Genomic DNA, 57671 nt, shown 5'->3' on the forward strand with positions numbered 1-57671 from the left:
AGAAGCTGTGTTAGCTCACGAGATCAGTCACGTTGCAAACGGCGATATGATAACGCTTGCGCTTATGCAAGGCGTAGTCAATACTTTTGTAATCTTTTTCTCCAGAATCATTGGCCATTTCGTAGATCGGTTAGTGTTCAAGACTGAACGTGGATACGGTCCAGCTTACTGGATTACTAGCATCATTGCACAAATGGTGCTGGGCATCCTTGCCAGTATTATCGTTATGTGGTTTTCGCGCCAGCGTGAATTTCGTGCCGATGCAGGCGGAGCAAACTTGGCTGGGCGCAATAAAATGATCGCTGCTTTGGAGAAGCTGAAAGTCAATCACGAACAGGCGACCCTACCTAAGCAAATGGCAGCATTTGGTATCGCGGGTGGAGGTGGTTTTGCAAAGTTATTCAGTACCCACCCCTCACTTGATGAGCGTATTAAGACATTACGCGCAGGATGATAAGTGAACAGTGACTCTTTTTGGATTGCCGCAGGTACCGACTGATGGGGTGCCTTTAAAAATTAAATTTTGAGAGCAGCCACTTCTCAGCTTACCTCGTTGCAAGGCAACGTACGTATAAAAAATTGAACGCTGCATATATTGGATATGTAAGTGATAATTTTTTACGAGTAACGCGGTATCGTAACGTAGATTGGATTTTTAAAGGTGCTCTAACAACCTTTGCTATTGCAGACACAGAACAAGGTACAGTTAAAATGCGGTAGTTTATATTGCTTGGAATAAGGAGAATAAGATTGAAGACGGATCAAAACCTGAGTTACTAAATCTAATTTTGCAAGGAATTTTCTACGTTTGGCGGTACTAGTTGTTCCATTCTATAAGGGTTAAAAGCTGGTTCAGATGGAACCTCTATTTCTGTCGGCGGCACACTTGACGAAGAATTACTCGATGTTTCTTGTGTTAATTGTTCCATGCTATTCTGTGTATCAGATGTGCTAGCAGTTACTGGAGGTGAATTTTCGATCAGATTTTTATCCGTTATATCGCTATTTTCATCTTCATAATACTCTTCATCGAATTCGTCATCGAATTCATCATTGAATTTTTCACGTGGCGGATCACCGTCAAATACTAAGCTTTTACGATGTTGCATATAACCGTCACGGATAAAAGCATAACGGTCAATTGCGGCTTCTTCCAATATTGATTCCTGATCGAGTAGCCCAGATCGGAGATCGATCGTCCGTATTCCATATAATGTATTGCGTGTAGGAATATTTGATACTTGGCGAATAGGCCAGACGTAACTATCTCCAAGCAAACCTACGCTGTCGCGAAAATTACTGGGGCCAAAAAATGGTAGGACGACATAAGGCCCACTGCTAACACCCCAGTAACCCAAAGTTTGACCGAAGTCTTCGTTGTGTTTCTCAAGTCGATCGGTAATGTTCAGCAGGCCAAAAATACCAAACGTTGAATTGAATAAAACGCGTGTGCCATCGGATGCAGCTTGAGCAAATTTTAATTGTAATAAATCGTTAATAGTGACAACGATGTCATTCAGATTTGAGAAAAAATTTGTCACCATGATTTTCCCAGGTTCCGGCATCACGGTGTTGTAGCCTTTTGCTACCGGTTTTAATATAGCTTTGTCCAACGCATCATTAAATTTATACATTCCCCGGTTATAAGGCTCCAGTGGATCTCGTGAATTTATCTCTCCCTGAGTAGAAGCACAGCCACCGAGGATTAGGCTGACAAGTAATAAATATATTCTAATTGATGGCATGAAGTTCATTGAGAGCAAGTTTATTCATTTCGATTATAATTTAATGCCAATAGACGCAAATGTTATAGATGTTGCTCATGAGCATCATGCCATTTTGGGTGTACTATCATCGCTATCTACATAAAATTTCAGAAGTTTATCTGCTCTTACCCTAAATGTTAGACTAAATTAACGGTAATTATACCTTTTTACCGCGTTTTTCGCGGAGGTTAATTGGGATAATGCATGAATTTATATAAATATTAACAAATGTGTTTGACATTAGGTTGCCTATTTACAAGTTGTAAATATACCCAATCATTAGTATGGCTATAGAATTTGTTTAAATTTAAACTTTAACAAACTGTTTTTATGTCAATAAATGGCAGCTGTAAATTGAGCGGCCAGACTAAATTGCATATGCTATTAGCGGTTAGCAATAAATTTATTGAAATCGTTCACAAAGTTTAGCCATGGATTATGTGGGAGTATTAAAAAACTTTATAAAATCATTAGCTTTAGCTAAAAAAATAAAATATTTTGAATAAAATTTGCTAAAGTGCAGTTGTTGCTCCTAATCGTGAAGTGATGTTGTAAATAGTATATTGGGATACAGAAATACAGACTGAGTTACTTATACTTCTTGTCGAGCTGTCACTTCAATTCACCATCAACTGACGCTGGTTATGTAAATGCTGGTTGCGTTGGGTGGCAGCGAATAGTAGGAAACCATTACAAGATGGAGTGCTAAGAAGTATCTTAGTCATTTTCAGCTCAAGACTACCGGTTTCGACAAACGTATGCTAATAACCATGCGCAAATCGTTAGTAACCATGAAATGCTTTTAGTAGTGGTCGAAGTGTCGATTAAACCCATTTGCAGAACTACAGAGAGTGCGCTGAGATTGATGGCAATTATTGAACATAGAATAAAATATGGCAGAAATGATTTAAACATGGTTATTGATCCCTTCTATAATAATGACTTATAGACCTAATTTTTGTTGCTTTAAGCCGACTGGCAATTGTGTAGTTTAAAGGAGTTAAGCAGCATGAATATTTAATTTTATATCATTAACTGGCCGGTCAAACGAGAGAGCAATCTGCTGAAAGTCACGAAGGACGCTGGATTCCGGGTGACGGAGGGTGAGGTTGATTGAAGCAGCACAGATGGTTCTGGAGGTTTACGGTTTTCCTCGTAGAGGCTGCCATAAATACTGAAAAAATGCTGTTTTCCCAGATGATGGATTTTATGCATTGGATTACATCAGGCCCACCCTGAAAATACGTACTTATTGGCTTAGTCTGTTAATGCATGTTTGGTCTCGTGCAGCGCTATTATTTTTTAGTTTGCTGAATCCAGTACCACTAAATTCATAGGTATATTTTGTTTAAGATTTTTATTTGTTATTGATATTGATAAGGAGCCAATTGATAAGCCGTCGAAGTCGAAACAAACAAGAATGCCTAACCAATGAGTAGCAATTGCTTTTGAAACTTAATGAGCAATTTACACTAGAAACGGCCGCCTTTTTAACTCACTTGTCAAGTGCCATTTGAAGTGAGTTTATATCTGATTAGAGCTAGATGTAGAGTAACGTTTTTTTATGTGACAGGCTGCAACCTGCGCTCATACTTATAGGTAAACGGTACTTTTACCCAGCTTACTGCTTGAAATCGGTGTATTCTATCCATTGAATGGCAAGGTCGATTTACTCTGACTGTATTCAAAAATTATGATGACCGCAATAACGCAATAATAAAGTATGCTGTGATAAAAACAAGCAACTATGCCTAAGGCGTGATACAAAACAACGGAATGAATTCGGAGTTGCTCTAGGACATGTTTACAGTTGGGTGAGTGCAAACAGTCATGTTTTACGAAAATATATTATTTTATTAAATGGTATTTTCATATCAAATGGTTATTTCTTTAACATGGCCATTGACGCAGACTCTTTAGTCACTTTACCTACATAGAAATACTTGTACCAACTCAGTCGTACTAGTATTAAGTCAACATGCCGTACTCAAGGTTTCTACTATTTTTGTGTATGGGTATTGCACCATTATTTTTTCGTATAGAACCTCACATTCGCACGTTTTACATGCTATGTTTTTTCCATAACGCGATTCCCAGAGGCTGCTTGTCAACTTGGATGGATTGAATCTTATTGCGTGTAAGATCTATGACGCTAATACCATTCCAGCCTTCTGTAAAGCTATTCCCGCCAGTTAGATACGCTGTCTTGCCATCGTCGCTTAGCACAATTTGTTCATGGTCATCATGTAGCGGAATATGTGTTTCCTGTCTATCGCGCAGATTAATACGACTCAGTACGGCTGCACCGTTAACCCCGCCAGCGGGACCAGTACCTACAACAAACAGCGTAGACGCATCATTACTCAATGCAACACCGTGCTGATGTGTTTGTGCAGACAGAGAAGATTGTGTTTGTTCTCCCGTTTTTGGATTTAACTGAAGTAAAGTGCGACCTTGTATCGGCAACAGGAGATTTCCCTTTGCGTTGATAGCAGCATAATGTGGTTTAGCAAATCCCCCATAGCCGAGTGGTGCCACCTCAAAGACCCGTAATGAACGGTCGTTCAGATTATAAGCGGTCACTGAATACGAGTCGTGGTCTATGCTATAAATCTCGTTATTATCGTTGCTGAATAACACCTGGAAGGGTCGAATACCTATCGGCACACTGGCCATAACGGTTTGTGATTGCGTCGAGAATATTTCCAGCTGCCCGGCGCGATTGCCGCGATTGACGCCCACGGCCACCGTTTTTCCGTCTGAAGAAACGGCGATGCCCATGCCACCTTGCCGATATTCGCCCCATTGAACGCCCGTCAATGAACTTTGATACGGTATCAATGCGGTACGCAGACGCAAACGGATATCAACAACCGCAATGCCTTCAGCGGTAGCAACATATGCATGCCCATCTTGGCTAATAGCAACCCCGTATGGTGCACGGCCTACTTTTACCCGCGCGATGACACCTTTTTGCGGATCCACATAAGCCAAGTGATGGGCCTTGAATTGGCTGACAAGTAACAGGTCAGGTATGGACGTTGTGGGCTTCTCGCTGGCAAGTGCGATGCCAACCCAACTCAAGGCGAAGACGAACAACAAATTCTGGAGCCAACCCTGGCTGGCAGACTCCATTTGTTTTGCTTGTTGCTCGCGCATTATTTTGCGCCGATTTGTTGCAGACCGTGCGTCGCGCAGGCTTCATCCAGATTTCCGCCTGGTGCGCCGCCTACGCCAATACCACCGACGCGGTGACCATCAATGATAATGGGCAAGCCTCCGGCAAGAATTACCATTCTGGAGTCCATGTCACGCAAACCGTTAAGAGCGGGGTTCTCTGCGATGGCGTTAGCCAATCGCATTGTTGGTTGTCCCATGCTGGCGGATGTAAACGCCTTACCTAAGCTACTGCCTATGGTATGAGGGCCTGCAGCCGGGTTGCGAACCTGTGTAATAAGTAACCCGCTACGATCGACCACAGCGACACTGACAGCATAGCCATCCTTACGACATTGTTGTAAAGTCGACATCGCAATTTTCTGAGCCAATTCCAGAGTCAGCTGAGGCGTTGCAGCTGGAGTGGTCGGTTTATCTTCTGCGTAGGCAGAATGACCGAAGCCAAATACACTGAACAAAGTGATGGCTGCTAAAGACAGGACACTTTTTTTAACGCCAAATTTATGAGCTGTTTTCATTTTATTTTTCCTTTTGAAGTTATCGAATATTCGACGGGGAAAGCTTAGTTGCTCTGCTATAATTTGTAAAATGAATAATAATGATTCAGGTATTCATGAAATCAATAATGATTCAATACTGCGTCAAATTGATCTAAATTTATTGTTGGTTTTTGATGTGCTAATGCAAGAGAAAAGTGTATCTCGGGCTGCTGAGCGTGTCTTTTTAAGTCAATCAGCCATGAGTAATGCACTGAAGCGATTACGCGAGATGCTTGAAGACCCTATCATGGTGCGCAGCGCCAAGGGGATGCAGCCGACGCCACGTGCCCTTGCTTTGGAAGCGCCAGTGCGCTCCATTCTGCAACAAGTGGTTCGCACCATACAGCCCGCACAGCCTTTTGAGCCAGACATCTCACGCGCGCGCTTCATTATTGGTATGAATGACTATAGTGAGAATATCGTTCTACCTCCGTTAGCTGCGAGTCTACGTCAATCAGCGCCAAATGTTGAGCTTGTTGTACATATGCTAACGGCAGAGGACCCCGAGCACTTATTAGAAACCGGTCGGCTCAGTTTTATCATTGGTGCGGAGGCTTATAACAAGGTCTCCAAGCGATTACGCTCTGAAAATTGGATCAGTGATCGGTTAGTTTGCCTAGTCAGCCAGAACCACCCATTGGCAGCTCGACAGCAATTAAACCTTGAACAATTCGAGGAATTACGTCATGTTTATCCTTCTCCTCTAGGCTTGCGTACCAATATAGTTGAAACCTGGCTTGCCGAGCAGGGGTTGCAAAGGTCCATCGCAGTGACGACGCGAAGTTACTGGGTAGCTGCACAAATTGTCAGCGGAAACGATTACCTGCTGAGTGTTCCATTTCGCGTTGCGCTGAAGCTAATGAACAACTTCCCCCTTTGCCTCCTTGAGCCGCCTAAAGGGTTCCCAAGCTTTCGGTTAAATCTCACCTGGCACCCTTTATATGAAAGCGATCCCGAGACTCAGTGGATATTGAGCCAAGTGCGTAAATTATTTTAAGCCGTGGTCAAATAATGGGGCGTCGGACATAAGTGGATGAGTTTTTCCCGTAGGAATGGGAATTAGAGCAGGTCAGAGAAATATTTCATGAGCTATTGCTCGGCCAGGCAGAGGTTATTCAAGATATCCGTTCACCCAAGGCTCGGTGTTGAGCTTGAGATAGGTTCAGGAGCTTTGATCGAAATCTTTTTGTAAGTGTGGTTTTCTTACTGTACAACCTCGCGAGTACAATAAAAATCCCAAGTTGGGACGGATTATATTTTATTTTGGATCGGATAGCGGACATAGCGGTTCTCCGCGTAGCGGCTTCGTTCAACTCTTGATTCAAATAATCTGCAGCAGGTTACATCATCCTTCCTCCTGCTGATTTAGGTAATTTAAAAGTTATCCCATTATTTTTTCTTGGTTTTTGCGCCAGCGACCGCATCTTTCAATTTACTGCCGACTTTGAATTTAACTACATTTTTGGCTGATATTTTTAACTCTTTGCCTGTGGCTGGATTACGACCGATTCGCGCAGCGCGTGCTTCTACTGCAAACGTGCCAAAACCTATTAGTTGAACGTTATCGCCTTTTGTTAAAGAAGTTTGAATTGCGGCCATTAATGCATTCACAGTTTCTTCTATACTGGACTTTGTTTGCTTAGTAGACTTGGCGATTGCATCAATCAATTCTGATTTATTCATGATGTTGACTTCCGTGTGGTTGAAAAGACGCTGAACTGTACCAAGTCATAGTATCAATTACAAGAAATTATAATAAACCTTCATCCTGCAGTCTCGAATTTATTTGTATTGATTTTTTTGCAATGACAATTTTAATTGTCATTAGCGCACAATAATATCTCTTATAGCTGATGTTATCCGAGGAGTACGCTTGCTGAATATGCAGTTAAAAACCCTGCTGCAGCGACAGGCCCGGTGATATTGTGGATGTCTTCAAAAGCTTCAGGAACCATCGTTTGAAGAATCATGACTAAAATTGCCCCTGCAGCCACCGCGGTTGCGAATGCCACGTAGATATCGCCGAACAAACCAAGAAACCGAAACCCTAGCCACGCTGACATTGCACAAACTCCTGCAATGGAAAACCACAAACCGAAAACGTAACGCGCGCTTTTTCCTGATGCTCGCATACCAACTGAACTAGATAAGCCTTCGGGGATATTCGACAAAAAAATGGCGAGCACCGTGACTAATGCAACGCCTTTGCCTTCAAGCAGACTGACACCAATGGCTGCCGCTTCGGGCACACCGTCAATTATTGCGCCCAGCACAATAGCGGTGCTGGCACCTTTTGCTGAGTGTGAGCCGGGAAATTTAGATCGTTTGCGATGTTTTGCACCGTATAAAGAAAGTACAGCATTTGCGCTGGAGTATAGGATGACGCCAAAACTAAAGCCCATTACGGACGAAAGTAACCCACCTTTGTGGGTTGCTGTTTCCATAAGCTCAAACGACAAGGTTGAAATTAGTACACCGGCGCCAAACGCCATGACGCTCGCGACTATTTTATGTGGCAATTTAACGAAATAGCCTAAAGCAGCGCCCAAAAGCAGCGCTAAGCCAGCAATGCCTCCCCAAAATGCAGCCTCTACCTCCAGTGACATACTACCTCTTCCATTAAATAAATTTAACTTTTAATAATTTAATTACATATATTTAAATTATTTAGTTGACCTAAAATCTAAATATAGACGGTATTTTAGAGGCTTAATTGCTTGTGCTGATTAATCGAAGAATCACCCATACATTGAAATGTCATCATAGTATCACCAAGGGGGGCGGCTTAAGGTTACAGAGAGAATGTCAGTGGATATCGTCTTCTCGCAATTCTAACCGCCGATTACTATGGCTGGCGGGTGCGTCATGTGCGCGCAAGTCAAAATCAGGCAGTATTGCGAACAGAGGGTCAAAAATATCCGATTGAATACCTTCATACTCTTCCCAACTAGAAGTATTCGTGAATGCATAAATTTGTATGGGAAGGCCTGCTGTAGATGGCTCGAGCTGCCATTCCATTAAGGTACATTTTTTGATGTGTTTTTGGATTTTCGCGAAAATAGGTTAGTAGATACTGCCTGAATGTGCCGATATTCGTGAATCTACGACCGTTAGGTAAGATAGACATGTCCGTGTTTCTGGTTGTGTTTTCATTCTCGATAAGTTTTAGTCGCTCGCTAATATATTGGCTTAATAAATCTGCTTTAGGAAGCCGACTTAGTAGTTTGTCATCGAGAAAACAGACATTATTCGCCTGGAAAAGAATACTTCTTTTAATTCTTCTTCCTTCAGACTCAGTCATGCCGTGCCAATTTTTGAAAATGTCGGATATCAGAGCATAAGTGGATATTGTAGTAATCGTATTATCCCAGTTGCGCACTTTCACCGCTGTTAATCCAATATCGATAACGTCTCCGTCAGCGTCATATTTCGGTATTTCTAGCCAGTCATCAACCGACAACATTATATTCGCAGATAGCTGTATTCTCGCTACAAGCCCCATGATGGGATCTTTAAAGATCAGAAGCAGTGCCGCCGATAATGCGCCTAAACCACTCATTAATATCAGCGGTGACTTACCCATCAATAGTGAAACTGCAAGTAAGATCGTTACCACACTGGCGATTAATTTAACTGCCTGAAATAGACCTTTTGGCGGAAAATTATTTTTTCTTGCTCGTTTATTAATTAGGCTCAGGAAGTTATCCAGTGCTGAAGCAGACAATAAATCGAGGATATTCTCAGCGTCCATATCCAAACAAACTTAACTCCAATATATCCACATTTGGTAAAAGTGCTGATCGCCATGGTGTTTTACATCGGGCTGCTGTTGTAATGTCTGGTATGGAGTTGATTTCAAAAAAACGGTTTACGATGTAGCGCAATGGATCGTGCTGCCCGGAAAGTTGTTTATGCTACCCATCCAGATGGTCGTCATATCATTACTGATTATCCTCGATCATTGATGCCAATTGGGGCATTCTATGCCATCAAGTGGACTTGGATAACTCTTCGTTCTCAAGGTCTGTTTCGTAGACAGTCGATGCTGTTTGCGCGCTCGTCAATGCATCACCGAAGTCGCTGCGCTGTTCAGTCGGTACACTCAAACGCTGCAAGGCACGTCTACCGACATATACGGATAGTGACAAGTGAACAGCACTGCTAAATACGTATAGTCCACTCGGTCCAAAAGCGCCGATCACCAGTGCTGCAAGCAATGGTCCCGCGATGGCGCCCAAGCCATACAAGAGCAATAAGCCGCTTGAGACCTGCACATATTCGTCAAATCTCGCATGATCGTTAATGAGAGCCACTGCAATTGAATACAATGGGAACGCCAGGCCTCCCCACAACGCGCCGAGCAGCATTAATGAGAGTTCAGGGATCCTTGAGCCTGCGAAGACAATCACCATGCCAGCAACTCCAGCGCCGAGCGCTATAAAAGCCAGAACTCGGCGTCGGTCCAAGCGATCAGACAGAAGGCCGAGTGGCCATTGACAAATAGCACCGCCGATCACACCGCTGGTCATGTACCACGCAGCTGAATCTGTATTGCCGGTGACCTGTGACGCAAAAACTGCCGAGATTGCCCAGAAAGAACCATTGGTCAGCCCGGCGGCAAAACAGCTCGCAGAACCCGATGGTGATAGCTCAAACAATCGACGTAGATTGAGCCGCACAACCTGTGGTTTCACTGGTTCATCGGATCGTGATAAGACGACTGGGATTAACGCTAACGATACGAGAATTGAGGTAACCACGAAGAGCTCTAACTCGCGCGGATCGTACAGGAACATCATCAACTGGCCCAACGCTATCACTGTTAGTGTTATGAAAACGTAGATCGAGAACAGTCTACCTCTGGTCTCGTTGTTAGCACATCCATTTAGCCAGCTTTCAATAACCACATAGAGCACAGCAAAACAAAAGCCGGTCAGGAAGCGCAATACGCCCCATAACCAAGGGTCGGCCCACAGGCCTAGCACCAGAGGCATCGATGACGCTGCAGCGGTCATAGCCGCGAATACTCGCACATGTCCTACGCCGCGAAGAAGTGCTCCGCCACGGAGACAACCGATGGTGAAACCAAGGAAATATGATGCTCCTATTGCGCCAATCGTTACCGTCGAAAAGTTCTCTAGTGCCGCGCGTGTCGGAACCAGTATGCCCTGCAAGCCTTGGCCAGCCAGGAGAATTGCCACGCCAAACAACAGGGCAGAGGCCTTCGCCAGCGTGTGCTTCATTGCGTATGACCGCAACGACTTTCAATAAATTCGAAGTCAGTCTGAACGCATCGAGCTAATCTTGCCCAGTATAAAACCGAAGCGACAAGCTCTTGAGTGAAGAGATCATTCATTGCCTTATTTCCTTGTCTCTCAGGTCAGTGTTGAATTCCAGTACCTTACAGGATTATGGTACAAGTGACGAGCAGTTATCACGACATGGCGAATAAACTTTTACTCGAATTCGGCAGGGCCACTATTAACAAACCTCCGATAATCCAAATCGATCCCCATATTTTTATAGATTAATTAAGACTGTCTTCAGAATCAATTTGTTAAACCGCTTTAACGTTAACCCGTGCTTCTTAATTTATGCCACTTGAATGAATCAGCGCACGTGTTGCATGCACAGTTTGCACATCAAGGTGGCTCGTCAGATGAGCTAACAACATGATTTACAAACACAGCGTTGATTAAACTCTCATAATTGAAAATGCCAGATTTTGTTTTGAGGAACAGCTTAACTACCATCTACTAAAGTAGGTGGGTTAGCGCAGCCCAGCGCAGAGGACTAAAGTCCTCCTGCACGCGCCTAGCTAAACACGTAACACCAGCAGGGAGGAACGTGATGTAGATGTTCCTCTCTTGCTGAATTTGCAAGGCTCAAGCTGACCGGCTAAAGCCGGTGGTTAAAACCTTGTAATAAAATGTGTATTGTTCAGCATATTCTCGCTCACGACGAAAGATTACTTGCCAGCAGCAAATGTCTGAAGTAGTCGCGTATTGCAACATCTTGACTGACAAATTTGTAAAAATAACAGTTTCTTATACCAGCCCCTGCTCGATCATCGCATCGGCAACACGAGTAAATCCGGCAATATTGGCGCCGAGCACGATATTGCCGGGCGCCTCGTATTTGATTGCGGTATCGCGCGCGCGCGCGTAAATATCCGCCATTATGGCTTTGAGCTGGGTATCAACCTGTTCGAAGGTCCAGCGTTGCATGCTCGCATTTTGAGCCATCTCGAACTGACTGGTGGCAACGCCTCCGGCATTGGCCGCCTTGCCCGGCCCGTAAAGTAATTTCGCGTCGAGTAGCAGGTCGACTGCATCCGGTGTGCTCGGCATGTTCGCTCCCTCACTGACTGCAATACAACCGTTGTTTACCAATGCTTCAGCATCTGCTCGGGTCAGCTCATTCTGCGTTGCACACGGAAAGGCCAGTTCGCCGGGTATGCGCCACACTGCGTGACCGTCTTCGGGATAATCGTCAAGCGGAATGAAGTGAGCTCTCACGTGGCGCTGAACATAATTTTTAAGACTGACTTTCTCCACCTCCTTGAGGGTCTTGAGCGTTTCCAGCTTGATGCCGTCCGGATCGTGGATCGTGCCGGTGGAATCGGAACAGGTGAGTGGCCGAGCACCGCATTGATAGAGCTTCTCGATCAGATAGATGGCAACGTTGCCCCCACCGGAAACCAGGCAATCGCGCCCTGCGAGTTCAAGACCTTGGTTTGCGAGCATCTCCTGCGCGAAGTAGACGCAACCGTAGCCGGTCGCTTCTTTGCGGACCAGGGAGCCACCCCACAACAGGCTCTTGCCTGTGAGCACACCTTCGTAACGGCCTGTGAGACGTTTGTACTGACCGAACAGGTAACCGATTTCACGCGCACCTACACCGACGTCTCCAGCAGGCACGTCAGTGTTGGGTCCTACATGCCGATACATTTCGTTCATAAACGACTGGCAGAAACGCATTATCTCAGCATCAGACCGTCCTTTGGGATCGAAATTTGCGCCGCCCTTGCCCCCACCGATGGGCAGGCCGGTGAGTGCGTTTTTGAAGACCTGTTCGAAGCCGAGAAACTTGATGATGCCAGCATTGAGGTTAGGGTGAAAGCGCAAGCCGCCCTTATAAGGTCCCAGCGCAGAGTTGAATTCGACTCGATAGCCCTTGTTGACATGGATATTTCCGTGATCGTCCATCCACGGCACGCGAAACATGATCTGACGCTCGGGTTCGACGATGCGCTCGATGATTGCATGTCGACGATATCTCTCCTCTGTTTCCAGCACCGCACGCAAAGATTCCAGAATCTCCTCTACCGCCTGATAGAACTCGGTCTGAGCCGGGCTGCTGCGCTGCAGCGCGACGATTGTTTCATGTACGTAAGTCATTGTTGTTACCTTTTATTACTTGATTTTTCATTTGATATTTGGTTCCCAGCAAACACAAACGTAATCGATTACAGGAGTTAGCAAGCGCCGCAAGGTGAACATTGCACGCAATCTATAGCATTCTATCGAGTGTCAATCGCATGCGACGAACATGCACTGAAGCATTCAGTTGTGATGCCTAATGGAGGCACTGCGGGAAGCCAATGGTCGAACTGGTACTTCTTTTTGAGTCTATTTCAATTGGCTGTGCCTATTCGCTCGCCGATTGTAGCAGGCAAAGTTCGTACGCTGTTTATCAGCCTTGGTTTGGCAATTGTCGCATCAACGAACTCTGGGTACCACTTTGTCTGTGCATAGAGAATTTCCGCGTACACGCCCCGCACTGGCTCAGGCCCTCACCAACTTGTAGTAGGCTAATTACTACGTGCTGGTTCCTTTTTTCAAGCTTGCATCAACTTGAGTCTGTTACAGCCTCGTTGCGGAACCAGCTGCCAACTATACGAGTCTTAGGTATATGGAGTACTGATCCTGCCTGATTCGGCAGTAGTTAGCCCCAGTTACCGCGAAGTGTCATCTTTGTACGGGTCACCTAACGAACAGGTCGGGATCATTTGATAAAAAAATTTTCACGGGCTATGGTTTCTCACTTACTGAGTACAAGCGCGATGTAGTGTTCGGCTGGTATCATTACGGTGTTGGGTTAATGCTGTGTCTTACGCGAATGATCGCTAAGGTGACGGAATTTTCCTGAAAAGTTTACATGAGGAGAGTAGCAATTAAACTATTCATTATATTTAGTCTATTAAGCATATTCGCTTTACTTGTAGCAAGTCAGTTAGCGCGCGCCAGAGAAATTCTGAATGATGGAGAAGCTGCGCCGAATTTCAAGCTGCCTGACCAGAACGGAAAGATTTATACGTTGGCGGATTTTAATGGACAGTGGTTAGTGCTGTATTTTTACCCAAAAGATGATACGTCAGGTTGCACTGAGCAAGCATGCAATTTTCGTGACGATCTACATCAATTAACTCGACTTGGTGCTCAGATTGTAGGTATCAGTGTGGACGACAGCAAGAGTCACGCTGATTTTGCCAAAAAATATTCACTTCCATTTCCATTGCTTGCGGACAAGAACGCTGATGTGACCAAGCGTTATGGCGTGCTAAGAAATCTTGGGATAATCAAGGTGGCACGGCGTAATACTTTTTTGATTGACCCGCAAGGTAAAATTAGTAAGGTATATAACAAGGTAAAAACATCACGTCATTCAAAAGAAATTATTGAAGATTTGAATAAATTATTGGCAGCTGAAACAGTATGAAAATTACTACCAGCAACAATTTAGCGCCTAAGTTATTTGTAGTATGTCGTATTTCTATCGAGGTTTCCGAACCCTGTTGTGGCGTTTAGATTTTTTCTATTGTGCTATAAGTAGTGTGCTTTCGTTTTTATCAATTTTTACTCTAACCCTAAATTAATATCTGATGCCATACATTACACTTGAAAAGGCCGCGCTTGCTTACGGCCATGTACCACTGCTTGATCATGTAAATTTCCAACTGGACGAAGGTGAGCGCGTCGGTATGATCGGGCGCAACGGCGGCGGTAAGTCCAGTATGTTAAAAGTACTGGCCGGACAGGCTGCGTTAGACGATGGAATTGTATGGAGTGCACCTGGTGTGCGCATCTGTTATGTAAGTCAAGAACCGGAGTTAAATGTTGAAGCGACTGTGTTTGACGAAGTTGCGCGCGGGCTGGGTGAGTTACAACAAATAATTACCGATTACCATCATTTGTCGCATCAACTTGCCGAACCGGATGCCGATTACGAAAGCCTGTTGGAGGCGATGCAACCTCTGCAAACAAAACTTGAAGCGCAAAATGGTTGGGCGGTGCAAGCGCGTATCGAGACTGCTATTCAACGTTTGGAGTTGAATGCGGACAGTCGAGTGGGTGATCTCTCCGGGGGAGTGCGTAAACGCGTGGCATTGGCGCAGGCATTGGTGGCTGAGCCGGATGTGTTGATTCTGGATGAGCCCACTAACCATCTTGATTTCTCAGCTATTGAATGGTTGGAAGGTTTGCTAAACAATTTTCGCGGCAGTGTTTTGTTCGTGACCCACGACCGACGATTCCTGGATAACGTTACTACCCGTATAGTCGAATTAGATCGTGGCAATCTTTCCAGTTTTCCCGGTAATTTTGCGGCTTACCTGCGCTTTAAGGAGTTGATGTTGCAGGATGAAGCGGTGCTCAACGCCAAGTTCGACAAAGTGCTAGCGCAAGAAGAGGTATGGATACGTCAGGGCATCAAAGCGCGAGGCGTGCGTAATGAAGGACGAGTGCGACGGCTGGAGCAGTTGCGGCGCGAGCGTAGTGCGCGGCGTGAGCGTGTGGGTAAAGTCGACATGAATCTGGAGGCGGGCGATCGGTCCGGTAAACTGGTGGCGGAACTGTCACACATCAGTAAATCTTTCGGTGACAGGCAAGTCATTAAAGATTTCTCCTGCCGTATCCAACGCGGCGACAAGATTGGCCTGCTAGGGCCAAACGGCTCTGGAAAGAGCACACTACTCAAAATTATCTTGGGCGAATTAGCCCCAGATAACGGCAAGGTGCATATGGGCACCAAGTTGGCAGTGGCGTATTTCGATCAATTGCGTGCGCAACTGAATGAAGATGCCACGCTAGCAGATACGATAAGTCAGGGAGCTGATTTTATTGAAATTGGTGGTGTGCGAAAACATATTATTAGTTATCTTGGCGATTTTTTATTCGCGCCAGAACGTGCCCGCTCGCCAGTTAAAAGTTTGTCCGGTGGTGAGCGCAACCGCTTGCTGTTGGCACGTTTGTTCAGTCGTCCGGCTAATGTATTGGTGCTTGACGAGCCGACCAATGACCTTGATATTGAAACTATGGAGCTGCTGGAAGACCTGCTTGCGGAATACGATGGCACACTGTTTTTAGTCAGCCATGACCGCGCTTTCCTCGACAATGTGGTCACTCAGGTTATCGCTTTCGAGGGTGATGGTCAATTGATGGAATACGTTGGTGGATATGAAGATTGGGTACGTGTTAAGAAGCAACAGGCTCTAAATCGAGCGTCCGTAAGTGCAGCTGTACCTGTCAAGACATCGCCGCAGGTTGAAGCTATTAAATCCAAACCTGTCACCAAGCTAAGCTTTAAAGAAGCGCGTGAGCTTGAACAGATTCCAGAGCGAATCGCGTCCCTGGAACAAGAGCAGGAAGAACTTGCTGCCACTTTGGGCGCAGGCAATCTTTACCGTGATAATCCCACCCACGCCAAACAGCTGCAAGAACGCACCGTAATTCTTGAGGATGAGTTATTGCAACTGATGGCACGTTGGGAAGAGTTAGAGAGCCGATAAGTTTTATCGACAGCACCACGCAGAACGAGTATGTTTGCGTGGTGTGGAGCGAATTATTGTGCTTGGGAACGTATCTTTCACATTATGCATTAAAGCTTAATATTAAACATAGCCTGCTTAGTAATACTTGCCGAGCATTTGCCGCCAGTTCAAATTGTATGATTCAACAGTTACGATGCACGAGTAGGCCGTTGATTTGCATGCATTGCGAGGAACAGTTTAGAAAACAAGCTTGAGTGCATTAGGCAACTAAAATGAACTAGTCTCAATCTGATCTGATAATGCACTTGTAAAAGTGAGCGTTACCGAGTTTGATATGGGTGTCGAATCCGTCATCAAACATAAAGAAAGGTAACGCTCATGTTTCATACTAACAACCCAATCATTAAACATAAAGCAGGATTGCTCAATCTTGCTTCAGAGCTTCAAAACGTCTCCAAAGCCTGCAAGATTTATGGGCGTATCAAGAGACACGTTTTATCGTTATCAAGAACTCGTTGAAACCGAAGGTTTAGAAGGACTTATCAATCGCGAGCGCCGCGTACCTAATCTCAAGAATCGTGTTGACGAACATACAGAACAAGCTGTCATCGGTTATGCAGTAGACTTTCCAGCACATGGTCAGCACCGCACCAGTAATGAATTACGTAAACGCGGTGTCTTTATTTCAGGCAGTGGCGTCCGCTCTATTTGGCTGAGACACAAACTTGAGAATTTCAAAGGCCGCTTGAGCGCACTGGAAGCCAAAGTCGCAAATGAGGGTCTTGTACTCAGCGATGCGCAAATTGCCGCACTTGAGCGCAAGCATGAGGATGATGTGGCCTGCGGTGAAATTGAAACGGCTCATCCCGGCATTAAAACACCGATTACTGCTGCTGACCTGCTGACCTGCTGAACGATAAAGTCCTGCCATTTTATACAAGCCACGACCTGCCTATGCTGCGTATCTTAACGGATCGCGGTACCGAGTATTGTGGCAAAGTAGAACAACATGACTACCAACTGTATCTTGCAATCAATGACATTGACCATACTAAAACCAAGGCGATGTCACCTCAGACGAACGGTATATGCGAGCGCTTCCACAAAAACATTTTGCAGGAATTTTACCAAGTCACATTTCGAAAAAAATTTTATGCCGATGTGGAAACCTTGCAGAAAGATCTAGACGAATGGCTCAATTATTACAGTAATGAAAGAATTCATCAGGGCAAGGTTTGCGATGGCAGAACGCCGGTGGAAACCTTACTCAGTGGGAAGCAGGTTTGGAGTGGAAAAAATCTAAACCAAATTTAATCTGACAGGCACCCTGAAATTCGGTAACTGTCAGATCAGGTCTGAGCTAGTACAACTAAAAGCAAGCTCACTTACTATCCGAAGAATTCTTTAACTTTATTCATCCAAGATTTTGCGCGTGGGCTATGGCGTTCGCTATCTCCTTCATTTATTTGCTCGAACTCGCGTAGCAATTCTTTTTGACGATCAGTGAGATTGGCAGGGGTTTCTACCATTACATGGCAGTGCAGATCGCCAAAGGTTGAGCTACGCACCCCTTTGATTCCCTTACCGCGAAGGCGAAAGACTTTCCCAGACTGCGTTTCAGCTGGGATCTTGATGCGTGCTGAACTATCCAGCGTAGGAATTTCAATTTCGCCACCCAGGGCGGCAATAACAAAACTGATCGGCATTTCGCAATGCAGGTCGTTGTGGTCACGCTGGAATACCGTGTGCTGAGAGATACGGATTATTACATACAGGTCACCTGGTGGGCCTCCGTTGCTGCCAAGCTCTCCTTCGCCGGACAAGCGGATACGGTCATCGTTATCAACTCCAGCCGGAATTTTTATAGACAATGTCTTATGTTGCTTAATGCGACCTGTGCCGTGGCAAGAGCCACACGGTGATATGATAGATTTACCGCTGCCATGGCAGCGTGGGCAGGTTTGCTGTATAGAAAAGAATCCCCCCTGCTGCATGCGTACCTGCCCATGCCCGCCACACGTGGTACAGGTAGTCGTGCTCGTACCTGCCTTGGCTCCGCTGCCATGGCAGGTATCGCACTTGATTAAAGTCGGTATGCGAATTTGCGTTTCGGTGCCGCGTGCAGCCTGTTCCAACGTTACTTCCAAATTGTAACTCAGGTCGGCGCCACGGTGCATTTGATTGTGCCCGCGGGAGCTCGCTCCGCTCATTCCGGCGCCAAAGATATCGCCAAAAATGTCGCCGAAATGGGAGCCGGCTGAACCACCACTGAAACCTCCTCCACCCATACCCGCGTCAGCAGCGGCGTGCCCAAACTGGTCATAGCCAGCACGTTTCTGCGGGTCGGATAGTGTCTCATAAGCTTCTTTGGCTTCCTTGAAGCGTTCTTCAGCTTTAGGATTGTCCGGATTACGGTCAGGATGATTCTTCATTGCCTGTTTGCGATAAGATTTTTTTATGTCTTCATCTGACGCGTCACGGTTGACGCCTAGCACTTCGTAATAGTCACGTTTTTTCATTTTTGCATGATGCGTTAGGGGTTAATGATTTAAGATTTATGTAATGCATTTATTATTAAGATCATTAGCTTAATAATAAATACATAAATAGCATCTGTGTCTTTTTAGTCTTTTTCGATTTTTCGGCCGACTAAGTTGATGAGTATGTTCGATTCAAAGTGTTCAATTATAACAACGAACCAATTACAGCAATAACCAAGAACAGATGTCGCTGTATCAGGCCGAATTAATCATAAATTTTGGAAAGGAAGAAAGAGATGTCATCTAGTTAATTTTTGCATAGCTATAAGCAAAGCGATAATTAACTAGTTTCAAAGTCGCGGTGATTGCGCTTCGGACATCTCTCGTTCCACTTATACTACTTCTTTTCGTCTTTGGCTTTTTCGTCTTTTACTTTTTCATCTTTTACTTCGGTGAACTCTGCATCTACTACATCACTGTCATCGTTCTTATTGTCGGCTTGCGCATCAGACTCACCAGACTCGTGGGACTGACCAGCTTCAGCGGCATACATCTTTTCTGACAGTTTTTGCGCAGCAGTGGAGAGTGCTTCTGCTTTGGCGTCTATTATTTCCTTGTCGTCGCCTTTCACTACTTCTTGAGCTTCTTTCAAAGCAGATTCTACTGCAGCTTTTTCATCCTCACTCAATTGTTCGCCATATTCCTTCATAGATTTTTGCGTGGAATGAATTAATCCATCAAGCTGATTACGCGATGTAACCAGTTCAATCGCCTTGCGGTCATCTTCGGCATACGCTTCTGCATCGTCAACCATTGTTTGAATTTCGGCTTCGGACAAACCGGAATTGGCTTTAATTGTAATCTTGGACTCTTTGCCGGTAGCTTTGTCTTTTGCGCCTACATGCAGAATTCCATTGGCATCAATGTCGAATGTCACTTCAATCTGCGGCATGCCTCTCGGAGAAGGCGGAATGTCGGAGAGGTTGAACTGTCCTAAGCTCTTATTTCCAGAAACAACTTCACGTTCACCTTGCAATACGTGGATAGTTACTGCACTCTGATTGTCCTCTGCGGTAGAGAAAACTTGTGAAGCTTTGGTTGGGATAGTGGTGTTTTTCTTGATCAGCTTGGTCATCACGCCGCCCAAGGTTTCAATACCTAAGCTGAGTGGAGTTACATCAAGTAGCAGAACATCTTTAACCTCACCTTGTAACACACCACCCTGAATGGCCGCACCCACTGCCACTGCTTCATCTGGGTTAACGTCACGACGCGCTTCCCTACCAAAAAATTCCTTGACTTTTTCATGCACCATCGGCATCCGCGTTTGTCCACCCACCAGAATCACGTCGGAGATATCGGCAGTGGAAACGCCCGCATCTTTCATTGCGATTTTACATGGGGCTATGGTGCGTGCAACCAATTCTTCCACCAAGCTTTCTAGCTTGGCGCGGGTAATTTTGAGAGCCAGATGTTTAGGGCCGCTGGCATCTGCCGTAATATAAGGAAGGTTTACCTCAGTTTGCTGTGCTGATGATAGTTCAATTTTGGCTTTTTCAGCTGCGTCTTTCAGACGTTGCAGAGCCAGCATATCTTTTTTCAGGTCGATACCGCTTTCCTTCTTGAATTCCTCTATCAGGTATTCAATTACGCGCATGTCAAAATCTTCGCCGCCCAGGAATGTGTCGCCGTTAGTGGATAGCACTTCGAACTGATGCTCTCCGTCAATTTCAGCGATGTCGATAATGGAAATATCAAAAGTGCCGCCACCCAAATCATATACCGCGATCTTGCGGTCGCCTTCCTGCTTATCCATACCAAATGCCAGCGCAGCAGCAGTTGGCTCATTAATGATGCGCTTTACCTCCAAACCGGCAATACGACCAGCGTCCTTAGTTGCCTGGCGTTGACTATCGTTAAAGTAGGCAGGCACTGTGATGACAGCTTCAGAAACCGATTCACCCAGGTAATCCTCAGCGGTCTTTTTCATTTTCATGAGTACTTGTGCGGAAATTTCCGGAATGGAAATATCTTTGTCACGAACCTTAACCCATGCATCACCGTTTTTGGCTTTAACGATGGGGTAAGGTACCATGCCCATATCCTTCTGCACCATTGGCTCATCAAAACGACGTCCGATCAGACGTTTGACACCGTATAGCGTGTTTTTAGGATTTGTTACTGCTTGCCGCTTTGCAGGTGCGCCAACCAATATTTCGCCGTCTTCCATATAAGCGATAATGGAAGGCGTGGTGCGAGTACCCTCAGCATTCTCAATCACCTTAGATTTGCCGTTTTCCATGACAGAAACGCACGAGTTCGTGGTGCCCAAGTCAATACCAATAATTTTACCCATAATGTTTCCTTTTAGATGTAATGTTGAAATTTTTTGCTGCCTGTATGTCCCTAATCTGTGGGCAGCAGATGCCTATTTCAAGTTGTTACGATAAATTTTTGCATAAGACCGCGAAAATGCAATTAAAAAATAGCTGACTGCCGTTTAATTATGTAGTTGTCATTCCTTTGCCTTGGCCACCATCACTAATGCAGGTCGTAACACGCGGTCATGTAGTTGGTAGCCTTTTTGCATTACGCTCACAACCGTGTTGGCTTCTTGCTCACTGTCTACCATGCTGATGGCTTGGTGCCAGTGGGCGTCAAATTTTTCGCCGAGCGGATTGATCTCTGATATGTTAAATTTTGTGAATACAGCATCAAGCTGCTTGAGAGTTAGCTCCATGCCGCTCTTGAAACTTTCTACTGTAGCGGTTTCAACTGCTAATCCAGCTTCCAAGCTATCCTTCACCATCAGCATTTCATTGGAGAAGCTCTCCACGGCTAATTTCCTTGCTTTGCTGACGTCATCTTGTGCGCGACGACGAATATTCTCACTTTCTGCCTTGGCATACATCCAAGCGTCGTAGTGTTCCTGTGACTTGCGCTCAGCTTCTTGCAGCATCTCTTCAATACTTGGCATAACCTCCGAGTTATGCGTCTCTTCTGTTGGGGTAGCCTGTTCAGACTGTTGGGATGAGTCTTCGGTGGGTTCCATCTGCTTCTCCAAAATGATTTCATCAAAAATGTGTAACGTAGAAATGGGGTCGACTTTTTTGATTTCAAGGGCAATGCACAATATTATTTTATTGGCATGAGATAATCCATTTTTGCGGATATTGACCGTAAGTTCGATCCTATTTTTGTTGTTGTGACCCTACATAAAAACTATCACTGGCGCATCGCCGGCTTTTATTTCTTTTACTTCGCCTCTGTGGGCATGTTTGCGTCATATTGGAGTTTGTATCTGCAATCCATTCATTTCAATGCAATGCAAATTGCCGTTTTATTATCGGTTCAGCCAGTGATGCGGATGTTGTTTCCTACACTATGGGGCTGGCTGGCAGACCGCACCGGGCAGCGTTTGCTGGTAGTGCAGCTGGCAGCGTTGTGCAGTGTCCTCAGTTATTTAGGCGTTTTCTTCACGATAGAATTTACCGGCTTGTTGTTGGTAATGATGGTGATGAGCTTTTTCTGGAGTGCTTCCATGCCGCTTGTGGAGGCGACTACGCTGACCTATCTGGGTAAGCACACTGCACATTATGGGCGTATTCGTTCTTGGGGATCGGTTGGATTTATTGTGGCGGTCTTAGGACTAGGCCATGCGTTTGACTATATCGCTATCGCCTGGATATTGTGGGTAGGTGTAGCGATTCAATTAGGCATTTTGCTGTTTGCACGTCAGATTCCTCCCACCGAGGTGTTGGCGCACCATACCGACAGTCAGTCCATCATGCGTTTGGTATTTCAGCCACAAGTGTTGGTATTGTTTGGCGCATGTTTTTTGATGGCTCTGGCGCATGGGCCTCTTTACATTTTTTATTCTATTTATTTGGTGGATAATGATTATTCGAAAAGTGCAGTGGGCTGGCTGTGGGCGCTGGGTGTAATTTGCGAGATTGCGGTATTTTTCGCCATGCCGTGGCTAATGTTTCGTTTCACCTTGTCGATAATTATGATGGTAAGTTTTGCCTGTGCAGTGATGCGCTTTTTGTTGATTGGCTGGGGGGTGGACTTTTTGCCGTTGTTGCTGTTTGCACAAGTGTTACATGCGGCTACCTTTGGTGCCTTTCATGCGGTGGGTATGGCGCTGGTACATCAATTTTTCCGCGGGCGGCATCAGTCCAAAGGGCAGGCGCTGTTTGGTAGCATTACATATGGCGCGGGTGGTGTGGTTGGTGGATTATTGAGTGCCCCGTTATGGGAACACTGGGGTGCAAGCATAATGTACTCGTTCAGTGCCTTGGCTGCGTTTTTGGGGTTATTATTATTAGTTTGGAAATTTAAACATAGTGATGTTGTTTGGCAACCTGTCGAACCTAACAAATAATAACTACTTTTGCAGCCGATTCGCCTTAATAACGCCTCTAAAAAATTAAATTTAGATTAGAGGCGCCCTTAAGACTAAACTAACTTCATATTGGAAGAATCCTCCCCTTTTTCCTTCTTTTAGTTATTGCTATGTTGCGGTATGCTCCACGTAGTAATTTCCTTTCACGGAGATAAAAGATGTACAAAAAACTAATAATACTGGTGTTTCTACTAGCGTCTACAATGGCAGTAAAGGCCGCGCCCAATACGGCTATTGCCCATAAAAAAGTTGGCACTTTGACTAAAGCGGTGCTGACGTACCCTTCATCGCCAAAACTGAGGTCATCGATTGCACTGATTTACGATGAACAGGAACAACGCCCCTTGTTTAGCAAGAATGCGAATGCAATCGTACCTATTGCGTCCATCACTAAACTAATGGCTGCGATGGTTGTTTTGGATGCAAAGTTGCCGTTGGAAGAAAAAATTGCTATTAGCGCGATTGATTCGGATACTCTAAAAAACACTTATTCACGTATGAGAATCGGTATGACGCTGACACGTGGTGAATTACTTAATCTGGCGCTAATGTCTTCTGAAAATCGTGCGGCGGCTGCATTAGCGCGCACTTATCCGGGGGGCACCAAGGCAGCCGTGGCGAAGATGAATGCAAAGGCGCTCAAACTGGGCATGAAAAATACCCATTTTCGTGATGCGACTGGTTTGAACAGTGGCAATACTTCTACTGCGCATGACCTGGTAAAAATGTTGAGTGCAGCACAACACTACAAGCTTATCCATAAGTACACCACTACTGAGTCACACATGGTTGCAGCACCTGGATTTCCCCAACTTCGTTATGGGAATACCAATCCGTTGGTGAGGAATGCATCTTGGGATATCGGTGTGAGTAAAACTGGCTACATCAATGAAGCAGGTCGCTGCCTAGTGATGCATACCCGTATTATGAATCGTCCGGTGATCATTGTGTTATTGGACTCACATGGAAAGTATACGCGCGTTGCTGATGCCAAACGCATAAAAAAATGGATGGAAAGCGCCATGACACGCACACCAGATAAGAACATATAATCTAACGGCTGAGTAATATAGGGGGGAATTCTGAAAATCATCGCTGTCAACTTGCAGAAAGCCCGAATCACTAAAATTCTTGATCAACTCGCTCTATCTACCCGAGCACCGCTTGGAACGCCCGCATAAATCCACGATTTCCGAGTCACCCTACGGATCCGTGCTCGCTCCTTTAAACTCTCCCCATCACTGGGCTTATCTTTACCATGGGGGCTTTCGCCTGAAGTACTAAACGCAGAAAACTTTTTGATTATTTGTGCTAACTGCACCGGAATGCAGTAATTTTCGATAGATTGTCACAGTGTTTGACAACCGAGAATGCTTTCAGTAAATTCAAAACTCATGGGAAAAGTGGATTATTTTTTCTAGACTCTGAACTGACGTTTCGGCACCTTGATTTGCTAGCAAAGTACTTAACTTATGGGTACCAGCGGAGGATGCTAGATTGAACCCGCAACATCGGCGATTTTTGATACTTAGTAGCCTTGTTGTGCCGGTTGCGATGTTTGTCGTTTTTGCTGTCATGGTGTCTCTTGGTCCCGATGAATGGGTGGCGGTTGAAGCAAAAGTGCTAGGAACGAGCATCATCTCTCAGCAATACGGTGGGCCACCCGAGTGGGCGTTAATAGCCAACTTCAGTTATCGCGCTGCCAATAATGACTATGCTGAAAACAGTCATGAAATATTCTCGAGCCCCGACTGGGAAGAGGTGAAAGCCCAGCAAAAAAAGTGGCCACCAGGCCGAACAATGACCGTGTACCACCATCCGGACAATCCGGGGTTGACTTCGCCGGTCTTGGATGGCGGCCGAGAAACAAGGGCAGTGTTGGCTGCCATGATGACGCCAGTCGTTATCTTCCTCTTCGTATTACTAACCTATTTGGTTAGGAAGCGCCTGCAGCTGAAGTAGCATAACGGAGCCTGGCCTGATAGCTTTTGGTGGAATTCGGTAAGCTGGTCACGTCCAATATATTTTTTGCGAGATGAATGGATCATTTTTATGAAAATCGTTAAAGCACTGTTGCTCACTTTATTTGTACTGCTGGCCGCCTGTGGCTCCAACGATTCTAGTGACGTTGGCATGGGCCCACTCACTCCAATCATCAAGTCCGACACAGGGAAAATCTGGTCAATACGCAATGATGGCGACTCGGTAGCGATGGAAAATAAAAATGATAATGGATCCGTTCAATATTTCTATGTGAATCCTAACTCTGGAGAAGAAGGTCAAAGAGAAATTTCAGTAGAGCTGAATTTCAAGCAATCGCAGCCGGAATCACTTGCAGGGCTACTATACGGCTTTCAATCCAATCCGAAATCCTATTTCTTATTTGCTGCCGGCAACGACGAAAATATCGGCCTGTACCACGTAGGTGAAAATGGTTTTGGAGAAATTATGATATTTAGCGTAGACAATTATGATCCTGAAAAAGTGCGGCTCGCTATCCAGGAGCGAGGTAATACTATCGCCCTGTTTGTTAACGGCACGGAAAAATCGACCTTTTCGAATGACCGTACAGGCCGTGGTGCCGCCGGTATAGTAGCCGTGGGGAAGGGAACATTTCAATTTAGTCGCTTTAACATTAAGGTATCCGGTAAGGTAGCAGAGAGAGTCAGAGGTAACGAAGGAGACGACAACAGGGCGATATCTGCAACTGCTAAGAGCCAAAAAAACGTCATCTTCCAAGAGCTACGTGATGAAAAAAATGGCATGGTAAAAAGTCGTCACCCCTTTCCAGAAGGCTGGCGATTTGCTGCGAAAAACAACAACAATTTATTTATTGAAGGCCCAAACAATATTGAAGTGTATGCCGGCTTCGCAGGTCAGTACGTCTTTTCTGATGATCCCTTTGCAGTTAAATCTGCTCGTATGGCAGGTGGCAAGGTCGCTCGACCGGTACCGCTTAAACAGTTTGCCGAGCAGCAACACAGTAAACACTTGTCACAGCAAGGGTTTTCCCTGGTAACCACTTACCCGATGCCACAGGTGAACAACTACTACGAATTAGTATCTGCAGGAATGCCGCAAGGTTTGAGCCGACGTAACTTCTACAGTCTTGGCGCTGAGTGGAAGCGCCAAGACGGCACTCGCGTATTTTCAATTTTGGTTCAGCACGTATTGCACAAAGATGCTTATACGGTGTGGGGGGTTCAATACGCCGATATGTATTCATCGAGTGCACAGTTCGAACAGGCGAAGGCAGACTATAGATACGCCGTAGAGAATTCAGAACTCAACCCGCAGTATCAAATATTCAAAAACAATGAACTATTAGATTTTTTGAGAAGGGATGGGGAAAAATGGCAAACGCTTACTGCGCAAAGCCAGGCCGCACATCTGGGCAGAATGAACGCTATTCTTGCCCGAAGTGAATCAAGCTCGAGCATTGCAAAAATCAACAGTGACATTCTGGATATCAGCCACGCAGGCTATCTAAAGAGAAGCAATATGATTAGTGCTGGCCAAGCCAAGTCAGTCGACATGCTTGGCGGAACCAGTATCATTGCCAATCCCAACACGGGTGAACACTATCGCGTAGAGGCTGGAGCAAGTCACTACTGGGTCAATAATCAAGGAAAGTTCTTCAACACCGAAAACGCACTTGTCGATCCGAGAACCGATATCAACATTAGTGACCAACAGTGGGAAAAATATGAGCTGGTGAGATAAGTGTAGGCGTCTAGCGCGAATCATATTAGTGGTGAGTTCATTGCCAGCCTGACTCTTGGAGAGTGTCGATCCGAACATCCATTTGTTCCATTTGATCGTAAGTATTTGAAATGATTCCTGCAGTTCGACTTGCCTGCTAAGATTCATCAAAGTGCTTCTGATCGAAAGGGCGAAATCCGAAGTATACGATTTTCCATAATTATTCCGATTGAGATTCTAACGACCCGTATCAGCGTCGCGGCTCTGCCGCGTCCGGCTGCATGCGTTAGTTATGTGATTAATGACTTGCCATATTTTTCTATCATTTCGGCTGCAGTCTTATCATGCGTACTATTTGAAAAGCTGTAGTAAGAGGGTTTTTTATCAATATACGATTGGCGTTCAAGTACAAACTGATTCTGATCTTCAAAAAGACCGGCAGGAATAAAGTAATGCATGTTCTCTTTCAATCGATAAAACAGCTGGCTGCCGCAAAGTTTACAAAAGCCGCGCTCCGCCCAATCCGAAGAGCTATATATTGAAATATTCTCTCCCCCAAGAAAAGATACATCGCTACCACAATGGGCACCAATAAGTGGTCCGCTTCCCCATTTTCTGCACATCTCGCAATGACATGCACCGATACTTTATTAGCGCTGCTGGCTGTAAACCTAATAGCACCGCAGAGGCATGAGCCGTTTCCCTCAAATACTTCGTTCATTTTTTTCTTAAGTACAGAAATTTAGATTAAACACGTAACTATTTAATATCAGGCAAATAAGCCCGATATTTCCAGTGTATTCACCGTAAAAACAGGAAAATATATTTCGATATTAATATCAATGCACTTTATCTGGATACCTACAGCTTTATCTATAATCGCATTCATTTGTGCCTTAATATTAAAATATGTCCAAAATAGCTTTCCCGCAGTAGATCATTCTATTCTCCGGACGGCCTCCTAGAGGTGTCATGAGGTTATTGTACTGTCTTCGCTAAGGCGTAGTGCTTCCTCAATGTCAACTGCGACTACATGCGATACGCCGCGTTCCTGCATTGTTACACCTACCAGTTGCTGTGCCAGCTCCATGGTGATCTTATTGTGGCTGATAAAGATAAACTGGGTATGCTGTGCCATTCTTTTAATCAGCTTACACAATCGTTCGGTGTTGGTGTCATCCAGCGGTGCATCGACCTCGTCCAACAGGCAGAAAGGCGCCGGATTAAGCTGGAACATTGAAAACACTAGCGCAATCGCAGTTAACGCTTTCTCACCGCCTGATAACAAGTGAATTGAAGCATTTTTTTTGCCCGGTGGTTGTGCCATCACTTGCACGCCGCTATCCAGTATTTCATCGCCAGTTAGTACCAGGCGCGCCTCGCCACCACCAAACAGCACTGGGAACATTTCTGCCAGATGGCGGTTTACTTCATTGTAGGTGGTCATCAATAAGTCACGTGATTCCTTGTCAATGCGGCGTATTGCCCCTTTTAGCGTGTCCATTGCTTCGGTCAAATCTTTTGCTTGAGTATCCAGATAAGTTTTGCGTTCCTGCGCCGCATTTAATTCTTCGAGTGCAGCCAGATTCACCGCACCCAGCCCAGTTATGTCGTTATTAAGGCGATTCAAATCATTTTGTAGCGCATTCGGTTTGATATTGCCGCTTTCCAGCAGGGAGAATAGTGTTGTTTCCTCTACATCTTGCAACTGCTCTGCCCATTGTTCACATTGCAGACGAGCCTCCTGTTCCTTGAGCGACAGGTCGCTGAGTTTCTCACGTAGTGGGTGTAATTTTTGTTCGCAAGATAGGCGTTCTTGTTCCAGTCTGTTCAGATTGTTGGTGGTTTGTTCCAGCAAGTTACGAGTCTCGGCCAGTGCCTGTTCACGCGTTTGACGTTGTTTCAGTGCTTCCTGTAATTGTTGCTTGCTAGTACCGTCTTCGATATTGTCTAACTCGGCATGGGTTTGTATCAAAGTTTGCTCTAACTGCGCCAGCGTCAGCTCGATCTGTTTTAAACTGTGTTTTAGATCAGCGATTTTTTCTGCGCAAGTCTGGACAAAAAAGCGAGCTTCTTGCAATTCATGCTGCGTTTTTTGTGAACGTTCGCGCTGTTGACGTAGTGTGGATTCCTGAGCGGCAGTCTGCAGCTTCACTTGCTCAACCTCTACCTGCTGTGTCGCAATGCTTTCGTGCAGAATGTCCATGCGCTCTGCGATTTCTTGCTGTTGGCATTGCTCACCAGCAGACTGTTCGGCCAGCTCCTGCAATTCGCGCTCAATCTGCATGGCACGCTCATGGCTGTGTTCGTTGGCCTGGGTTAATTTTAGAATTTGTAGTTGTATTCCATGTTGACGTTGTTGCAATTCGCTGTCTGTTTTGCGCAAAAGCGCAATGCGGCTTTCGATAGTGGTATAGGTTTCTTCTGCTAGCGCTGTCTGGCGTTTGCCATGATCTAATGATATTTCCTGTTGCTGCGTTACCTCCAGCAAATGCTCGATTTCACGTTGCCGCGCAAGCACGCCATGCACTTGGTTGTCCGGAGCATGGAACAGCACGCTATGCGCACCAATCAGGTGTCCCTGCGGTGTCACTAACCAAGCTTCGGCATGCAATCGTTCACGCATGCTCAATCCCTGTGCCAGCGATTCCGTGACATACACATTTGACAGCCAGTCCGTCACCACCGGTGTAGTCTGTGGATCCTGGTAACTTACGAATTGCCCCAGCGGCGTCAGTCCAATATCTTGCTGTGCTTTGAATTTATGTGCTCCGTCCGCTGCGAACACTGCCAATCTGGCAGGTGGAGGATCGCTCCAATTCGAAGCGTCATCCAGATGGGGCAGGGCTAGCGCGTTGAGACGTTCGCGCAAAACAGCTTCCAGCGCGACTTCCCAGCCTGCCTCAATGTCGATGGATTGCCAAAGATGCGGCAGAAGGTCTAATTGGTATTTGATTAACCACTGTTTCAAATTTTTGTCGTTATCGACCTGTTTCTGGAGTTGTTGCAATGCGGATAGTTTCGCCTCCACCTGTGACAGCTGTCGTTCTAGTTCCTGCATTGCGATGCGCTGGTTGCGCCGTGCTACATCAGCCTCCGATAATTGCGTCTGAAACTGTGTCAACTGCTGCTGTTGCGCTTCGCGTTCCGTCTCCATCTCGGCCAGTAGATAGTGTGACTGTGTTAGCGTTTCACTATCCACGTGCGGGAGATTGCTCTGTTCTAGCAGCAAACGCGAGCGGCGTGCTTCTAGTTGTTGCACATTGCGTTGAATATGTTTGTATTCAGTATCGGCCAGTTGCAGTTGTTGCTGCGAAATCAGTTGCTCGCGTTGTAACGCGTTAAGGCGCTCCAGTCCGACGCGCGCTGCTTCTTCCGCTTGTGGCAGATGCAGCGCTGCGGCGTTCGCGCGGCTTTCCCAATCCGCAACTTGAATATCTGCTTCTTGTTGTTGTTGTTGCCAATGAGCCAACAATGATTCCACGCCTTGCAACTGAATGCGCTGCTGCTTTACCTGCAGCTCGCTATTAGCTGTTTGCTGGACCAGGCGCGCGCGCTGATCATTGAAGTGGGCAATCTGCTGCTCTAACCGTGCAATCTCAGCGTTAGAAGCATACAACTCGCCCTGCTTGGCATGCAGCGCATCAGCCTGCGCGTAATGCTCATTGCGCGTGTATTCCAGTTGGCATTCCATTTCACGCAGACGCGTGGTCTCAGCTTCCAGCTCATTTTTTGTTTTCTCGATACCTTGGGCAAAGCGCCCTCGACGTGTTTCGGCTTCTTGTTTATTCACCAGCCACAGCAATTGTTGCGTAGTGTCACGCTTCGATTCCAATTCGCGGTAACGCTTGGCTATCGCTGCTTGTGTAGTTAGATGGGTAAGTTGTTTGGTCAGTTCTTGGAGAATATCATCAACGCGTAACAGGTTGTTTTGCGTATCGGCAATTCGTAGTTCAGTTTCACGGCGGCGGTTGCGGTATTTAGATACCCCCGCAGCCTCCTCCAGAAATATACGCAGCTCTTCCGGTTTCGCTTCAATGATGCGCGAAATCATGCCCTGTTCGATAATGGCGTAAGCTCGTGCGCCTAGTCCAGTGCCCAGAAAAATGTCGGTTATATCTTTGCGCCGCACATGCTGATTGTTGATGTGGTAACTTGAATCACCGTCGCGCAGTAGCACGCGCTTGATAGAGATTTCGGCGTAGCTTGACCATTGACCGACGGCCTTGCCCGAACTGTTATCGAAGATGAGCTCGACGCTAGCGCGCGAGACCGGTTTGCGCTTGCCGGAGCCATTGAAAATAACATCTTGCATAGATTCGCCGCGTAGCGCAGAAGCGCGAGATTCGCCTAATACCCAGCGTAGCGCGTCAATGATGTTCGATTTTCCGCAGCCATTCGGGCCGACAATGCCGACGACTTGACCGGGTAGCGAAATATGGGTGGGATCAACGAAGGATTTAAATCCAGCAATCTTGACGTGAGAAAGACGCAATTTCAATCAGTTGGACATTATAATGCGTTGCATTCTAACCGACACACAAGGCATATCAAAATGAGCACTCCGCCCAGCAAATCCGTAGCCAGCAAGCTTCTGGAAACCTTCGTCAATCCCAAGCCTGAGCGTGATTATCACATCCACATGGAAATCCCCGAGTTTACCTGTCTGTGTCCCAAAACCGGTCAGCCCGATTTTGCTACGTTGATCCTTGATTACATCGCGGATACGACCTGCGTCGAACTGAAAAGTCTCAAACTCTATATTTGGTCATTCCGCAATGAAGGACATTTCCATGAAGACGTTACCAATCGCATTCTGGATGATTTGGTCGTCGCCATCCAGCCGCGTTTCATGCGCCTTACCGCCAAATTTTACGTTCGGGGTGGCATATTCACTAACATTGTGGCGGAACACCGGAAGCTGGACTGGCAAGCACAGCCGCTAGTGGATCTTATGCGATTCGAGACGCAGTCGAATACGCGAGGCTAAAAGCCTGTCAGATATTTGTTAAGTAAGATTCATTTATAACGATAGTGATGGGGATGTGTTTATAATATAGATCTTTATATCAATAAGTTGATTTATTTTATTAATTCATTTTATAGGAATATCGAGGAATGGATGCCACAGCATTAATGAATCTAATATAGGAGTATAAGATGGCTGCTCAACCTGAAATTACCAACATGGCTTTGTTTTGCGATTTCGAGAACATTGCGTTAGGTGTACGTGACGCCAAGTATGCGCAGTTCGACATTAAGAAGGTACTAGAACGCTTACTGCTCAAGGGCAGCATGGTCGTCAAAAAAGCTTATTGTGACTGGGATCGTTACAAAGAATTCAAGGCGACGATGCATGAAGCCGCTTTTGAACTGATTGAGATTCCGCATGTGCGCCAATCAGGAAAAAATTCTGCCGATATCCGCATGGTCGTAGATGCACTGGATCTTTGCTATACCAAAGCCCATGTTGATACTTTCGTCATTATTAGCGGTGACTCGGACTTTTCTCCATTGGTTTCAAAGCTACGAGAGAACAATAAATATGTGATCGGAATTGGGATTAAGGACTCAACTTCTGATTTACTCAGCGCTAATTGCGATGAATTTATATTTTATGATGATCTGGTGCATGAGCAGGAAGTACAGAAAAAACGCGCTGAAAAGAAATCCCCGGCTAAAGCGCCTGCCGGGCGCTCGACGAAAAAATCAATAGTGAAGACCGAAGATGACATGCGGCAGAAAGCACTTGATTTTATCGTTGAAACCATTGAAGCATTAATTGCCGAACGGGGAGAGGAAAAAATATGGTACTCCATGGTCAAGCCAACCATGCAGCGGCGTAAGCCTGGCTTTGCTGAATCGGCTTACGGCTATCGCTCGTTCAAAGAATTGGTGGAAGATGCGCAGAAGCAAAATTTGCTCATGATGGTGCGTGACGAGAAAACAGGTCAATATTCTATACGTTTACCCACAACGGAGGAGTAACACAGCTACAAGTTATTCGCATACAGCGCGGCTAAATTCGAGTGGTAAATTCAATTTACGGATATTTGCCATTTCATTCGAGAATATCTTGTCATTGGCTCAATAAATAAAGCACCCCGCAGCTTGCTGCGGGGTGCTTTATTTTGTCGCCTATGCTTTTATCTTTTTAAAAATATTAAGTTATATATTTTTGAGCTGACCTTCATGCTGGTTGGCCGTGGTGCGACAAATCGCCGCGCGACAATTTGCCACATTTTCAAGATGGTTCTTCTTCCATGAAATGAGCCTTCTGAGTTTCATAGCTAATCAGGTATCTGATGATTCAAACGACCCAAAAGGTCATATAACACCCCTTCTTTCAGGGCGGCTCTCGTTATGCTCATATGCTGAATATTCAGTTCAGTGAAAACTGCCGACATAATTGCGAATCCGCCAGGCAGAATAGGAATACGATCCGGTTTCAGCCCAAGAGTATACAGCCGCTTGCATTCTCCAGCTTTTAGTAACATGGAACGCAGTTTTGCCAGCCCCTCTGCTGTTATACCTTCACTTCTCCAATCATTTTGCTGTAACAAATCTGCTAATGCACGTGCTGTGCCAGATGATCCGATTGCTTCTTGCCAATTTCCACTGGAAAACTCAAAACGGATTTTTTGTAGCTCCATACGCGCAGCGAATTCCGCCTGTTGCATGGCATATTCAGTAATTTTACCGTCGCCAAAAAAACGCTTGCTATAGCTGACGCATCCCATATGCAAGCTTTCCATTTGAAACGGCTCCAATCCCTCGCCAATCACGCATTCGGTAGAACCACCGCCGATATCAACCACCAACCTATTGTCTTGCGATAATGGCATGCAATGTGCCACGCCCAGATAAATTAAACGCGCTTCCTCTCGACCAGCGATTACTTCTATCGGAAAACCCAAGGCATCTTCTGCTTTCTTAAGAAAAACGGAAGTATTTTTTGCCAGCCTGAAAGTATTTGTGCCAACTACCCTGACAGCATGGTTTGGCAGGCCACGTAGATACTCGCCAAAACGCTTGAGGCATGTAAGGGCACGTAATTGGGACTCGTCGTCTAGAAAATTGTCTGGTGTTAATCCTGCAGCCAGACGAGCTGTTTCTTTCATGGAATCGAGTGGATATATCTGATTTTCCACCACTCGTGCGACTTGCAGTCGGAAGCTATTGGAACCTAAATCCACTGCGGCGATGGTATCGTGTACTGGCACAGTAATTACCTATCAATTCGAGGTTAGTAACTTACTCGGTGGGGAATATATGGTTGACATATTTCAGCGCGAAGGATTGCATTTATTTTACCATCGCCTACACTTTTTCCGCTATTTCGAGCCTCTTCCAGTATGTAATATGGTTAGTAATTGATCTACGACCGCAATGCGTTTGAAAGAAACTCGATGCGGCAAGACGTGAGGTAAAGTGGAATACCGCGACTGCGCAAACCGAAGTAAGTCATTCGTATGTACCGCTAAGGCAGGGCGGTGGTGGAGGTCGTGACGAAAAGGGACTGAAATCGACCTCCATTTGGCGCAGTTTATCCGGCATAGCCCATGTGCGCCGAGATACGGCGCGCGGTCTCCTGTACCAGTCCCACCCAGTCGAGTTGACGCCTTTCCATCGGCGCGGATACCGACAAACCGGCAACCGCAGCACCACTTGCATCGCGCACCAATACGCCGATACAGCCCACGCCGAGCTCGGCTTCCTCATCATCCAGTGCGTAGCCACGAATCAGACTGGCTTGAATATCTGCGAGCAGCTGCTTGCGATTACTGCGTGTATTCACAGTATAGGCAGGCAAGCGCGTGCGACGCACATAATCGCTGATCACGCTCTCTCCCGCCTCACCCAATATCAGCTTGCCAACTGCGGTGACATGCAGCGGAGCGCGGCTGCCGACCACCTGCTCTACACGCATCATGCGTTGAGGACTTACGCGTTCGACGTAAACCACCTCATCCCCCTGGCGCACGGTGAGATTCACAGTCTCACCGATTTGATCGCGCAACCACTCCATTTCCGACCGCGCAATGGAGCGCAGATCCTGACCAATATGCGCTTGAGCGGCCAGTCGCAGGAGATGCGGCCCGAGCAAGTAAGCCCCAGCCTCATCGCGTCTAACCAGACCATGGAGAATCATCGAATTCAGTATTCGGAATGCGGTGGACGGATGCAGTGCGGTTTCCGCTGCAAGGATTTTCAGCGATGCACTGCCTTCTGCGGCAAGCGCATCGAGCAAAGTAACCATGCGGTCGATGACCTGGATGGGTGAGGAAACAGGTTGAGATTTTAGATTTTTCATATTTCACATTATGAAACATAAATTGTATTGTGAAAAGATATTTTTGCCGTAATATAGCAATATCTTAACTTTTGAAGACTGTCATGAACTCAACTGCCTATTCCGAGACTATCCCGGCATTTTGCCAGGGCATCCAATATTTCGCCCCTGCCTGGCCGGGTTTTGCCGAACACGCTTCACAGCCGGCTATCGAAGCGCATGCAAAGACAGTAAGCGATGCCGCCGATCCGTCGGCTGCATATCAAACGCTGCTGGCCGCAGATGCCTTGCGCTATCTGACCTTGCAAATATGCGCGTCGAAGTCTTCCGGTCACCCCGGCGGTTTCGCCTCCAGCGCCGAGGTTTACGCATCACTGGTGATGCTTGGCCATACCAACATCGTGACCGAAGTAGGGCATCATGCCCCCGGCTTTTATTCTGCGATGTTCCTGGATAGCTCACTGGAGAAGATGGGCATCACCACAGTGCAGCAGATGCGTGAGCGTTTCCGTGAAAAACACGGCCTGCTCGGCCACTTGTCTGGCGCAATTCCCGGACTTCTGGCACCTGCCGGTCCGCTGGGTCAGGGCCAACATTTCGCCATGGCAGGAGCATTCTTGCATCCTGGCACATTATTCCCGGTGACCATAGGCGATGGCGGCATGGGCGAACCTTATGTATTGAACAGCATGATGCATTTCAATACCGCCTACCCGAAGGTGACTAATTTCCTGCCTGCGTTGATCTGGAATGGCTATAGCCAGGAGCATCACTCTATGTGCACCACCTGGAGCAACGAAGAAATGATTGCCTACTGGCGCGGGCACGGTTTCGAGAACGTATTGCTGGTGAACGCAAAGGATTTCGACGACCAGAATCAATCCGGCGCCTACGTGGACAGCAGCCTCTTTTCGCATAAGCAGCGCTTGGCGTTTGCCGCAGCAGTGTTGCAAGCAACCGATGCAGCTGCAAAAAGCGCACTGGATGGAACCCGCACTGCACTGATCCTGAAACAGTTAAAAGGCAGCGGTGTACACAGGCTGGGCGCCAAGTCGCACAACTTGTATCCCGCCGACACGTTGGACGCGGAGCACATCGTCACGGCCCTGCAACGCCGTGCGCTCAACCCGCTAGCCTGGCAGATCGTGCGTGACAACTTCTCTCGCGCCGGCGGAGGCCCGGCTGCGAAGACCGCAGTCACTGAACATGTATTGCCTATCCCCAGCTTGCCGGCCTTGCCGATCAAGGAATTTATGCCAGGCGACAAACAGGTGCCGTCTACAGCATTTGGCGCACTGGTGGCATTCGTGGGACTACATGACAAAAATTTCGTGGTCACCAACGCCGACGGTAACGAAGCATCGGCGATGTCCAACATCAACGTCGCGTTAAAAATTCGTCATCCAGTAAAAGACGACCTGTATCACCAAGGGCCAACCGGGCAAGTTTACGAGCCGCTTAATGAGGATGCTTGCGCAGGCTTGGCGGCCGGGCTGGCTTTGTTCGGCTCCCGTTCAATCTGGCTATCCTATGAAAGTTTCGTGATTAACGGTTGGCCCATCATGCAGACCGTCACTCAGGCGATGGCGGAACTGCGCCGCAAAACGCCTTCGCTGGTGTGTATGTTTACCGCAGGCGCTCTGGAACAGGGACGCAACGGCTGGACCCATCAACGCCCGGAAATCGAGAACTACTTCGCAGCACAGATGCGAAACGGCAACGTCTATCCTTTGTTTCCCTGCGATGCCAACCAGATCCAGGCCGCTTACGAATGGGCGCTGGACACCCATAACAAGGGCATTATCGTGATCGCTTCCAAGAGTCCTTTGCCGGTTTACACCACGCTGGAACAGGCGCGCCATGGTATCGCGAATGGAGCGGTTAAATTGTATGAAAGTGCTTCTGGGGAAAAAACTGTGGTATTCGCGGTGACCGGCGACATGGTATTGCTGCCGGTATTCGAAGCCAAGGATAAACTGGAAGCGACTGGTCATCGCGTGCGTATCGTAAGCATAGCCAATCCGCGTCGTTTGTATCGTGCAACCGATGTGTCCTGGGATACCGTATCGGAGCCGGACAACACCTTCATGGATGACGATCACTTCAACGCATTGTTCGATGGTGACGCACTGATAGCCGTATCCGGCGGACCCTCTGGCCCACTCGAACCAGTATTGCTGCGCACCCGTGCCGTACATCGTGACGTAATGGTCTGGAAGCGCGGCGAGACAACCTCCAGCGCTGGTGAGATCATGGCCTTCAACGGCCTGACTGCGGATGCGATGCTGGCAAGGGCGGCGACCATGTTGGGTTAAACCCCGGATAAGCCATCAGGGAAGTTTAGACTGGCATGCACACTCCCGCCAACATTTAGAAAGGGCAGAATTGGAATGACTGAAACCAAAATTATTGTGCTCGACGATGACCCGACCGGTTCGCAGACGGTGCATTCCTGCCTGCTGCTGACTCGTTGGGATCAGGACACGTTATGTGCCGCGTTACTGGATGACTCACCGATTTTTTTTGTGCTCACCAACACCCGTGGCATGGATGCGCTGTGTGCCGCCACGGTGACGCGCGAAGTGTGCCGCAACCTCAAGCTGACCTTGACCAGTCTGGCCGCGCAAGGGCTGCATTTCAATCCGATTTTCGTCAGCCGCTCCGACTCCACGTTGCGCGGGCATTACCCGGTGGAAACCGATGTAATGAGCGAAGAGTTGGTCGGCGCTACAGGTTTCGACGCGCACTTCCTGGTTCCGGCCTTCTTTGAAGGCGGACGTTTCACTCGCGACAGCATCCACTACCTGATGGCTGATGGTATGCCCATACCGGTACACCAGACTGAATTCGCTCGCGACTCGGTGTTTGGCTATTCCACCAGCTACCTGCCCGATTATGTCGAGGAAAAAACCGCTGGACGTATTAAAGCGAATCAGGTCGAGCGTTTTCTGCTCGCCCAAATACGCGGTGATATCTTGGCGCGCCTGATGGGACTGCACGACAACGTTTGCTGTGTAGTGGATGCGGAAACCCAGGCTGACCTGAATCACTTTGCTGCTCAATTGAAAACTGCCGCCGCCAATGGCATGCGCTTCCTGTTCCGCTCTGCCGCCAGCCTGCTCACCGCACTGGCGCAACTACCGCCGCAGCCTGTGGCTGCCAGCGTCATGCGCCAGTACGTGCGCAACGGCAAACCCGGTGCGGTGATCGTTGGCTCGCATGTCAAGAAGACCACGGCACAACTGAACAAGCTGTTAAAAGAACCGGGCATCATTGCCATCGAGGTGGACGTGGATCGTATCGCCACCGAACGTTCCGCCCTGTTGCAGGAAGTATTACATCAAGCCGAGTGTGCCCACGCTGCTGATACAACACCGGTTATCTATACCAGTCGCGCAGAACGCAGCTTTACCGACCATGCAGCGCGTCTGGTATTTGGCGAACAAGTTTCCGCGTTCCTGATGGACGTGGTACGCAGCCTGCCGACCACACTGGGCTTCCTCATCAGCAAAGGCGGCATTACTTCGAACGACGTGCTGTCCGATGGGCTTGCGCTCAAGGCCTCGCGGGTACTCGGACAAATTCTGCCGGGCTGTTCAGTGGTGCGCTGTCCATTCGATCACCCGCGCTATGCAGAGATGCCGGTAGTGATCTTTCCCGGCAATGTCGGTGACGATGATGCACTGGCCACGGTTTATCGTCGCTTGGCTGGGACAGGATGATGGCCTCTTCGTCAGGTCATCGTCCGGCGCACGCCTTGGTCGCTGCACGAAAATTACGCGAGCAGCACAGGCTCGAACTTGTAATTTCGAACTTGTAATTAGCTTCTTCTGCGACAAGGGCGAGAAATACATCGTGGTATTTTGTCGAAATGAATATTGCCTATGACAATACTTTGAATGAATTCTCACGAGTTGAACTGGAAAATTTCGGCGGAATCATAATAAAGAAATTATCGGCGCGCTAACCAACGATGTGAGAGCATTTTATTTTCTCATGCGCTTTGCCTGAATTTTGTGCCCTGCGTCAGCCTGTCACGATGGGAATCGACGAAATAGGCTCTCACAAATTGTGAAGACTTTACCTATATAGATATTAATGGACAATCTGGAATGAACACTACCGCCAGTTTTTGCCAGTATTTAGAAAGGGTAGATCCGGAATGACTGAAACCAAGATTGTAGTGCTCGACGATGGCCCGGCCGGTTCGCAGACGGTGCATTCCTGCCTGCTGCTGACTCGTTGGGATCAGGACACGTTATGTGCCGCGTTACTGGATGACTCACCGATTTTTTTTGTGCTCACCAACACCCGTGGCATGGATGCGCTGTGTGCCGCCACGGTGACGCGCGAAGTGTGCCGCAACCTCAAGCTGACCTTGACCAGTCTGGCCGCGCAAGGGCTGCATTTCAATCCGATTTTCGTCAGCCGCTCCGACTCCACGTTGCGCGGGCATTACCCGGTGGAAACCGATGTAATGAGCGAAGAGTTGGTCGGCGCTACAGGTTTCGACGCGCACTTCCTGGTTCCGGCCTTCTTTGAAGGCGGACGTTTCACTCGCGACAGCATCCACTACCTGATGGCTGATGGTATGCCCATACCGGTACACCAGACTGAATTCGCTCGCGACTCGGTGTTTGGCTATTCCACCAGCTACCTGCCCGATTATGTCGAGGAAAAAACCGCTGGACGTATTAAAGCGAATCAGGTCGAGCGTTTTCTGCTCGCCCAAATACGCGGTGATATCTTGGCGCGCCTGATGGGACTGCACGACAACGTTTGCTGTGTAGTGGATGCGGAAACCCAGGCTGACCTGAATCACTTTGCTGCTCAATTGAAAACTGCCGCCGCCAATGGCATGCGCTTCCTGTTCCGCTCTGCCGCCAGCCTGCTCACCGCACTGGCGCAACTACCGCCGCAGCCTGTGGCTGCCAGCGTCATGCGCCAGTACGTGCGCAACGGCAAACCCGGTGCGGTGATCGTTGGCTCGCATGTCAAGAAGACCACGGCACAACTGAACAAGCTGTTAAAAGAACCGGGCATCATTGCCATCGAGGTGGACGTGGATCGTATCGCCACCGAACGTTCCGCCCTGTTGCAGGAAGTATTACATCAAGCCGAGTGTGCCCACGCTGCTGATACAACACCGGTTATCTATACCAGTCGCGCAGAACGCAGCTTTACCGACCATGCAGCGCGTCTGGTATTTGGCGAACAAGTTTCCGCGTTCCTGATGGACGTGGTACGCAGCCTGCCGACCACACTGGGCTTCCTCATCAGCAAAGGCGGCATTACTTCGAACGACGTGCTGTCCGATGGGCTTGCGCTCAAGGCCTCGCGGGTACTCGGACAAATTCTGCCGGGCTGTTCAGTGGTACGCTGTCCATCCGATCACCCTCTATATGCCGATATGCTGGTGGTGATCTTTCCCGGCAATGTCGGTGACGATGATGCACTGGCCACGGTTTATCGTTGCCTGGCTGGGATATGAAAACCGTATAGGGGTTCTTCCTTGTTTGCATCTTAATTTTTTTAAATAATTGATAAATTTGTGCTTTATAGAAAATTGTCAAGCAATAATTTGTAGGGCTGTGTAAAAATAAGCCTCGGTTTGAGCCATTTTTACACGATGGCGACCAAAATCTAAACTGAAATTGCAACCCATATTTGCGCTTCGCTACATTTTCGAAAATGCGAAAGATCCGCTTAATCCTAAGATGCAGTTTGATCCATTTGAAGAATAATTCGACCAACTAGAGGCAACGATAAAGCTGAGCGAAACAAGCGCTGACTGCCGGATTAGTAGCGCAGTTTCTGCACATGGAATTTACTGGGTTGACTTTCAGGCTGGTTTCAACCGGAAGTTCTCGATATTCATCTTCCCGGATCAGTGCGGCGACCCAATATTGCGAATGTATTGTAGTTATTAGAAGCAGCAACAAAAGTTTTTATCGTTTCAGCTTTAATTGTGTCACCGTTAGCCTGAAGCAAGGATGAAGGGTGAGTGTCTAAAGTTGAATAGTGAGGTAATTATGTTTGAAAATATGAAGATAGGCGTGCGTTTTGGATTGGGTTTCGGTCTGGTTGTGATTGTACTAGTAGTAATTACAGCCTTATCTCTCACGCGGATTTCACATCAGGATCAAAGACTAAATTTTATAGTTGACGATAGATATTCGAAAATGGCTATGGTTATGGAGATTGATAATGAAATCAACGTAATTGCCATCTCACTAAGAAACATGATGCTCACTGATAGTCGCGATGACATGTTTAAGCAAGAAGAAATAATTCTTGAAGCACGGAAAAAAATTGAAGGAAATATAGAAAAATTACAACAAAAAGCTATTGTATTGCCAAAAGGAAAAGAGTTGCTGCAGCACGTCCTGGATAATCGAATTAAATATATTGAGGGTACTAAGATATTGGTAACCTTGATTGAAGAAGGTAAGAAGGATGAATCACGAACATATTTAACTCACGTTTTGCGACCCATCCTGAGCGATTATCATGCCAGTTTGAGTACATTTGGTAAGTTTTATGTAGATTTAATGGATGTAACCGTCCAAGAAGCTGTTGACAACTACAACAGTACCCGAAACATGATGTTGGAGCTGACACTACTAGCGATTGTTTTGGCGTTGGCCGCAGGTCTCGTCTTCTGGATTACGCGCAGCGCTACCAAACCGTTGAATCTAGATCTGAACATTTCAAACCGATTGGACGACGGTGATTTGACTACAAGGGCCGAGGTGACCTCTAAGGATGAAATTGGCCAATTACTTGCAGCCATGCAAAATATGGTAGGCAAATTGTCGCAGCTTGTCACCGAAGTACGCAGCGCCTCCGACAATCTCTCTAGAACTTCTGATGAAATAAGCGCGATCAGACAGGAAGTCTACGAACAAGCAACAAAGGAAGTTACCGAGAGTGGCGAATCGGTGCGGCAAACAGTGACTGCCATGAAGCAAACCGCAAAAAAAATCAGTATGACTAATGATATCGTCCATCAGACTAATGTGTTGGCGCTCAATGCCGCTATTGAAGCAGCACGTGTGGACGAGCATGGGAAGGGCGTTGCAACGGCGGCAGAGGTACACAAATTGGCAGAACGCAGCTTGGCTGCAACGCAGGCAATCAGCGAGTTGGCCTCAAGCAGCGAGCAGATGGCGAAAAAGTCCTGCAAGCAGTTGGGCGAAATTGAGCCGTCCATTAACAAGACCACGGATTTGATATAGGTGAGCAGCATCGAATTGGAAGGCAATCTATGCTTATTCGGTTAGCACTTAGCCATATTAGTGAAGATATCGGGGACTCAGCCTGAAAACTGGAACATTGCAACGAGGCGCTGAACTTGCAATAACAGGAAGTTTATACAACATTCAGGGCGGATTAATGTAAAGAGCAATTGTCGAGGAACAAGGCGCATCATCATTCCCGAATTTAGATGCTATGGTTTTTTAATGCGATGGAAAAGTAGGCAATATTTATGACAGCGCAAACCCCGTTGCAACGCATTCAGCATTTGATCAACCTGGAACGTGAGGATGTCAGCACACTGATCTTTTATGGCATCGGCATTGGTTTATTGTCACTGACGATGCCGATCGCGGTACAGGTATTAGTCAATATCGTCGCTTTTGGTGCGTTATTGCAGCCATTACTGGTGTTGACGATGGTGCTGCTGGTGTTGGTTACTTTTAGTAATATCCTGATCGCGTTTCAGTTTTATGTGGTGGAAATGCTGCAGCGCCGCTTGTTTGTGCGTACATTTGGCAATGTGGCTTTGCGTCTACAACAAGCCCGCATCGCCATTCGTGACGATCACTATGTCCCTAGGTTAGCTAACTATTTTTTCGATGTGGTCATCTTGAATAAAACTATGACTGTATTATTACTGGAAACCTTGGGATATGTGCTGCAAACCGTGATCGGTATGGCGCTGTTGGCGTTTTATCATCCTCTGCTGCTGGCCTTTGATCTGTTTTTAATTGGCATGTTGGCGCTGATCCTTTTCGTAATGAGTAAAAACGGTGTGACGACGGCCATTGCACGATCGGAAGCAAAATATGCTGCAGCGGCCTGGCTGGAAAATATTGCTGGTAACTCTCTGCTAGGCAAATCAGCCAGCGACAGTGCATTTTTAAATAAGCAAACCGAACGTATCGCCCACGATTACTTAGAGGCCTCAGTCCGGCATTTCCGGATATTGGCCCGGCAAAACCTTAGCGCCTTAATGCTGCATGCATTTGCAAGTAGCTTGCTGCTGGGTATGGGTGGCTGGCTGGTTATAGAACGCCAGCTCAGTCTGGGACAATTGATTGCCGCAGAACTGGTGGTAAGCGCCATGATTTATGGCCTGCTCCGCTTGGGTAAAATGCTGGGCAACTATTACGAACTATTGACCAGCGTCCATAAGCTGGGACATTTGCTGGATTTGCCACAAGAAAGCAATCAGGGCGCAACACCGAAAATTAATGACAGGCCGTATCAGGTCGATATTTACTGTGCCTCACTACCGGAAAGCCCATATCTGGATGTGTTGCGCGGCTTTGATTTGCATCTGGCTCCGGGCGATAAGCTGGTGATTAGCGATGGTGCCAATCGGGGCAGCTTACTGGACATGTTGTTTGGTCTACGCGCACCCAGCAGTGGCTATGTTTGCTTGGATAATTATGACTTGCGTGACCTCAATCTGGGCGTGTTACGTGACAATATCAGTCTGGTAAGTGACACCGAAATTGTCGAATCCAGCATACTGGACAATCTGTGTTTGGGTCGTGAACTAGAATTGCTACCCTTGCAGCAAGTGCTGGTGCAAATTGGCCTACTGGATAACATTTCCGCCTTGCCGGCTGGTTTGAATAGCCGCTTGTGTGTCAATGGTGCGCCGCTCACGACAGAGCAATCCTTGCGGTTAACACTGGCACGAGCCATGGTCAGACGGCCCCGTCTGTTGTTATTGAATGGCGTGCTGGATCGCATTGACCAGCGGGTTTTGCCAACACTGCTCGATAGTCTGCTGGCTGTCGATGCACCTTGGACACTGATTGTTACCAGCCATGATTCGCAAGTCATCGCGCGTTGTCAACGTCGCGCCCGTATCGAAAACGGTGTTCTTGTCGAAACCATTACCGAAGACTACGGTAAAATTTAATGGAAACCCAACATACATCTTCCTTTTCAGCGCCAGAACTCGTTGCGCTATCGCGTGTGGAAACAGTACCACTGGCCGGTCGGCTTGCTCGTTCCTTACTGATACTTTTTTTTATTTTAATGGTCTTGCTGGCTTTTACGCCCTGGCAACAAAATGTGCGCGGCATAGGGCGCGTTGTTGCCTATGCGCCTGCAGAGCGCCAACAAATAATCAGCGCACCAGTGGAAGGTCGGGTAGGTCGCTGGCTGGTTAGAGAGGGTACACAAGTTAAACAGGGTGCAGTGCTAGCGGAATTACTCGACAATGACCCGTTGTTGATGCAACGCCTGGCAAGTGAACAGCATGCTTTATTGGCCAGACAGGTTGCCACCGACAGTCGCGTCAATACTTTTCACGAGCAGTTGCGCATGGCGGAACAAGCACGACCACAAGCGTTATCCGCTGCCGAGTCGCGTGTCAACATGGCCCGTGAACGCCGCAAAGCTGCCGAGCAATTGGTAGATGCTGCCAAGGCTGCCCGGCAAACCGCCTCATTGAATTTGTCGCGACAACAGCAATTACAAGGTAAGGGTTTGGCCTCGCAACGTACCTTGGAGCTATCACAACTGGAAATGGCACAACGCGAAGCTGAGGTCAAACGGGCGCAATCCGGATTGCATGCGGCAAAAAACGAAATCGATGCGTTGAGCGCGGACAGACAAAAACTCACTGCTGATGCTGCAGCGGCGATCGAAAAAGCGCGAGCCGAACTTAACAAAGCTGTTGAAGATCAGAATTACGTCATCGCCGATTTATTAAAACTGGAAACTCGGCTGGCGCGCCAGCAAACGCAAACGGTCACCGCACCACAAGACGGCACGGTGTTACGCTTACTGGCCAATCCCGGCGCTGAACTCGTGAAAGCCGGTCAGGCATTAGCGATTTTGATTCCCGATAGCGAACAACGTGCTGTCGAACTATGGGTAGATGGTAATGACCTGCCCTTGATTGTCATCGGCAGCCGGGCGCGCTTGCAGTTTGAAGGCTATCCAGCGATACAATTTGGCGGCTGGCCGTCATTTTCGGTAGGCTCATTCGCCGGTAGGGTAGCGCTGATCGACGCCACCGACGACGGTAAAGGCAATTTCCGTGTCTTAATTATAGCGGATGCTGATGACGATGTTGCCTGGCCCAGTATGCGGTTCCTGCGCCAAGGTGTGCGTGTCAACGGTTGGGTGTTGCTAAGCCAGGTGACCCTGGGTTACGAGTTATGGCGGATTTTCAATGGCTTTCCGATGCTGATATTGCCGGAACTTAATGAAATGGGAAACCCCAAGGGTGAAAATGATAGTCATGTCAATCACGAGAAAAAAGGTTCATGAAGAAGATCGTCATTTTGAAGTTCGCGCTCTTGTTCAGCTGGCTGATGGTCGGGAATGCCAGCGCCTCCACCGAGCCATTAACTCTGGATGAGGTGCAGAGCTCAGCGCAGCAAGCTTTCCCGAGTTTGCTGGCCGCTAAACAGCGCCAGCGCGTCGCTGAAGGCGAATATATGACGGCGGAAGGCGCATTTGATACAGTGTTAAAAGTGCAAAACCGCTGGTCAGCGGCTGGCTTGTATCAAAACCGGAATAACGATGTCAGTATTGAACAGCCCACCAGTTTAGGAGGTACGACATTCTTCGGAGGCTGGCGACGCGGCACAGGCGATTATCCGGTTTACGACGGCAAAAATCTGACGGCCACAGACGGCGAAGCAAGGCTTGGCGTTAACATCCCGCTGTGGCGTAATCGCGAAATCGACCAACGCCGCGCCAGCCTAAAACAGGCGGAACTAGGTCAAATAATTGCTGGTCATGAATATGATCAGATCCTGCTGGAAATCCGTCGACTGGCTGCTCACCGTTATTGGGATTGGGTGCTGGCTGGCCAGCGTTTGCAGATTGCTGAACGTTTGCTGCACATTGCCGAACAACGCGATGCCGGGATACGCAAGCGGGTGACTGCCGGAGATATTCCTGAATTTGAGGCTTTGGACAATCGACGGGCAATTATCGAACGGCGCGAGCGCCGGGTGATGGCCCAGCGGATGCTGGAACAAAGCGCGATCCAATTGTCTCTGTATTGGCGTGATGCCGAGGATCAGCCGCGCATGCCCACCGCCGAACAATTGCCATCCGGTTTTCCTGGTCGAGAACCAGCGGTCACGCTGGATTACCCTAAAGCCTTGCAAATAGCGCAAGCACAAAGACCAGAATTACGTCGACTCGAAATGCAAAGTCGGCAAACAGAAACAAATCTGGAGCTGCAACAAAACCAACGCGCTCCCGAAATCGATTTATCAGTGATGGGTGCCAAGGATATAGGCAACGGCAAGGGCAGTCTCAATCGCAATGAATTATATGTGGGTCTAAATTTCAATATGCCCTTGCAGCGCCGAGTCGCCAGCGGTCGTGCTCAAGTTGCTGGCGCCAATCTGCAACGATTGAACTTGGAGCGTGTGTTACAGAAGGATCGCATTGCTGCCGAAGTGAAAGATATTTTGTCAGCCTTGTTTGCTGCACGTAAGCGCTGGACACTCACTCTATTGCAACAATCAGCCGCCCAGAAGCTCGAGTCAGGCGAGCGTACCCGTTTTGAACTAGGCGACAGCACCCTGTTATTTGTCAACCTACGTGAAATAGCCAACGGCGATGCGGCCTTACAGGCCTCTGAAGCCGCCAGTAACTTGTTCAAAGGGTATGCTGATTACCAGGCGGCATTGGGTATGACGGAGTAAAATAGTAAGTGCATGTATGGCTTGCTCCCTTACGCGATTGGTTACTACAATAAATACAGTAAGCATGACATTGACGTACTGTTTTGGAGTGGGGATTATGATTTGGGTTAATGAAATGCGAAGGCGTTTTGAGGGGGTACCTCTGAGTCAGACTGCTGCGAACATTGTCAGACTTCGCGCTGCCCTGAACGCTTCATTCGTGCGGCTGAATATTGTGACTATCAGGAAATATTTGTGATGCATTATTATTTTATAACCGGCACATCTTTTGGTCTGGGCAAGGCCATAGCAGAGGCATTGTTGCAACGCGAAGATGTTTTTGTATATGGAATCTCACGAACATCTTCTATCTCTCATGCACACTACAAACATTTGTTTGCGGACTTGAGCAATCCGTCTCAGCTTTCGTCCATTATTAAAGTCTTTGAATCGTCATTTACAAACCAGGATTCTTTATATCTGATTAATAATGCTGGCGTGATTGATCCAATCAAATATCTTGGAGGCTTTACAGAAGAAGAGATATTACTTCTTATGCACGTAAATCTGATAAGCCCGATACAATTAATGAATGCTTTTTTAAAAATTCCACACAAAGTAAAAAAGAGAATAGTTATAAATGTATCTTCGGGTGCTGCCTCAAAAGTAACCGATGGTTGGTCTTTATATGGTTCAGCGAAGGCAGCTCTCGACCACGCATCTCTTCATGTAGCCAAAGAGTTGGAGCTAACTGGTACGGCAAATACTCATATTTTTTCAGTAGCGCCAGGGGTTGTAGACACACCTATGCAAGCGAAAATTAGAGCTGTGTCAAAGCATTCATTTTCGATGCTTGATCGATTTATAGACTTACATGAAACCAATTCATTGGACACTCCTGAGCACGTTGCACAAAAATATTTGAAAATACTGGATGAACCTCAAGCATTCCCCAAAGTTGTTTTTTCTGCGCGTGAGATTTAACAAACAATTAACTTAATATCATTCAACAGAACCAAAAAATATAACTTGAACTTTCGGTCACACGGTGAATAATTCAGTGTTTTCCTAGGTCAAGTCAAAATTTTCAAGATAAATTCTGCCCAGATTTTTTTCTGTTTTTATTTTCACGTCATGCCTCCCGCTTAGCTTTTATAATCAAAGTGCCTCAATCAAGTTTCGTTAGTGAGTAGCTTCACAAACTGCAGGTCACGAGGTGCTATATAGTTTTATATTCTCTTTCTCAAACGAAAAATAATTGAATTATCGGATTTATTAATGGAGTCATTTGTTTCTTTCTCGATGTCGTCACCCGTAAACCTACGACGTGTGCTGGTGCTCAAAAATATCGCTGTGGTTGGTCTAACATTGGCGGTGCTGGTGGTTGCAAAAGGAATGGGAATGCCGTTGCCATTCGAAGTGATCGGGACGGTGCTACTGGTTCTCAATATACTCACCTGGGTACGGTTTAAACTTCCATGGCCAGTGCAAGAAATCGAAGTGTTTGGACAGTTGGTGCTGGATGTTCTGTTACTAAGCACGTTGCTCTATCTGGCTGGGGGTACCACTAATCCGTTTGTGCTACTGCTATTGTTACCGCTTACAATAGCCGCCGCTACACTATTGGCTATTTACGCTTGGTTATTGGCCGTGTTAATCGTGGCTTGCTATACGTTCTTGATGTTCGTTTACATTCCGCTGCCGCATTTTCATATTGACACCGATTCCCCCCTTGACTCAAGTGCTTGGCTCATGTGGTTCGGGTTCGTGCTGGGCGTGGGGTTAGTCGGTTACTATGTGGTGAAGATGGGCAACACCTTGCGCGAACGTGAGCGCATGTTGGCGGAAGTGCGTGAAAACGCACTTCGTGATGAACATCTGGTGGCGCTTGGCACACTGGCAGTGGGTGCTGCACATGAACTGGGCACGCCCCTGGGAACGATGGCAGTAGTGCTTAAGGAACTTGAACATGAATATGCGATGCAACCAGAACTGGTGAAAGATCTGCACTTGTTACGTGATCAAGTGACGAGTTGTAAAAACACGCTTTCCCTTATGCTTTCGTCCACAGAACAAGCGCGTGCGGAAAGTGGTTACAGTATTGCGTTAGATAGTTATCTTGCGGATTTACTCGCGCAATGGCACAGCATGCGTCCCTCTGCGCAGGTGAGCTATCGTTGGACGGGACCATCTCCTGCACCGAAGATTATAGCGGAGCTAGTGTTAGGCCAAGTTATCACTAATATTCTAAACAATGCTGCTGATGCTTCGGAACACAGTGTAGAAGTGGAGGCCAGTTGTAATGCTGAGCAATTGAAGATTGAAATCTCTGATCGCGGCAATGGCTTGACCCCATCTGCTAAAACTAATGCCGGAAAATTATTTTTTACTACTAAAGAAAGCGGGCGAGGACTTGGATTGTTTCTGGTTAATGCCACACTGCGCCGGTTTGGTGGTGCCCTCTCATTATCGAATCGGGATGGCGGGGGAGTGTGCACTTGCGTGACAATGCCCTTGGCTAGTTTACGTGTGACGAATGCAATATGACTTTGCCAGGATTGGAAAACTCGTTGTTGCGCACACTGCTGCTGGTAGATGATGACGTTACCTATTGCACAGTGTTAGCGAAGGCTCTTGCGCGGCGGGGTTTCGTGGTAAGTGTAGCAAACAATGTGAATGAAGCCATACAAATGATTGCGCAAAATCTTCCCACTCACGCTGTGGTTGATTTAAAGATGCCCGGGCAGTCAGGTTTAACATTGGTTGCATACATCAAGGAGCGTAAGTCTGACGCGCGTATCGTGGTACTTACCGGCTATTCGAGCATTGCAACCGCTGTGGAAGCCGTGAAGCTGGGTGCGACATACTATCTGGCCAAGCCTGCGGATGCGGATGAAATTGTCGCTGCTTTTGACCATCAACCAGGCGTAGCTGAAGCGGCCATTGTAACGAAACCAATGTCAATGGATCGTCTCGAGTGGGAGCATTTGCAAAAGGTGCTTGCAGACTGTGGCGGTAATATTTCCGCTGCCGCACGTACACTTAATATGCATCGGCGCACGTTACAACGTAAGTTGTTGAAACATCCGGCTCCTGAACGAGGTGACAGGCTGTTAGCTCAGAAAAAATAACAATAGCCTGATGTGCGCCAAGACTGAAAAGCAGTTTATAACCGGTTTAACGGCTATCTGGGGTCAATGCTTGCCAGTACTGCCAAAACCGTCACTTCCGCGCTGACTTACAGGGAAGTCCTGGACTATATTGAGTTGCATTTGCAGTACCGGCACAATTATCAGTTGTGCTATACGATCCAGTGGCATTAGAGAAAATGGGTGCTGTCCACGGTTCCAGATAGAAATAAATATCTGGCCTTGATAGTCGGAATCGATTAATCCGACCAAATTGCCCAACACAATCCCGTGTTTGTGTCCAAGTCCGGAGCGTGGCAAGATCATCGCGGCGCACTGCGGGTCGGCCAGATGAATTGCAATGCCGCTCGGGATGAGATCGCATTGGCCGGGCTGGATAATCATACATTGCTCAATGCAAGCGCGTAAATCTATCCCCGCCGATCCGGGTGTGGCGTAAGCGGGTGGGTGCTCATGCAAGCGCGGATCGAGAATTTTTACATCCACAGTTTTTTTCATAATTAATTTCCTTGCCGGTAAAGTTTGATTACGTGTTGCAACAAAGCCCGCGCCAGTGTGAGCTTATCCGCGCGCGGCAATACATGCTCGCCCGCATCGTCAAATAAAACCAATTCGTTGTCATCTGCACCAATTGCTTGCTGAACTAGATTGGCTGCGAGTAGTGGAACTTTTTTGGTTTTGCGCTTTGTTGCAGCGTATTCGTGCAGGTTGTGGCTTTCAGCCGCAAACCCTACGCAGAATGGTGGCTTTGGAAGCCCTGTGACATATCCCAGGATATCTGGATTGGGTAATAATTCCAGTGTTAGTCCGCTTGCACTCTTCTTCATTTTTTGTTTGTTCGGTTGCGCTACGCGATAATCAGCTACGGCTGCAACACTGATAAAAATGTTGACATCTGCGACATGATTTTTAACTAAGTCGAACATTTCAGCAGCACTGGTGACATTCATCAGCACGGCGCCATGGGGGCTGGATAAGGCTGTTGGGCCGGAAATTAACGTAACTTCCGCACCAAGTTCCAGCGCGGCTTGTGCGATGGCATAGCCCATCTTACCGGAGCTGCGATTAGTCATGCCGCGGACTGCGTCAATTGCTTCGTAGGTTGGCCCGGCAGTCAGCAGAACTTTCACACCGGATAGTAGTTTGGGCTGAAAAAAAGCAACCACAGCGCGTGCCAACTCTACGGGTTCCTGCATGCGTCCCATTCCTTCCTCGCCACAGGCTTGTGTACCGCTGACAGGGCCTAAAATAGTTACACCATCAGCAACGAGTTGCTGGATATTGCGTTGCGTGGCTGGATTTTCCCACATTTGTTTATTCATTGCCGGAGCGAGCAGTAACGGACAATTGCGAGCCAAGCACAGCGTGGAAAGCAGGTCATCGGCCAAGCCATGAGCCAGCTTAGCGATGAAGTCAGCAGTGGCCGGCGCAATTATGATGGCGTCAGTGGCACGACTTAGGCTGATGTGTGCCATGTGGTCAGCAGTGTGTTCGCCCCACTGATTGCTGTACACCGGCTTGCCGGATAGCGCCTGCATGGTGGTTGGCGTAATGAAGTGGGTCGCAGCTTCAGTCATCGCAACCTGAATTTGTATGCCCTGATTTACCAATAGACGGGTTAATTCGGCACATTTATAGGCGGCAATACCTCCGCTGATGCCAAGCACAATACGTTTAGTTTGAATTTGTTCCATAATGCTGCGCATCTTAGCAAGAACTACAGTTCTTTATCAAAAAACCACAATGCTTAGGCAGAGGAGGGCAATGGGAATTAACAATTGGCCTGAGGGGGAGCGGCCGCGCGAGAAGTTAATCCAGCGTGGTGCGGCCTCACTCTCGGATGCCGAGCTGCTGGCAATATTTCTGCGTACCGGTGTAGTGGGTAAAAGTGCGGTAGATTTGGCGCGTGATTTGCTTACCGAGTTCGGCACACTTACTCGTTTATTTGCAGCTAGCCAGGAAGAATTTTCTAATATATACGGCATGGGGCAGGCCAAATATGTTCAGTTGCAAGCTGTACTGGAAATGTCGCGGCGTGCCTTGCAAGAGGTAATGCGCATGGGTGATGCGCTGAACTCACCGGGCGCGGTGCGAGATTATCTTCGATTGCTATTGCGTGGACGCGAACAGGAAGTATTCTTGGTAGCCTTCCTTACTGCACAAAACCGTGTGATTGCTTCAGAAGAAATGTTCCACGGTACACTCACCCAAACCAGTGTGTATCCGCGCGAAGTGGTAAAACGTGCGTTGTATCATAACGCCGCTGGAGTAATCTTGGCACACAATCATCCTTCAGGTGTGACAGAGCCCAGTCAGTCCGATCGCCTACTCACCGAAACCCTCAAGCAAGCACTCGCGCTGGTGGATGTTCGCGTTCTTGATCACTTCATTGTGGCAGGCGCTGGTTGCTTATCTTTTGCAGAGCGAGGAATACTGTAATAGCTTTTTAGCTGGCTTCTAAAATTCCCCAGCTAGCCTTCATTTCTAAGCTTTAAAAATGACTCTGTATCGATCAATTCAAATGCAGCGACAGGTTTTAGTTGTCAGTGGCAACAGTTTGGATATGACGTCACCTCCTGCCTGTCAGGCTAATTGCCGCGAAAAAATAAACTATGAGACATAGAGGAACAATGTGATAACCTTAATCAGAAGCATTTATCGAGCAGGCGTTATTCAAGGTTTTGTATCGTGGCGAGCGGACCGTGAATTCGGACGAGATAGGATTGAGCATCCATCATCACATGTAAAAGAATTTGATTAAAAGACGACGATGGCTGGAGGCGTGTAGGACAAAAAATTGTGACGCCCGCGCATCGCCACAAAGGAATTGATGTCTCGATTTTAAATGAACGAGCCATAATCATTATGAAGTAGCAAAGCTACACCAGCCGGAACGCTGGAGTAACGCCACCCAAAACTGGCAGTCAGTCCTCATCGTACTCACCTGAACCTGGTTAGCACGTAAAGTATTGCAATATCAAGGATATTTAGCGTAAAAAAAACAGCATGAATATAATCATTCAAACAACAACAAGTTCGACAATCCCCGATTGTAAGTATTGCTTTTATTGGTTGAACTATGTAATGGGTAATGGCTGATACTTTTATCTAAATAGAAATAAGTATCATTATTAGTTGCTTTCTCATTAATTTTTAAATAGACTTGTTGTAGACCATTAAGTAAAAATAAATGAAGTCAATCAGGAATGACATTAAGTTAAGGCTTTTTAGCATGCCTAAACCACAACTGAAGCGAGCACTGGCGCGGACCTTACAATATTTAACTTTGTTAAAGAAGCTTAACTGAGTGGAATTAGGGTCAAATAGATATTATTTCAAGGAGATTGTCGAGTAAATTTCAAAACCAAAACCAAAACTCAAGCCAGCCAATACTGACTACAAAAAGTCATGATAGCCAGCCATAAAATATCAACAATATGGAGCTGTCATGAATAACTTTAAAAAACCAAGCTGCGCTACAGCAGCATTTCTTATTACGATGAGTGTATCGTCCGTTGCCTCAGCCGAAACGACAAAACAGGCGACAAAAGCGACTGCAATCAATGCAGCATCGTCAAAATCCACTGCGGAAACCAAAAAAATAGAACAGCAACAGGCGAAAAAAAATGTAACAGCACGCTTGCAACCCATTACAGTAACCGCAACACACCTGCCACCCGTTACAGTTACCGCGCCTGAACACATCTCTGCGCAAATCAGCCCTACTGGTTCGCATAATGTTATTTCTAAAGAAGAAATCGAGGTACTAACTCCGCTGAGTACTATTGATGTACTTCAATTTACGCCAGGTGTTCATGCAGTTGAAGAGTTTGGACGCGGATTGCGTCCAAACATCGGTGTTCGTGGGCTGGATCCAGCTCGTAGTAGAAATGTTTTGATATTAGCCGATGGGGTGCCTATACAGCCAGCTGTATATGGTGATCCAGCTTCATATTTTAATGTGCCGGTTGAGCAAATCGAGCATATAGAAATCATTAAAGGTAATTCCTCAGCACTATACGGACCGAAAACGGTTGGTGGAGTGATCAACTATATTCTGCATCGCCCGCCCCAAAAGCAAGAATTTCGTTTAAGTGAAACGTTCCGCGAGGGTGGTTTGTTCACTACCAATGCATCTTATGGCAATCGGTTCGGTGAAGTGGGGGTGTTATTTAACTTCAACGACAAACGGGGAAGTTTGAGACGGCAGAATACGCACACAGATGTTCAGGATTTTTCAATTAGAGTGACCTCTCCACTGATTGATGGCGGAGAGGTAGATCTCCGTCTCAGTTTTCATAATGAAGAAGCACAAACACCAGGTGGCCTCAGCGTTGCGCAATTTAATTCAAATGCAAATGCCAGCCAACGGTCTAATGATGTATTTTATGGGCGCCGGTTTGCAGCCACACTTAAACTTGATACGCCTCTGACAAAGACGCTTTCGCTTGATACCTTGACCTATATGAATAGCTTTAAACGCGATTGGTTTATCGCTAATGGTTTGGACGGGGAAGCGCCTACAACTAATAATCAATATCTTCGTGATTTTGTCGTTGCCGGCGTAGAGCCTAAGTTACGCTGGGCACCTAATGATCACATGGATCTGGTTGCTGGAACTAAAGTTCACTTTGAGGAGCAGCAAGATATCCTGCGTGTGGGAAACAGTGCTTACACAAGAAGGGGGACAACAATACAGGACGCAAAATTACAATCCTTTGTTGTTGCGCCGTTCGCTAGCATGAATTTGCAACTGACTGACAAAGTTATCATCACTCCAGGTGTTCGCTACGAGCACATTACTCAGCAGCGAAAGATTGGTCTAAGTGATGGTATCGGTGGTGGTGGGGATACGCGAGTGACCACAGAAGTGCTAGGTGGCGTTGGGATCGCCTATACGCCGATTGATGCTATTGAATTCTTCGGCAACTATTCACGAAATTTCCAACCACCAACATTCAACGAAGCAATTGATCCAACTACAGGAACCAGCAATGACATCAAAGCAGAAACCAGCAACAATTTTGAAGTAGGTATGCGCAGCCGCTTTGCTGACTGGGTTTCTGTAGAAGCGACAGGGTTTTGGACTAATTTCGACAACCAGATTATTACTGAAGCTGGCGCGCTGACAAATGCCGGTAAAACGAGGCAACGAGGCGTGGAAGGGGGGGTAAACCTTGGTTATTCGCTCGGTTTGTCTGGTAACTTGACCGCGACTTACGTGGACACGGAATTTCTCAATGGCGTCAATAAAGGTAATGAGCTACCTGAAGCACCAAATGTTCGATTGGGCTGGGCAACGGCCTATGCACATACTCTGAACACAGGGGTCGCACGTATCCGAGTGGATGGTAATTTTGTTGATAAGCGTTTCACCGACGGCGCCAATACGGTGGAAGAAAGTGCTGATGGTGGATCTGGTCGCTTGCCAGCTTACCATGTCTGGAATTTGCGATTGGATTATGACATGGGTAAGCAACGTTTTGGCTCGTGGCGCTTTAGCACTGGAGTCAATAATCTCTTTGATAAAGCATATCGACTACGTCGACAGGCGTCATTCGGCGGAATTATTCCAGGCGCCACTCGCACCTTTTATGCCAGTGCTTCAACCACATTCTAGTGCTAACAGATGGTACAGGCTGCGTTCAACGGAGGCAGAGATTTTCTGCTTGTTGGGTGCAAACGGCGCTGAAAAACTACGACTATTATTTTAATGGCTCGGCAATTTTGCATTTAGCATAATTGATGATGTCATGCCAGATTGTGCATGGGACGAGAAAACGGAAGAACACTCTAGATACAGGAGTACGAAGTTCAGTAACTTATTCGCGCTCCCCCTGAGACGGGGGGAGCATCAAAGGTATGGTTCATGCGCTTTTAACATCCTTCCATGTCGATTATGCATACCTTGCATCATGATAGATAAAAAATTAAGTAGCTTAAGCTCATTGTTTGATCGAAGTTTATTCGTATTCAATATTTATTATTATTAAGTGAGGCCAGGTCTTGTATAGAAATACAAATACTAATATAGTTACGAACCATTATCATTTGTATTACGATTAGCGTTATAGTGGTAAGAAGTTAGGCATAGCTTCACAATTGGATATTGGCAAGTGGGAATTATGTTTGCTCAAATTTAGCGCTAATACAGCATCTGGATAAGCCTACTAATGTGTGCATTAGTTTTAAGTATGTGTAACCGAATTATCCTTCGCCAGTAGTATATTAAGCACTTGGTTTTTTTAATTTTATATTCGGAGAAACAATGAGATATACCATAAAAATTAATTGCATTACTGCCTTGGCGAATAAACATACAGACATTAAAACCCGATGTAACCATCGCCAAACTAAGCTCGTGATCGCAATGAACAGCGCATTAATTTGTTTTGGACTAGCCACTATTACTTTATCGGGGCCCACAGTTGCGAAGTCAAACATTGACGCCAGTTCTGCTGTACATGCACATAAAATTCCAGCCGGGTCACTTGAAGTCGGACTTGATCGGTTTGTCACACAAGAGGGTATTAAACTCTCTTATAAGAATGTTGAAATTAAAGGTAAAGAGACGTCAGGATTAAACGGCAACTACACCACGCAAGATGGGCTAAATCGCTTGTTGGCCAGCAGCAACCTTCAAGCAGTGCTTAAGGATAATGTTTATGTTGTACAAAAATCAGGAACACCTAAATCAAGCACTAACGAAATAATAAACTTGGCCGCCGCACCTGGATCAAACAATGACGTAACAGAAAGCATGGCCACCCTTCCAATAGTTAAGGTTTCGGCAAAGCAAAAAGAGAGTTACGCAATCACTAATACCACCACTGCAACCAAGACAAACACACTTTTGCGTGATGTCCCGCAATCTATATCTGTTGTGACGAAGGCTGCAATTCAAGATCAAGCGCTTCTGAGCATATCGGATACAGTGCGTTATGTTCCAGGTGTGGGGATCTCTAATGGGGAAGGAAATCGTGATGCTATAGTTTTTCGTGGAAATCGTTCCACAGCGGACTTTTTCGTCGATGGCGTACGTGATGACGTCCAGTACTTTCGCGATCTTTACAACATAGAAAGAGTTGAGGTGTTGAAAGGTCCCAATGGAATGATTTTTGGCCGCGGCGGCTCCGGAGGCGTTATTAACCGAGTTGCTAAAGAGGCTGGTTGGGATCCGGTACGTGAATTTACAGCACAGGTGGGATCGTACGGTACAAAACGTGTTGCTCTTGACGTCGGACAAGGCATAAATGACGTCGCCGCTTTCCGTCTTAATACAATGTATGAAAACTCTGACAGCTTTCGCGATGGCGTAGACTTGAAACGATTCGGAATTAATCCTACCGTAACAGTAATGCCAACTATCGATACCAAAATTGTGTTAAGTGCAGAATATGTCGAAGATGATCGCACAGCTGATCGAGGTATCCCTTCTGTGGATGGGCGGCCAATCAGTACCAAGAGATCAACGTTTTTTGGTGACCCTGATCGC

The 57671-nt window shown here is 47.0% G+C and carries 41 protein-coding genes and 1 pseudogene (2 of these 42 cut by a window edge); 24 read left to right on the forward strand and 18 right to left on the reverse strand.

Annotation, left to right across the window (positions count from 1 at the left end):
• Positions 1 to 454, forward strand: partial view of a protease HtpX gene (htpX, locus tag MJ770_RS10140; RefSeq protein ID WP_239253565.1) — the 3' portion only. The gene continues 419 nt to the left of window position 1, outside the view; 454 of the gene's 873 nt are visible here — the last part of the coding sequence; the start codon falls outside the window, past its left edge; its stop codon occupies positions 452 to 454.
• A gap of 328 nt (positions 455 to 782) precedes the next feature.
• Here htpX and MJ770_RS10145 read toward each other — a convergent pair whose 3' ends face one another.
• From MJ770_RS10145 to MJ770_RS10155, 3 genes are all read right to left on the reverse strand, one after another.
• A complete protein-coding gene (locus tag MJ770_RS10145) occupies positions 783 to 1754 on the reverse strand; it encodes an MlaA family lipoprotein (RefSeq protein ID WP_239253566.1) in 972 nt (323 codons plus the stop codon).
• A 2073-nt stretch (positions 1755 to 3827) separates the two neighbouring features.
• Entirely contained in the window at positions 3828 to 4925 is a 1098-nt protein-coding gene (locus MJ770_RS10150; RefSeq protein WP_239253568.1) for a YncE family protein, read from the reverse strand.
• Positions 4925 to 5461, reverse strand: a complete 537-nt coding sequence (locus MJ770_RS10155; RefSeq protein WP_239253571.1) for a GlcG/HbpS family heme-binding protein — start codon at positions 5459 to 5461, stop codon at positions 4925 to 4927. Before MJ770_RS10155 ends, MJ770_RS10150 begins: the two co-directional genes overlap by 1 nt.
• 70 nt (positions 5462 to 5531) lie before the next feature.
• Between MJ770_RS10155 and MJ770_RS10160 the strand changes: the two genes are divergently transcribed.
• Positions 5532 to 6479: a LysR family transcriptional regulator gene (locus MJ770_RS10160; protein WP_239253572.1), complete on the forward strand. Its 948-nt coding sequence runs from the start codon at positions 5532 to 5534 to the stop codon at positions 6477 to 6479.
• Positions 6480 to 6871: 392 nt separating this feature from the next.
• On the opposite strand, the gene MJ770_RS10165 is transcribed toward MJ770_RS10160, so the two are convergent.
• The 6 genes from MJ770_RS10165 to gdhA form a co-directional block, all read right to left on the reverse strand.
• Positions 6872 to 7165, reverse strand: a complete 294-nt coding sequence (locus MJ770_RS10165) for an HU family DNA-binding protein (protein WP_239253576.1) — start codon at positions 7163 to 7165, stop codon at positions 6872 to 6874.
• A 173-nt stretch (positions 7166 to 7338) separates the two neighbouring features.
• Entirely contained in the window at positions 7339 to 8088 is a 750-nt protein-coding gene (locus tag MJ770_RS10170) for a ZIP family metal transporter (protein WP_239253578.1), read from the reverse strand.
• A 199-nt stretch (positions 8089 to 8287) separates the two neighbouring features.
• Positions 8288 to 8500, reverse strand: coding sequence for a hypothetical protein (locus tag MJ770_RS15705; RefSeq protein WP_445083149.1), 213 nt, complete (start codon positions 8498 to 8500; stop codon positions 8288 to 8290).
• Positions 8430 to 9233: a mechanosensitive ion channel domain-containing protein gene (locus MJ770_RS10175; protein WP_239253666.1), complete on the reverse strand. Its 804-nt coding sequence runs from the start codon at positions 9231 to 9233 to the stop codon at positions 8430 to 8432. The genes MJ770_RS15705 and MJ770_RS10175 overlap by 71 nt, the downstream gene beginning before the upstream one ends.
• A 238-nt stretch (positions 9234 to 9471) precedes the next feature.
• Positions 9472 to 10725 (reverse strand): MFS transporter, encoded by a 1254-nt coding sequence (locus MJ770_RS10180; RefSeq protein WP_239253580.1) that lies wholly within the window; start codon positions 10723 to 10725, stop codon positions 9472 to 9474.
• Positions 10726 to 11529: 804 nt separating this feature from the next.
• Entirely contained in the window at positions 11530 to 12882 is a 1353-nt protein-coding gene (gene gdhA, locus MJ770_RS10185; protein WP_239253583.1) for an NADP-specific glutamate dehydrogenase, read from the reverse strand.
• A gap of 760 nt (positions 12883 to 13642) precedes the next feature.
• Here gdhA and MJ770_RS10190 point away from each other — a divergent pair.
• The 3 genes and pseudogenes from MJ770_RS10190 to MJ770_RS10200 all read left to right on the forward strand — a co-directional run bounded on the left by MJ770_RS10190 (position 13643) and on the right by MJ770_RS10200 (position 17567).
• The gene (locus tag MJ770_RS10190) at positions 13643 to 14203 is read left to right on the forward strand and encodes a peroxiredoxin (RefSeq protein ID WP_239253584.1); all 561 of its coding nucleotides are present in this window, start codon (positions 13643 to 13645) and stop codon (positions 14201 to 14203) included.
• A 163-nt stretch (positions 14204 to 14366) separates the two neighbouring features.
• Positions 14367 to 16271 carry an ATP-binding cassette domain-containing protein gene (locus MJ770_RS10195; RefSeq protein ID WP_239253588.1) on the forward strand — a complete coding sequence of 635 codons (1905 nt, stop codon included), beginning with the start codon at positions 14367 to 14369 and terminating at the stop codon, positions 16269 to 16271.
• A gap of 360 nt (positions 16272 to 16631) precedes the next feature.
• Positions 16632 to 17567: pseudogene (locus tag MJ770_RS10200) on the forward strand (helix-turn-helix domain-containing protein).
• A 74-nt stretch (positions 17568 to 17641) separates the two neighbouring features.
• On the opposite strand, the gene dnaJ reads toward MJ770_RS10200, so the two are convergent.
• From dnaJ to grpE, 3 genes are all read right to left on the reverse strand, one after another.
• Positions 17642 to 18772 carry a molecular chaperone DnaJ gene (dnaJ, locus tag MJ770_RS10205; protein ID WP_239253592.1) on the reverse strand — a complete coding sequence of 377 codons (1131 nt, stop codon included), beginning with the start codon at positions 18770 to 18772 and terminating at the stop codon, positions 17642 to 17644.
• A 358-nt stretch (positions 18773 to 19130) separates the two neighbouring features.
• Positions 19131 to 21089 carry a molecular chaperone DnaK gene (dnaK, locus tag MJ770_RS10210; protein WP_239253595.1) on the reverse strand — a complete coding sequence of 653 codons (1959 nt, stop codon included), beginning with the start codon at positions 21087 to 21089 and terminating at the stop codon, positions 19131 to 19133.
• A gap of 159 nt (positions 21090 to 21248) precedes the next feature.
• The gene (gene grpE / locus MJ770_RS10215; RefSeq protein WP_239253602.1) at positions 21249 to 21785 is read right to left on the reverse strand and encodes a nucleotide exchange factor GrpE; all 537 of its coding nucleotides are present in this window, start codon (positions 21783 to 21785) and stop codon (positions 21249 to 21251) included.
• Between the two features lie 153 nt (positions 21786 to 21938).
• Here grpE and MJ770_RS10220 point away from each other — a divergent pair, with 153 nt between their 5' ends.
• From MJ770_RS10220 to MJ770_RS10235, 4 genes are all read left to right on the forward strand, one after another.
• Positions 21939 to 23117 (forward strand): MFS transporter, encoded by a 1179-nt coding sequence (locus MJ770_RS10220; RefSeq protein ID WP_239253604.1) that lies wholly within the window; start codon positions 21939 to 21941, stop codon positions 23115 to 23117.
• A 179-nt stretch (positions 23118 to 23296) separates the two neighbouring features.
• Positions 23297 to 24190 carry a D-alanyl-D-alanine endopeptidase gene (gene pbpG / locus MJ770_RS10225; RefSeq protein WP_239253606.1) on the forward strand — a complete coding sequence of 298 codons (894 nt, stop codon included), beginning with the start codon at positions 23297 to 23299 and terminating at the stop codon, positions 24188 to 24190.
• A 445-nt stretch (positions 24191 to 24635) separates the two neighbouring features.
• A complete protein-coding gene (locus MJ770_RS10230; protein WP_239253609.1) occupies positions 24636 to 25100 on the forward strand; it encodes a DUF3592 domain-containing protein in 465 nt (154 codons plus the stop codon).
• 90 nt (positions 25101 to 25190) lie between these two features.
• Positions 25191 to 26861, forward strand: a complete 1671-nt coding sequence (locus MJ770_RS10235) for a hypothetical protein (RefSeq protein WP_239253610.1) — start codon at positions 25191 to 25193, stop codon at positions 26859 to 26861.
• A gap of 269 nt (positions 26862 to 27130) precedes the next feature.
• Here MJ770_RS10235 and MJ770_RS10240 read toward each other — a convergent pair whose 3' ends face one another.
• Complete coding sequence (locus MJ770_RS10240) at positions 27131 to 27484, reverse strand: GFA family protein (protein ID WP_256448821.1); 354 nt, start codon at positions 27482 to 27484, stop codon at positions 27131 to 27133.
• 326 nt (positions 27485 to 27810) lie between these two features.
• Positions 27811 to 31335, reverse strand: a complete 3525-nt coding sequence (gene smc, locus MJ770_RS10245) for a chromosome segregation protein SMC (protein ID WP_445083151.1) — start codon at positions 31333 to 31335, stop codon at positions 27811 to 27813.
• A gap of 60 nt (positions 31336 to 31395) precedes the next feature.
• Between smc and queF the strand changes: the two genes are divergently transcribed.
• Together queF and MJ770_RS10255 are read left to right on the forward strand one after the other, a co-directional pair.
• Positions 31396 to 31830, forward strand: a complete 435-nt coding sequence (gene queF / locus MJ770_RS10250; protein ID WP_239253620.1) for a preQ(1) synthase — start codon at positions 31396 to 31398, stop codon at positions 31828 to 31830.
• A gap of 170 nt (positions 31831 to 32000) precedes the next feature.
• Positions 32001 to 32828: an NYN domain-containing protein gene (locus MJ770_RS10255; RefSeq protein WP_239253621.1), complete on the forward strand. Its 828-nt coding sequence runs from the start codon at positions 32001 to 32003 to the stop codon at positions 32826 to 32828.
• A gap of 302 nt (positions 32829 to 33130) precedes the next feature.
• Here MJ770_RS10255 and ppx read toward each other — a convergent pair whose 3' ends face one another.
• Positions 33131 to 34063, reverse strand: coding sequence for an exopolyphosphatase (gene ppx / locus MJ770_RS10260; RefSeq protein WP_320412227.1), 933 nt, complete (start codon positions 34061 to 34063; stop codon positions 33131 to 33133).
• A 323-nt stretch (positions 34064 to 34386) separates the two neighbouring features.
• Entirely contained in the window at positions 34387 to 35154 is a 768-nt protein-coding gene (locus MJ770_RS10265) for an IclR family transcriptional regulator (protein ID WP_239253623.1), read from the reverse strand.
• A 281-nt stretch (positions 35155 to 35435) separates the two neighbouring features.
• Between MJ770_RS10265 and MJ770_RS10270 the strand changes: the two genes are divergently transcribed.
• From MJ770_RS10270 to MJ770_RS10315, 10 genes are all read left to right on the forward strand, one after another.
• A complete protein-coding gene (locus tag MJ770_RS10270) occupies positions 35436 to 37448 on the forward strand; it encodes a phosphoketolase (RefSeq protein WP_239253625.1) in 2013 nt (670 codons plus the stop codon).
• 75 nt (positions 37449 to 37523) lie between these two features.
• A complete protein-coding gene (locus tag MJ770_RS10275; protein ID WP_256448820.1) occupies positions 37524 to 38855 on the forward strand; it encodes a four-carbon acid sugar kinase family protein in 1332 nt (443 codons plus the stop codon).
• Positions 38856 to 39295: 440 nt separating this feature from the next.
• The gene (locus tag MJ770_RS10280; RefSeq protein WP_239253629.1) at positions 39296 to 40624 is read left to right on the forward strand and encodes a four-carbon acid sugar kinase family protein; all 1329 of its coding nucleotides are present in this window, start codon (positions 39296 to 39298) and stop codon (positions 40622 to 40624) included.
• A 541-nt stretch (positions 40625 to 41165) separates the two neighbouring features.
• The gene (locus MJ770_RS10285) at positions 41166 to 42371 is read left to right on the forward strand and encodes a methyl-accepting chemotaxis protein (RefSeq protein WP_239253631.1); all 1206 of its coding nucleotides are present in this window, start codon (positions 41166 to 41168) and stop codon (positions 42369 to 42371) included.
• A 251-nt stretch (positions 42372 to 42622) separates the two neighbouring features.
• Entirely contained in the window at positions 42623 to 44290 is a 1668-nt protein-coding gene (locus MJ770_RS10290) for a hypothetical protein (protein WP_239253633.1), read from the forward strand.
• A complete protein-coding gene (locus MJ770_RS10295) occupies positions 44290 to 45651 on the forward strand; it encodes an HlyD family secretion protein (protein WP_239253635.1) in 1362 nt (453 codons plus the stop codon). The genes MJ770_RS10290 and MJ770_RS10295 overlap by 1 nt, the downstream gene beginning before the upstream one ends.
• Complete coding sequence (locus MJ770_RS10300) at positions 45648 to 47048, forward strand: TolC family protein (RefSeq protein WP_239253638.1); 1401 nt, start codon at positions 45648 to 45650, stop codon at positions 47046 to 47048. Before MJ770_RS10295 ends, MJ770_RS10300 begins: the two co-directional genes overlap by 4 nt.
• A gap of 237 nt (positions 47049 to 47285) precedes the next feature.
• Entirely contained in the window at positions 47286 to 48011 is a 726-nt protein-coding gene (locus tag MJ770_RS10305; protein ID WP_239253646.1) for an SDR family NAD(P)-dependent oxidoreductase, read from the forward strand.
• 294 nt (positions 48012 to 48305) lie between these two features.
• Positions 48306 to 49574, forward strand: a complete 1269-nt coding sequence (locus tag MJ770_RS10310) for an ATP-binding protein (protein WP_239253649.1) — start codon at positions 48306 to 48308, stop codon at positions 49572 to 49574.
• Entirely contained in the window at positions 49571 to 50158 is a 588-nt protein-coding gene (locus tag MJ770_RS10315) for a response regulator transcription factor (protein WP_239253651.1), read from the forward strand. Before MJ770_RS10310 ends, MJ770_RS10315 begins: the two co-directional genes overlap by 4 nt.
• 63 nt (positions 50159 to 50221) lie before the next feature.
• On the opposite strand, the gene dut is transcribed toward MJ770_RS10315, so the two are convergent.
• Positions 50222 to 50674: a dUTP diphosphatase gene (gene dut, locus MJ770_RS10320; protein WP_239253653.1), complete on the reverse strand. Its 453-nt coding sequence runs from the start codon at positions 50672 to 50674 to the stop codon at positions 50222 to 50224.
• A 2-nt stretch (positions 50675 to 50676) separates the two neighbouring features.
• Positions 50677 to 51870 carry a bifunctional phosphopantothenoylcysteine decarboxylase/phosphopantothenate--cysteine ligase CoaBC gene (gene coaBC, locus MJ770_RS10325; protein ID WP_239253655.1) on the reverse strand — a complete coding sequence of 398 codons (1194 nt, stop codon included), beginning with the start codon at positions 51868 to 51870 and terminating at the stop codon, positions 50677 to 50679.
• Positions 51871 to 51940: 70 nt separating this feature from the next.
• Between coaBC and radC the strand changes: the two genes are divergently transcribed.
• The 3 genes from radC to MJ770_RS10340 form a co-directional block, all read left to right on the forward strand.
• A complete protein-coding gene (gene radC / locus MJ770_RS10330; RefSeq protein ID WP_239253656.1) occupies positions 51941 to 52615 on the forward strand; it encodes a RadC family protein in 675 nt (224 codons plus the stop codon).
• Positions 52616 to 53624: 1009 nt separating this feature from the next.
• Complete coding sequence (locus tag MJ770_RS10335) at positions 53625 to 55796, forward strand: TonB-dependent receptor family protein (protein ID WP_239253658.1); 2172 nt, start codon at positions 53625 to 53627, stop codon at positions 55794 to 55796.
• 750 nt (positions 55797 to 56546) lie between these two features.
• A protein-coding gene (locus MJ770_RS10340; RefSeq protein ID WP_239253660.1) for a TonB-dependent siderophore receptor crosses the window boundary here: on the forward strand, positions 56547 to 57671 show its start. It continues 1290 nt past the right edge of the window; the window shows 1125 of its 2415 coding nt (coding positions 1-1125); it begins with the start codon at positions 56547 to 56549; its stop codon lies off the right edge, out of view.

Origin of the sequence: Candidatus Nitrotoga sp. M5, from assembly GCF_927904885.1 — a bacterium.
Taxonomy (GTDB): Bacteria; Pseudomonadota; Gammaproteobacteria; order Burkholderiales; family Gallionellaceae; genus Nitrotoga.

Coding starts and splice junctions, on each gene's coding strand:
- MJ770_RS10145 (WP_239253566.1), bottom strand. CDS start 1,754: ATGAACTTCATGCCATCAATTAGAATATATTTATTACTTGTCAGCCTA.
- MJ770_RS10150 (WP_239253568.1), bottom strand. CDS start 4,925: ATGCGCGAGCAACAAGCAAAACAAATGGAGTCTGCCAGCCAGGGTTGG.
- MJ770_RS10155 (WP_239253571.1), bottom strand. CDS start 5,461: ATGAAAACAGCTCATAAATTTGGCGTTAAAAAAAGTGTCCTGTCTTTA.
- MJ770_RS10160 (WP_239253572.1), top strand. CDS start 5,532: ATGAATAATAATGATTCAGGTATTCATGAAATCAATAATGATTCAATA.
- MJ770_RS10165 (WP_239253576.1), bottom strand. CDS start 7,165: ATGAATAAATCAGAATTGATTGATGCAATCGCCAAGTCTACTAAGCAA.
- MJ770_RS10170 (WP_239253578.1), bottom strand. CDS start 8,088: ATGTCACTGGAGGTAGAGGCTGCATTTTGGGGAGGCATTGCTGGCTTA.
- MJ770_RS15705 (WP_445083149.1), bottom strand. CDS start 8,500: ATGGAATGGCAGCTCGAGCCATCTACAGCAGGCCTTCCCATACAAATT.
- MJ770_RS10175 (WP_239253666.1), bottom strand. CDS start 9,233: ATGGACGCTGAGAATATCCTCGATTTATTGTCTGCTTCAGCACTGGAT.
- MJ770_RS10180 (WP_239253580.1), bottom strand. CDS start 10,725: ATGAAGCACACGCTGGCGAAGGCCTCTGCCCTGTTGTTTGGCGTGGCA.
- gdhA (WP_239253583.1), bottom strand. CDS start 12,882: ATGACTTACGTACATGAAACAATCGTCGCGCTGCAGCGCAGCAGCCCG.
- MJ770_RS10190 (WP_239253584.1), top strand. CDS start 13,643: ATGAGGAGAGTAGCAATTAAACTATTCATTATATTTAGTCTATTAAGC.
- MJ770_RS10195 (WP_239253588.1), top strand. CDS start 14,367: ATGCCATACATTACACTTGAAAAGGCCGCGCTTGCTTACGGCCATGTA.
- dnaJ (WP_239253592.1), bottom strand. CDS start 18,772: ATGAAAAAACGTGACTATTACGAAGTGCTAGGCGTCAACCGTGACGCG.
- dnaK (WP_239253595.1), bottom strand. CDS start 21,089: ATGGGTAAAATTATTGGTATTGACTTGGGCACCACGAACTCGTGCGTT.
- grpE (WP_239253602.1), bottom strand. CDS start 21,785: ATGGAACCCACCGAAGACTCATCCCAACAGTCTGAACAGGCTACCCCA.
- pbpG (WP_239253606.1), top strand. CDS start 23,297: ATGTACAAAAAACTAATAATACTGGTGTTTCTACTAGCGTCTACAATG.
- MJ770_RS10235 (WP_239253610.1), top strand. CDS start 25,191: ATGAAAATCGTTAAAGCACTGTTGCTCACTTTATTTGTACTGCTGGCC.
- queF (WP_239253620.1), top strand. CDS start 31,396: ATGAGCACTCCGCCCAGCAAATCCGTAGCCAGCAAGCTTCTGGAAACC.
- MJ770_RS10255 (WP_239253621.1), top strand. CDS start 32,001: ATGGCTGCTCAACCTGAAATTACCAACATGGCTTTGTTTTGCGATTTC.
- MJ770_RS10265 (WP_239253623.1), bottom strand. CDS start 35,154: ATGAAAAATCTAAAATCTCAACCTGTTTCCTCACCCATCCAGGTCATC.
- MJ770_RS10275 (WP_256448820.1), top strand. CDS start 37,524: ATGACTGAAACCAAAATTATTGTGCTCGACGATGACCCGACCGGTTCG.
- MJ770_RS10280 (WP_239253629.1), top strand. CDS start 39,296: ATGACTGAAACCAAGATTGTAGTGCTCGACGATGGCCCGGCCGGTTCG.
- MJ770_RS10285 (WP_239253631.1), top strand. CDS start 41,166: ATGTTTGAAAATATGAAGATAGGCGTGCGTTTTGGATTGGGTTTCGGT.
- MJ770_RS10290 (WP_239253633.1), top strand. CDS start 42,623: ATGACAGCGCAAACCCCGTTGCAACGCATTCAGCATTTGATCAACCTG.
- MJ770_RS10295 (WP_239253635.1), top strand. CDS start 44,290: ATGGAAACCCAACATACATCTTCCTTTTCAGCGCCAGAACTCGTTGCG.
- MJ770_RS10300 (WP_239253638.1), top strand. CDS start 45,648: ATGAAGAAGATCGTCATTTTGAAGTTCGCGCTCTTGTTCAGCTGGCTG.
- MJ770_RS10305 (WP_239253646.1), top strand. CDS start 47,286: ATGCATTATTATTTTATAACCGGCACATCTTTTGGTCTGGGCAAGGCC.
- MJ770_RS10310 (WP_239253649.1), top strand. CDS start 48,306: ATGGAGTCATTTGTTTCTTTCTCGATGTCGTCACCCGTAAACCTACGA.
- MJ770_RS10315 (WP_239253651.1), top strand. CDS start 49,571: ATGACTTTGCCAGGATTGGAAAACTCGTTGTTGCGCACACTGCTGCTG.
- dut (WP_239253653.1), bottom strand. CDS start 50,674: ATGAAAAAAACTGTGGATGTAAAAATTCTCGATCCGCGCTTGCATGAG.
- coaBC (WP_239253655.1), bottom strand. CDS start 51,870: ATGGAACAAATTCAAACTAAACGTATTGTGCTTGGCATCAGCGGAGGT.
- radC (WP_239253656.1), top strand. CDS start 51,941: ATGGGAATTAACAATTGGCCTGAGGGGGAGCGGCCGCGCGAGAAGTTA.
- MJ770_RS10335 (WP_239253658.1), top strand. CDS start 53,625: ATGAATAACTTTAAAAAACCAAGCTGCGCTACAGCAGCATTTCTTATT.